The organism is Parabacteroides sp. KHUB-03 (genome assembly GCF_056640975.1).
This window is the reverse complement of sequence record NZ_CM153257.1, coordinates 980,454-1,038,124: the sequence shown is the minus strand read 5'-3', so window position 1 is coordinate 1,038,124 and position 57,671 is coordinate 980,454. Positions and strand designations below refer to the sequence as shown.

The window sequence follows — 57,671 nt, the reverse complement described above, 5'->3', positions numbered from 1 at the left end:
ATGTGCCAGCACTTTCGGGAATGAATTTTTTCTGAGCCAGCAATCCGGCAATAGCAACCTGACCGATAATCGGCAAATAGCGCGAAATAACTAATGCCAGACCACAGGTAAAGTTCCAGAACCAGGTATTATCGCCCAAACCTTCAAAACCGGAACCATTGTTAGCGGACGAAGATGTATATTCATAAAGCATCTCGCTAAAACCGTGGTATCCCGGATTGTTCAACCAGCCGCCTTCCGCTTCCACAATACCGGGATGATGCGCATAAATATAACTTGACAAGGCTGTAAAGAATAAAATTACAAATGGATGAGCAAGTGCCACGATAGTAGCAATCTTCATTTCCCGGGCTTCTATCTTCTTTCCCAGAAATTCAGGAGTACGTCCTACCATCAGCCCGCTAATAAACACAGCTATAATAAGGAACGTATAATAATTAAGAAAACCAACGCCTACACCACCAAACCAAGTATTGATCTGCATATTCAACATAGCAACCATTCCACTAAGCGGCGTCAGGCTGTCGTGCATACCATTTACCGAACCGTTAGAAGTGACCGTAGTCGTTACCGACCATAAAGCAGTGGCAGCCGCCCCGATTCGTGTTTCTTTCCCTTCCATCGAACCACACCATTGGTCAATCGTCATTTCACTGATCTTCGGATTACCGTTCATTTCCTGATATACATTAAGGCAAACGCCCGCCAGATAAGCAAACAGCATCACGCCAAAGATAGAATAAGCCAGTTTTTTACGTTTCAGATAAAAACCCAAAGCAAAGATCATTGCCATAGGTATAATCAGTATAGACCAGCATTCCAGCATATTCGTCAGATAGGTAGGATTCTCCAACGGATGCGAAGAGTTCACGCCAAAGTAACCTCCGCCATTCGTTCCCAACTGCTTAATAGGAACAATAGCCGCTGTCGGGCCCTGCGAAACTAATTGTTCGGCACCTTCTAATGTTGCAACTTTCATCTTTCCGTCAAAGCCCATCGGAACACCTTGCAGGATAAGGATTAAACCAACAATCAGAGACATAGGGAACAAAATACGTGTACAGCTTATCACCAGATATTTCCAGAAATTACCAATTGTTTGTGTTGTTTTGGCTGCCATCGCCTTCATTACTCCGGCCATTGCAGCCATACCGGTTGCTGCCGTAATAAACTGAAACAGCATAATAACAAACAATTGAGTGAAGTAAGTCAAACCACTTTCGCCACTATAATGCTGCAGGTTGCAGTTTACCATAAAACTGATACAGGTATTAAACGCCTGATCGGGCGTTTGTCCCGCATTTCCGTCCGGATTCAACGGAAGGTAACCCTGTAATACCAGCAAGATCATTCCCCAAAAGAACCAGAATATATTAATAACAAGCAATGATTTGAGGAAAACCTTCCAGTTCATCTCTTCTTCGGGGTTGATTCCGCAAATCTTATACATAAACTTCTCTACCGGAGCCATAAAACGCATCCAGTCGCTTCCGTCCTTATATACTTTCGCAATATGTTTTCCCAACGGATAGCTCAATACGAGCAAGAGGACTATTTGCGCAATAACGCCCAACAATTCAGTATTCATCTTTTCGTCTTATTAGAATTAAAACTTTTCGGGTTTAACCAATACATACATCAGATACCCGAAGATTACCAAACAAAGTATAGCTAAAATCAAATACATACTTAAATCTCCTTTCTTCTAAATCTTTTCGAACCAATCAACACACTTAAAAAAGAACCAATAACAGGCAACGCCCGTCAAACACATAAATAAAAATGACAGTGAATTTTCCATGACCAAATTTCTTTTAATCTATTCATACTCTTGATTTCGCTATTCTATAAACCAAAGGCATGCCAAAAGAGGAAATAAATCCATAACATACTACAAAGCAGTATTTTACATAAAAAAGAAGGTATAAGAATTTATCTTATACCTTTTCAAAATGGAAGGGTTGGTTTTTCAAAATGAAAAAAAGAACAGAAAATTATAATCCGTATTCTTCTATTTTTCTGTATAATGTAGTAAGGCCTATACCTAGCAGGCGTGAAGTTTCGGTTTTATTACCATTCGTATATTTAAGAACTTTCGAAATGTGCATTTTTTCCATTCCACTCAGGTCAAAACCCGAATAATTATCTGCAGAAGCAGCTTCCGGATGGAGCATATATAAAGGTAGAGTATCGATAGTCAGGACATCTCCATCAGCTATAATAAGACTACGTTCTATTACATTGCGCAGTTCACGAACATTTCCTTTCCAGGGATGAAGCTTTAAGGCGTTAATATATTCGGAAGAAACCCTCATCTGCTTTTTACCCATCTTTGCAGCAAATACATCAACAAACGCTTTTACATAAAGAGGAATATCGCCAGTACGATCACGTAAAGCCGGCAGATGAATCTGGAAAACCGACAGGCGATAGAAAAGATCCTCACGAAAATTATTATTAGCAATTTCTTTGGCTAAGTCCCGGTTTGTAGCAGCAATAACACGGACATCAACCTTGATTGGTTTAGTATCCCCGATCTTCAGAAATTCTCCGGTCTCCAGAATACGCAATAATTTAGCTTGCAAATCAAAAGCCATCTCTCCTATTTCATCAAGAAATATCGTACCTCCGGATGCTTCTTCAAACAAGCCTTTTGTCTCCTTCAAAGCTCCTGTGAATGCCCCAGCCTTATGACCAAACATCTCGCTTTCCAAAAGATCACGGCTGAAAGAAGAACAGTTGACCGCAACAAAAGCCTTTCCTTGACGATCACTGTGCCGGTGGATAGATTGGGCAAAGACCTCCTTACCCGTTCCTGTTTCGCCAGTCAGCAAAACCGGAACATCTGTAGTAGCTACTTTCTGTGCCAAAGAAACAGCCTCCCGGATGGCAGGAGAATTACCAACAATCACATCAAAAGAGTATTGCTGCCCTACAGACGAAACTGTTTCTTTTTGTTGACGATAAGCTAACGAGGCTTTGTCCATTGCCTGCGCAATTAAAGGAAGAATACAGTTATTGTCATCTCCTTTTGTTATATAATTGTACGCTCCGTTCTTAATAGCCTGAACACCATCAGGTATATTGCCATGCGCCGTAAGTAAAATAACTTCCGTTAAGGGACACAGCTTCTTCAACTCCGAAACTAATTCCACACCACTTCCATCCGGTAGCCGCACGTCGCACAACACCACTTCCGGTGTATACTGCTCAAGCTGCTTCAAACCGGTTTTACAGGAAGAAGCCTGATAAACTTCATATCCTTCCAGCCCGATAATACGTGACAGTAAACTCAGTATCTGCTTCTCGTCATCAATAATAAGTACTTTCCCCATCTTCTGATACTATGTCAACTTTCCAACAGAATTTTCAAAGTGCAATATTCGATAAAAATCCGAACATATGCAAAGAATTCTTTTCCGAATAAGCAGACACAATCCATCTCTCATAAAAACAGCATAGCATTCTATAATTCGTTTATATTCATACGGTCTATTCTTTAATTATGTTTACGGAAAACAAATAAACTAAACAATATGCATGTAAAATGTAATAAATATTACATTCGCTAAATTTTATTTGTCATTATGAAGAAAGCAGTAATCGTAGCAGCCTCAACACTGTTGGTTTGCACTTCCTGCGTTACAAAAGGGAAGTATTTATTAGCCGAAAACGGTCGTCTGGAAGCTATCGGACGTGCCGAAGCTTTAAAGGAACAACTTGGTAAATGCGGTGACGACAATACCCAGTTATCTGCCCGTCTGAATGAATTGTTGCGCGACACAGCACAAATGGGACGTAACATCCGTAACTATCAGACAATGCTCAATGCCAATATGGGCGAACAGGATAAATTAAATTCGCTTCTTAGTGAAAAGATGAGTGAATTAGATAAGCGCGAACGTACCATCAACGAACTGCAGGATTTGATCCATGCCCAGAACGAGAAAGTACAAACTCTGTTGAATAGTGTAAAAGATGCTCTTCTGGGGTTCAGCAGCGACGAGCTTACAGTTACCGAAAAAGATGGCAAAGTATATGTTGCCATGTCCGACAAACTTCTCTTCGAATCGGGTAGTGCCAAAGTAGACAAACGCGGTAAAGAAGCACTGGCTAAATTGGCAGAAGTGCTGAATAAACAGACAGACATAGATGTATATATAGAAGGCCATACGGATAGTAAGCCAATCAACACTGCCCAATTCAAAGACAACTGGGACTTGAGTGTGATCCGTGCAACTTCCGTTGTCCGCATACTTACCAAAGATTATGGTGTGAACCCGTTGCAAATACAACCCAGCGGCCGGGGAGAATTTATGCCTGTAGCCGACAATGAAACAGCTGACGGCCGCAGTAAGAACCGCCGTACGGAAATCATCATGGCTCCGAAGTTGAACAAACTGCTGGAGATACTGAAATAACGGATGAAAGCTATACTTGGAATATCTGCATACTACCACGATAGTGCCGCTGCTTTACTAATAGACGGTGAGGTAATAGCCGCAGCACAGGAAGAACGCTTTACACGTACCAAACATGATTCTTCCTTTCCTCATCATGCCATAAAATATGTATTGGAAGAGGCTGGAATAAACGGTACTGATATTTCATATGTAGCATTCTATGAAAAACCATTCATCAAGTTTGAACGGTTACTGGAAACATACCACGCCTTCGCTCCGAAAGGTTTCCGTAATTTCGCCAAAGCTATGCCTGTATGGGTAAAGGAAAAGCTTTACATGAAACGTATCCTGTGTGAAGAGCTTCTGAAACAAGAAATAGACACACAAATACTATTTCCGGAACATCACTTATCGCATGCGGCAAGTGCTTTCTATCCGTCTCCTTTTGACAAAGCAGCTATCCTGACAGTAGACGGTGTTGGCGAATGGGCGACCACAACAATCAGTATTGGCGAAGGCAAAGAGATCAGGTTACTTCGCGAACTTCAGTTTCCGCATTCTCTCGGACTGCTTTATTCAGCATTCACCTATTACTGTGGATTCAAAGTGAACAGCGGAGAATATAAACTGATGGGATTGGCACCTTATGGCACCCTTTCATCCCAAACACAGGAATACATCCGGATTATAAAAGAAAGTCTGATAGACATCCGCCAAGATGGTTCCTTCCTGCTTAACATGGATTACTTCGACTATGCCACAGGATTAAAGATGACTCAAAACAGTAAATGGGAAAAGCTTTTCGGATTTCCACCCCGGAAGCCGGAGGAGGAATTATCTCAGAAATACATGGATTTGGCTTATGCCATCCAGTCTGTCACTGAGGAAGTATTGCTGCGGCTTATTGAAACCACAAAACAATTGACACAATGTGCCAACCTTGTGCTGGCCGGAGGCGTTGCTCTGAATTGCGTAGCCAACGGAAAGATAGAACGCAGCAATCTGTTCAACAAAATATGGATTCAACCGGCAGCTGGAGATGCCGGGGGCGCTCTAGGTGCCGCTTACGCAACCTGGCACACTTACCTAAAAGAAGAACGAACCGTACACACACCCGACAGTATGTCCGGTTCTTATCTGGGGCCATGCTTTACCGACGCGTCTGTCCAGGCATTTATGCGAAAGAAAAACGCGCAAGGCATAAGGCTGGACAACGATACATTATATAATAAGGTAGCCTCGCTGCTTAACGACGGAATGATTGTAGGCTGGTTCCAGGGAAGAATGGAATTCGGACCAAGAGCATTGGGAAACCGTTCCATCCTGGCCGATCCTAGAAACACCAGCATGCAAAAAATGCTGAATCTCGAGATAAAGTTCAGGGAAAGTTTCCGTCCCTTCGCCCCCAGTGTCTTAGAAGAAGATGTCTCCAAATACTTTGACATGAGCGAAACCTCGCCTTATATGCTTAAAGTAGCAAATCTATCCGTAAGCCACAGATTACCACTACCCTATGATTATGAGGCTTTGCCTTATTTAGAAAAGCTCTACGTAAACCGCTCGTCGCTGCAAGCTATAACACATGTAGACTTCAGTGCCCGTGTCCAGACAGTATCGATGCAAACCAATCCGCGTTATTATTCTTTGTTGAACGCTTTCAAGAAACTGACGGGTTGCAGCGTTCTTGTAAACACAAGCTTCAATGTCAGAGGCGAACCTATCGTTTGTACGCCCGATGACGCCTATTGCTGCTTTATGAGTACGGGAATGAATTACCTGGTCATTGGCAACTGGCTTTTCGCCAAACAGGATCAACCGGAAGAAAACATCAAGTCCGTTCCAATGGAATGGACGGATTAGAAGACAAAAAAGGATGCTTCAAACCGAGGCATCCTTTCTACACATCCAACTTTTTCGTTTTAATCTAATTTCAGTACAGCAAGGAATGCTTTTTGGGGCACTTCCACTGTTCCGATTTGTTTCATACGTTTCTTTCCCTCTTTCTGTTTTTCCAACAGTTTCCGTTTACGCGAAATATCACCACCGTAACATTTAGCCGTAACATCTTTACGGACAGCCTTTATGGTTTCACGGGCAATAATCTTAGCTCCAATAGCAGCTTGAATTGCAATATCGAACTGCTGGCGCGGAATAAGCTCTTTCAGCTTCTCACACATGCGACGTCCAAAGGCTACACTATTATCTACATGTGTAAGTGTAGACAAGGCATCTACCGGTTCGCCATTCAGCAGTATATCCAACTTTGCCAACTTACTGGGGCGAAAATCATGTATATGGTAATCGAATGAGGCATACCCTTTGGAAATACTTTTCAGCTTATCATAAAAATCAATCACAATTTCGCCCAAAGGCAGATCGTAGTGAATCTCGACACGATCACCGGAAATATACTCCTGTTTAAGCAATATACCACGTTTACCCAGGCAAAGTGTCATGATCGGACCAATGTAGGTCGTATTAGTTATGACGGAAGCACGGATAAACGGTTCTTCTATATGGTCAATCAACGTAGGATCGGGCAAACCGCTCGGATTGTGCACTTCGATACATTCGTCTTTCTTTGTATAGACCTTATAAGATACGTTCGGAACTGTTGTGATAACATCCATATTAAACTCGCGATCCAGACGTTCCTGCACGATCTCCATGTGCAACAAACCCAGGAAACCGCAACGGAATCCAAAGCCTAATGCAGCAGAACTTTCCGGTTGGAAGGTAAGGGAGGCATCATTCAACTGTAGCTTTTCCAACGACGCACGCAAGTTTTCAAAGTCTTCCGTTTCGATAGGATAAACACCGGCAAACACCATCGGCTTTACCTCTTCGAAACCGGCAATTGCTTCTTTTGCGGGTCTGTCCACGTGCGTAATAGTATCACCTACACGAACTTCCCGGGAAGTCTTTATACCGGAAATTATATAACCTACGTCGCCAGTACGGATTTCACTACGGGGAGACATATCCAGCTTCAATACCCCAACTTCGTCGGCATCATATTCCTTGCCGGTAGCAATAAACTTGACATGATCACCTTTACGTATCACCCCGTTTACCACCTTGAAATAAGCAATAATACCGCGGAAAGAATTAAACACGGAGTCGAAAATAAGACACTGCAACGGAGCTTCGGGATCCCCTTTCGGAGCCGGAACTTTTTCTATAATCGTATCAAGTATCTCGAAAACACCCTCTCCTGTTTTACCACTGGCACGCAGAATGTCTGTCCGAGGGCAGCCCAGCAGCTCTACGATCTGATCTTCCACTTCTTCCGGCATAGCACTCGGCAAGTCAATCTTATTCATCACCGGAATAATCTCTAGATCATTTTCTATAGCCATATACAGGTTGGAAATGGTCTGTGCCTGAATACCCTGTGCGGCATCAATAATCAACAAAGCACCTTCGCAAGCGGCTATGGAACGAGACACTTCATACGAAAAGTCTACGTGTCCCGGAGTATCGATAAGGTTCAGTATATATTCTTCCCCCTTATAATTATACTTCATCTGGATAGCATGGCTTTTAATCGTGATACCACGTTCACGCTCCAGATCCATATCATCAAGAACCTGTGCTTGCAAGTCTTTACCCTCTACAGTTTTGGTGTACTCAAGCAAACGGTCAGCCAAGGTACTTTTACCATGGTCTATATGAGCAATAATACAGAAATTGCGGATATTCTTCATCTTTACACCGTAATTTATTTATTTCTAGAACAGAAACACCTCCGGTAAAGATCATCTTACTACAAGATATCATCTTACGGATGTATGTTTTGCGGTACAAATATACTGTTTTTTTTGGCTCTCTCATAAATATGAAAGAAACGTTCGGCAATACAGCAGTTCTGCAAACAGGATATGCAGCATAAAGGCACGTTCACGGCATAACCCCGTATATACTGCCTACACTCCCTCTTTGTCTTAGCCTCGTCCGGCGTCCCGCCCTCCCCCTGTCAGACCAATCTCCCTAAGTAGGGGGAAATAATCTCCCTAGGTAAGGAGAAAAGATCCCCCTAGGTAGAGGGAAAGTATCTCCCTAGGTAGGGAGATTGGTCTGACAGGGGAATGTAATAGGTTTCTCTGCGCGTAGTCTGCGTAATATGCGCAGTATGCGTTCCTTAATTCCGACTTTTGACACACATTCTTCTATTAAATAGACAAGCAATTGTTTGTTGTTGAAAGAAAAATAATACTTTTGGCATACCATTTGTTGTTAATAGATTATGACAATACAAGAAATAAACAAAGCATACAACCGCATCATTGGTTCATTGGATAGCAGAGAGTTGAAGAATGCTTTCGATTTCCTGCAAGGATTTATAGCCGGCAGTCGTGAATATTCTTTTCAGGATAAATTAGACGAAGCACAGGAGACATACAGATACATGCTTCGCTACCGGGGTGAAGGCGCCAAAGATCCGATGCAGGAACAGATATATAACAATCTGGTAGCTTCGGCATACGAATTGGCAGACTTGGTGAAACATAAAGCATTGGCCATCGAATCGCCTCTGGTTTATTACAGCCATCGACGTAATCTGCAAACCCAGCAGCAGATGAGCTATACCAATCTGCACAGCATGCTATCTACTCCGGTTGGAATAGTAAAAGAGGAAGTACGGTTTGAAGCCGGGCTGATTGTTCTTTTCCACAAGATATGGGTTTCAAACCCTCTTACGGCAGAAGAAGTAGCAGGCATACAAGACATATTGACAGACACCGCTTTGCCTACCAGTGTGGGTGCACAGACGGTGTCTGCCTTAATGCTCGGGTTGCAAATGGCCTTTGATAAAGAAAAGCTCATGTTGCTTTTCGATGCTGCGTCGTTGGACAATGAAGAAATACGTGTCCGTGCCCTGATCGGCATTTTGCTCACTTTATGTAAATACAGGAAACGTACAGCGTTATATCCGCAGATAGCAAACAGGCTAGCTGCACTGGACGAAAAAACACCCAACCTCACCAAGGCAATCCGTACGATTATCCTACGGTTTATCCTGGCCAGAGAAACGGAAAAGATTACCCGTAAACTGCAAGACGAGATCATCCCCGAAATGATGAAACTAAGTCCTAAGATCAGCAAGAAGATCAATCTGAAAGATTTTAACCCCGAACAACTCGGAGACGAGATGAATCCGGAATGGCAAGAGATGAGTTCGCTAGGTAAGAAGATGGAAGAATTCAGCGAACTACAACAGGAAGGAGCCGATGTGATGCATTCTACGTTTGTTCATCTGAAGAACTTCCCGTTTTTCAGGGAACTAAGCAACTGGTTTATGCCGTTTACCACATCACACACAGCATTTGGAGACCGTTTTAACAAAGACAGTGCCGAAAAACAAATGCTCGACACGATGACTACTGCCGGATTTATGTGTAACTCGGACAAGTATTCGTTTTATTTCAGCATGATGCAACTGCCGGAAGCACACCGTAGCATGATGATGAATCAATTTGACAGCCAGGCCAACGAAATGATACAACAAAGCAAAGAAGAGCTGATCAGTAAAAGAGGCAAAGAGGAAATAATTACAGGACAGTACATTCAGGATTTGTACCGTTTCTTCAAACTATACCCCAGTCATCTCGATTTTGAAGACATATTTACCTCTCCGATCGATTTCCATAATCTTCCGATACTGCAACCCTACATCTCGGACGAAGAAAGCCTGACTACCATTGCGGAATATTACCTCCGCAAGAATTACTTCTCCGATGCCCTGATTATTTACAACCGTTTATCGGAGCATATTCAAGGTAGCGACATCCTATTCCAGAAAATAGGCTATTGCAAACAAATGGGCGGAGATATAGAAGGGGCATTGGAAGCCTACCTTCGTGCCGACCTGCTCAATACGGAAAGCAAATGGGTGATCCGGAGAATTGCAGGCTGCTACCGCACATTGAAACAACCGGAAGAAGCATTGAAGTATTATCGTCGCTACGAAACGCTTAGCCCGGATAACTTATCTGCCCAGATCAGCATAGGACATTGTTATCTGGAACTGAAGAATTACAACGAAGCATTAAAATACTATTTCAAGGTAGATTATCTGGACAACAAAAGCCATAAGGCATGGCGGCCGATAGCCTGGTGCTCGTTTCTGACAGGAAAATATGACCAGGCACGCAATTATTACAAGAAGATAACGGACAGCCAGCCCGATACGCAAGACTATCTGAATGCCGGTCATACCGAATGGGCTCTGCAAAATATCAAAGGGGCACTCTCTTACTATAAGCAGGCCATAGAAGCCGATGATTACGACTTCAATAAATTCCGGGAACAGTTTATCCAGGACATTCCGGACCTGCTTGTTGCCGGCATCGAAGAAAATGAAGTTCCTCTTATGCTAGACCAACTTCAATATACACTAGACGATACATCAAACAGATAAGCAGCAAACATGGAAGCTGTCTCCGGTAAGTTCCTTTCGGGTCGCCATAAGGCCACTTATCATTCCAAAGTGTTTGGAGTTATAGCTCCGGATACTTTGGACAAAAAAGACTTGTTGGACAGCCCCTTCTTTTGTACTTTTGTAACATAAATCAATAAAGAAAATGGAAACCTCAAAAGTTTACTTCACCAACTTACGCACTACGCCGTCAAGCAACCTGCTCGACAAGATGGAGCGCCTTGTTAAACGTGCCGGCATTGAGAAAATCGATTTTAAAGACCAATTTGTAGCCATTAAAATCCACTTTGGAGAGCCTGGCAACCTGGCTTATATCCGCCCTAATTATGCAGCCCGTATGGCAAACTTGCTTCGCAGTTTGGGAGCCAGACCTTTTTTGACCGACTGCAATACGCTATATTCCGGACGCCGCTCCAACGCCGTTGATCACCTAAGGAGTGCCATGGAAAACGGGTTTAATCCTATCTCCGCCCAATGCGATGTAATCATTGCCGATGGCCTGAAAGGAACCGACTGCCGGGAAATCGAAATAAACGGCGAGTACTGCCCGGCACCTAAAATAGGTACAGCCATTGTTGATGCCGATATTGTTCTTTCCATGAATCACTTTAAAGGACACGAACAAAGCGGCTTTGGCGGTGCATTGAAAAATCTGGGAATGGGATGTGCCAGTGTAGCCGGGAAGCTTGAACTACACGGTAATTCGCAACCTGTAATAGACATCGAAAAATGTAAAGGATGCAACATCTGTGTAAAACATTGCGCACATGATGCCATACACCTGAATGATAACCGCAAAGCTGTTATCGATTATGACAAATGTGTAGGTTGCGGACAGTGCGTGGCACTTTGCCAATACGAAGGGGCTGTTCTGGCTTCGTGGGACACTTCCGAACGGCTGAATTACAAGATTGCCGAATACACAAAAGCCGTATTACTGGATAAACCTCACTTCCACGTAAGTTTCATCATGAATGTATCTCCCGAGTGCGATTGTTGGAACCACAATGATGCAGCCATAGTCCCCGATTTAGGAATTGCCGCTTCTTTCGATCCGGTAGCATTGGATAAAGCATGTGCCGATCTGGTTACCAACGCACCTGCACTGCAAACCGTAAACCGTCTCTCGGAGGCTCATCCCCACCAGCATCTGGAAGGCGAAGACAAGTTCCATTTGATCCATCCCGACACAAACTGGCAGGCAGGTTTGGAACATGCCGAAAAGCTAGGGCTAGGAACTCAACAATATGAACTTATAACCGTTTAATCATGAATCAGGATACAATCTGTGCCGTATCTACAGCACCCGGAGCCGGAGGAATAGCAGTTATTCGCGTTTCCGGCCCCGAAGCCATATCAATCTGCAACTCTATCTTTGTTCCCAGAACCAAAGGAAACAGCGTAACGGCGCAAAAAGCCTATACGCTCAGCTACGGTAGCATTTATCGTAACGGAGAGATGATTGACGATGTTTTGCTGGCATTATTCCGTAATCCGCATTCATTTACGGGAGAAGATACGGTAGAGATCACCTGTCATGGTTCTGTTTATGTACAACAACAACTACTGCAACTGCTTATCGAAAAAGGCTGTCGTTCCGCTTTGCCCGGCGAATACACACAACGTGCCTTCCTTAACGGCAAAATAGATCTTAGCCAGGCCGAAGCAGTTGCCGACCTTATTGCCTCTACTTCCGCCGGACAACATAAACTGGCAGTAAGCCAGATGCGCGGAGGATTCAGCAATGAATTAAGCAAACTTCGCAATCAGTTACTAGACTTCACATCCCTCATCGAATTGGAACTCGATTTCAGCGAAGAGGATGTAGAGTTTGCCGACCGTTCAAATCTAAAGCAACTGGCATCCGGCATTGAACAGCTAATTCATAAGCTAGCCGATTCCTTTAGTGTGGGCAACGCTATAAAAAACGGTATTCCCGTAGCCATAATAGGTGAAACCAATGCAGGAAAATCTACTTTACTGAATCTTTTAGTGGGAGAAGAACGTGCCATTGTCTCCGATATACACGGCACAACCCGGGATGTGATAGAAGACACGATCAATATTTCAGGCATCAACTTCCGTTTCATTGATACCGCCGGCATCCGCGAGACCAGCGATACGATAGAAAGCCTTGGAATAGAACGAACATTCAAGAAACTGGAACAGGCTTCTATTGTTCTTTGGGTAATTGACCTAACCAGTCCGCCAGAATTAATAGAATCGCTCGCACAAGTCATCATCCCCAAAACCGAAGGCAAGCACACACTATTAATATTTAACAAATCCGACCTGCTGTCACCCGAAGCTCTGGCTGCCAAGCAGCAACTCCTGTCCAATGTTCCGGCAGAACGTCTTTACATCTCAGCCAAGCAACAAAACAATACCGAATTGCTGCAACAACAACTCCTAAAGGCCGCTTCTATCCCAGAGCTAAGCCAAAACGACATCATCGTCACAAACGTCCGCCATTACGAAGCTCTGACAAAAGCTCATGAAGCCATTACCCGCGTCATAAACGGCCTCGACCAAAACATTTCCGGCGACTTCCTCAGCCAGGACATCCGTGAATGCATGCACTACCTGGGAGAAATAACAGGCCAAATCAGCAATGATGAAATATTAGAGAATATATTTGGTAAGTTTTGCATCGGCAAGTGACATAAAGAAAAGAAAAGCATAAAAAAGAGAAAATATAAATCCGTAAAGTGCGAAAAATCAATGATTTTATGAGAATTTATATTTTCTCTTTCTCTCCGTATTTTCTGCCTGTTTTCATATTTTTTTTGTATTTTTGTCCCCAGATTGTCCCCCATAAGGGACACGAGGGACAAAATTCTGTCCCCGAAGACAATGAATCACATCTCTCATTAAAATAGGAACAGGCTATGACTAAGAAAACAACAATCCAGAAAGAACCCGTAAAATTACGGGAAAAGAAGTTGGCAAACGGTAACGTGAGCTTGTATCTCGACATCTACAGAAATGGTAAACGTCAGAAAGAGTATTTGAAACTTTATCTGATCGATGCCACTACTCCACTGGAGCGTGAGCAGAACAGACAGACATTGGCAACCGCTCAGGCTATAAAATCCAAACGCCTCATTGAAATGCAGAACGGAGAGTATTCTTTCACTCGCCAATTCAAAGAAGATACTCCTTTTTTGGAATACTATCGGAAGATGGTTGAAGAAAGACACAAGAATCCTGAATCTGAGGGTAACTGGGGTAACTGGAGAAGCTGCTTGCGTTATCTCGAAATCTATTGTGATGAGAAAACCACATTCAAAGATATTACTCCGGAGTTTATAAACGGCTTCAAGGATTTTTTGAATAATGTGGAAAAAGACACTCACAAGCGTACCGGCCCACGTAGAGAAAGGGATGTGTTTCAAGGCTTGTCCCAAAACTCAAAAGTCTCTTATTTCAATAAGCTCCGCGCCTGTATCAACCAGGCTTACGATGAAAGAATCATACCTGTAAATCCTTTGCGTGGAATCGAGGGATTCAAAGCCGCAGAAGTAAAGCGTGACTATCTGACCTTGGAAGAGGTAAAACAGTTGGCTGCTACTCCTTGCCGCTATCCTATTCTAAAAAGAGCTTTCCTCTTTTCATGCCTGACCGGACTTCGTAAAAGCGATATTCAGAAACTCACATGGAGCGAGGTTCAAAAATTTGGAGATTACACGAGAATCGTCTTCAAACAAAAGAAGACTGGCGGACAAGAGTATCTTGACATTTCCTCACAGGCAGAAAAATACCTCGGTGAAAGAGGCAACCCGGAAGATCCCGTCTTTACAGGATTTACATACGGAGCTTGGACTTCATTGGAATTACAGCGTTGGAGCATGGCTGCCAATATCAATAAGAATCTGACCTTCCACTGCGGGAGACATACCTTCGCTGTGCTTATGCTTGACTTGGGAGCGGACATCTACACTGTATCAAAACTATTAGGGCATAAAGAACTGGCGACCACACAAATTTATGCAAAGGTGCTTGACAAAAACAAGCAGAATGCCGTATCATTGATTCCTGATATTGATTAAATCCCGTGTTTATGACAAGGCAAGAAACCGTTATAAAGATAACGAAGATTACCCGAATCGTCGGTGAAATGAAAAGCCAATTGGATCTGGATGATGAAATCGAATTTGAAGCACTTGACTCTTCGTGGATGAATATCGGGAAATGGGCGAAAGAGATTTGTCTATATATGGAACAAGCTCCCTCTCCTCTTTTGGCAAATCTTATAACAAATAACGAATTTACCGTTCCTGTCGTAAACTATGTACAAAGTCATAGGCAGGAAATTGATTCTGCATACGTCAAGGTAATTGACTGTTATGCGAACAATATGCAAGCGTTGCTGTCACTTTGCGAAAGGCAAGAAGAAGAGGTGAAAGGCGAATATAAAGATTTGATTGAGCCTTTAGCCAATGAACAGGTGGCTACATTATTACAAAGAGCCATACGCGCAGGTCTTTTGGATGAACACTATCAGCCGATGCCGCAAACGAAGCCGCTGCAACTGAAAGTGATAGCCTATGCTGTATCTACCATCAGCAAACTTCCCAGCACCTACATCCTTTTTGAAAAGCAATGGAAAAGGGAAAATGGAAAGCGATTCAGCACTTGGCGTGTTCCGAGATACAATACGGAACTTTACGAAACGACCAAAGCCCTCTACCCGGAAGTTGACTTTACTGAATTTGAGCCAACGCATCAGACAGAGACATTCTACACACCACAGAGTGAAAAAGATATAGCAGTGCTGTATCGAGATTTAGTGAAATACGGATACATCGCACCTGACACTGGCTTGAAAACATTTGTCGGCATTTTCAATAAAAGGACATTCAGCAAGCCGGTAGAATGGATTAAAACGCAACGGCAGTTGTCCTTTTTCGTATATCAGGCATTTTACAAATTCAACAAGAAGGATTTGTGGGTAAAAGGAGAATGTTGTTTCAGCATAAACGGACACACTCCGCACAAAGCTTGTTTTGTATCAGGTTACAGTTGGATTAAGCGAGCCGGATGGTTGGATAGGTATGATGTTAGATTAAAGGCTATCTGTGATAAGTTCAACCACATTGAAAATACGTTCAATGAAGAAACTTCTGATGAACGGCTCATTCATACGAGCAAAGTTGTATTTTACAGTCCGAATAGCGAAGATGAGATACATTCCATGTTCTCCGCCCTACTTGACGGTGGATATATCTCCTCCGACACCACATTTGCCGCATTCAAAGGTATTTTCGATGAAACGGTATTTGAACATCCTATAGTATGGATGAAAACACAGACTTCACTTATGTACTTTGTACATTTGGCCTTTAAGCAACACAATCCCTATGATGTATGGGTAAAGTGCGTAAACTGCTTCCGCTTACAAAATGATAAAGTACCAAACAGAGAAAGTATGGATAGTAATTTTCGTTTTATAGTAAAAAAAGGATTGATGGACACATACGATATTCAACTAAAAACCATTGCAGATAACTATCTTAGTACTCAAAACAAAAACGCCATCAACGCAAAGGTGGCAAACAACAATACTTAAAATAATGTTTTATGTCAAAGAAATTATCTTTGCACCTCTCTCTTTTTGAAAAGAGCGATGCGAGGTTTCCAATGGACTCCTGCGCAGACCGGTAAAGAAGGGCTATTCCGGTTGGTTGAGCAAGCCCATAAGTCTTACAAAGACGAAGTCACCACACGGCAAAAAAGTTACAGGCGATACGTGCTTGACTTTACCCATTCCCATCGGTTTCACGATGCGAATGATGCCTGGAGCAAGAATGAACATCTAAAGAATTACCACACGGTAATAGAGCTTCTGGGGAAGCATGAAATTTTGATTCGCAAACATTTCGACCATGACTTATTGGACGAAAATGGGATCATAAAACTACTGAACGAATTTTACGCCATTGACCTGTCGGAATCCGCTACTGAGTCCGACAACAGCAGTCCGGGGAATCCTATTCAGACCATTCAGAACACCAACATCAAACCTTTACTTGACAGACATACTTTGGACCTCATTGTGCAACTTGCCAATGAGGTCTGTTTGTTTAAGGAAGTTTTGGATGCAGACAATGTTGCCATTTGTTATGCAGCAGACACATTGCAGACTGTGACTTCAAGAAACAACAGCAAATTGGTTTTATTGTTGGATAAACTGGCTTCACACGATGTGATAACCTATAACTGGCAATCGGTAATTGCCCAAAAACATCTTGTCATCAGTTCTTCAGGGAAGAAATTACTGACCCAACACGATATGTCATCAACCCTCAATCGGATAAAAGACACCACTCCCAACGCCATAGATAAGCAGTTTTTGGCAATCATAGACAAGTATATCACTCTAATCAAAAACAAAGAAGTATAACAAAGGAATAACAAATTGTTGAGAGTCGTATTGAGAATTGTGTTGATACTCAATAATCTCAACATAATCAAGCGAATATACTCATCTACCTTTGCCCTCCGTAATCGATTACTCACGGAGGGCATACCTCCCATTGTCAAATTTAACAGCATCAATCAATGAGACATCGAAGAACGACAAATGAAAATAAGATGCTCTCCAAAATGGAGAACATGATTTCGATGATGGCAACGGAGAAACCTTTTGAACGGCTCCAGTCGTTAGAACAAAAGATTAACGAAGTGGATAAAATCCAGACCATCGAGAATTACATTGCACAGTTGAAAGAGCGTATTTGGGCAGTCAAGGAAGTGCTGACTACCGCTGAAGCTTCTGCTTATCTCGGTTTGTCCGAGAGTTATATCTACAAACTCACTTCTCTCAAGCAAATACCACACTACAAGCCAAACGGCAAATTGGTATATTTCAACAGAAAGGAACTTTGCGAATGGGCAATGAGAAATCAAGTACAAACAATAGGGCAACCTGCTGCTATAACAAAAGAAGAATTATGAATAGAAAAGAAATAGACTTACTACTCTCCCGTATCGAAGGATTGAAATCATTCCTCGAAAACAACTCCTTGGAAAATTTTCAGCAGGAAATTCTGAATGTTGAAAATTACCTGAAACGATTCGGTTCTTTGGCCGAACTGCTATCCCATCTTGAAAATGTGGAAAAGATAGCTTATGCCGCAAAAGAGTTTCTCAATATAGACGAGGTAGCCGCCTATCTACAAGTGTCCAAAGGCTATGTCTATAAGTTAACCATGCAGAAAGAACTTACCGTGTATAAGCCGAATGGGAAAAACATATTCATTCTTAGGGATGACCTGAACCGATGGATAAAGCGCAACCCCTGTTTCTCCAATGCAGAAATAGAAAGGCAAGCCAATGTCATCGCTTACACATTGGGACAAAAAAGTAAGAACAAACCAACAAAAGGAGGAAAAAAATAATGCAACCTGATATGATACAACCCAACAATTATCGGATAGACGAAGCCAAATATAAGTCTTTATTGAAATATATACGGCTGAGTGTTACCGAAAAATACGAGTTTCCACAGGAAATCGTACAAATAGACGGCGTTACCATTGCTACAATCGGGAATTTCAGTGCTTCCACCGGCAAACCCAAAAGCAAAAAGACATTCAATGTCAGCGCCATTGTCGCATCGGCTCTTTCCGGAAAGGAGATTCTAAAGTACAAAGCAGAACTGCCATCTTGCAAGAATAGAATCCTATACATCGATACAGAACAAAGCAAGTGCCATTGCCACAAAGTGCTTCATCGAATCCTTAAACTGGCAGGACTGCCTACCGACCAAGAAAATGACAACATCCAGTTTTTGGTTCTGCGAGAATACACTCCCGACCAAAGGAGAGACATTATACGATGGGCACTCCACGAAGAGCAAAACATCGGGCTCGTAATCATTGACGGCATCCGTGATTTAATCCATGACATAAACAGTCCCAGCGAATCTCTTGACATAATCAATGAACTGATGAGATGGTCAAGCTATTACGAGCTGCATATCCACACCGTCTTACATCTAAACAAAGGCGATGACAATACCAGAGGCCATATAGGAACAGAACTGAACAATAAGGCCGAAACTATTCTGCAAATATCAAAAAACAATGAAAATGGAAAAATCAGCGAAGTAAGGGCCATGCACATAAGGGACAGGGAATTTACACCTTTCGCATTTGAAATCGGAGAAGACTCTCTCCCTCACTTGGTAAAAGAACACCAATTCAAAAAGAACAAAATGGACAGACTGGCTTCTTATATAGATATGACAGAGCAGCAACACCGAACCGCCTTGGAAGTAGCCTTTGAAGAATGCGCGGAATATGGCTATCAATCTTTGCTTGAAGCTCTTAAAAAGGGATATGAGAGCATTGGGTATTCAAGAGGAAGAAACACATTGGTAAACTTGTGTAAGTTCCTGTTGGAAAATCATGCCATTACAAAAAACGGTCGTACCTACTCCTATAATAGTTCATTCCATCTCTAAGCAGTATGGTTTAGTTTGTGGGTATATATAAGTAAACCATACTAAAATGAATATAAAAGAAGCGAAACAGATACGGCTTGTGGAATATCTGCGGATAATAGGACATTCTCCGGTCAATGCGCGCGGCTGCCAGTATTGGTACCTCTCCCCATTGCGAGAGGAACGTACCCCCTCGTTCAAGGTCAACGATAATTTGAACGAATGGTATGACTTTGGGATTTCTGCCGGAGGTGACATCATAGAACTGGGAAAACACCTTTATCGGACTGGCAATGTAAGTATGGTATTGCTCCGTATCAGCGAGAATGCCATTGGCGTACCTTTTCAACAGTTACAAAGCCGGAGTGTCCGTCCCTGTCCTATCGAGGAAGAAATGGAAAACGTGGAAGTAAAAGAACTGAGCCACCATGCCCTGTTGTCTTACCTCCGTTCCAGGTATATCAGTGAGAATATCGGCAGGCTTTATTGCAAGGAAATTCATTATGAGCTACGCAAAAGACACTATTTCGCCATAGCCTTTGAAAACAAGACCGGCGGTTACGAGGTGCGCAATCCTTATTATAAAGGATGTATAAAGGGGAAAGACATATCCGTCATCAGGTATAACAAGGATATAATCCAAAACCATGTCTGCGTGTTCGAGGGTTTTATGGACTTCTTGTCTTACCAAGAACTTCATAGAAAAGGAGACTATCATGTCTGCATCGACAGCCCTACCGATTTTCTTGTGATGAACTCAGTCAGTAATCTGAAAAAGTGTCTTGTGGAACTGGAACGGTACACCACCATCCATTGCTATCTGGATAACGACCTTGCCGGGCGAAAAACAGTCGAAACTATTACCGGACTTTACGGGGAAAAGGTAATCGACCACTCCGAAAGTTACTACAACTACAAAGATTTGAATGACTATCTGAGAGGTAAAAGGCGTTAGTCTTTGTCTTCCCTCTGATAGAATTCTTCCAACCAGCGAAAGGCTCTCCCAAATACGGAGGGCTTTTCTTGTTTATTGCCCCGGACAAAACCCGTCAAAGTATGATAATTGAGTATGATTTTAGATTTTCTCGGAATAATGTTTAATATTCAGCCGCTTTTCGTGAGGATATTTCGTAGTATGAAATTATTGTATTTCCTTTGCGTTCATATTTTAATCATATTCTAAAATCAGACTATAAGATATGAAAGCATATTTTATCTTCGCCATTGCGCTGACCGTGGCATACATCATCTACTACGCTGTGATGATAGCAAGAGACCTTTATGGTAAAAACGGAGAAAAGATAAAATCCGGAGAAGAAGAATTTGACGTGAGCGATTTTGACGAGGAAGAAAGCGTCAGCGTGGTGGAGAACGACAAGGGATTCAATATCGGAGATAACGAGTATGAGACACACTACATCGACAAGACACAGAATGTGTCGGAGGAAACAAATTCCACAGACGAAAAGCCGAGACAGGATGTCATCGAGGCTCTGAACAACAAGGTCAAGGCTAACATGGAAGAGACACAGGTCACCTTCTCCAATCCCTATAACTCTGCGGAGCTGTACAAGCTGATGATTCAAAACGGCATTGGAGAATTGCATCCGGACGGAGGTGTAACCACCAAGAACGTAATTGATGAACTATGACCCGACACAATGGCAAAAGAATACTAAGCGCACTGTGTACGCTGCTCCCTTGTTCCGTCTTCGCTAAAAGCGGCGGCGTGAACTACTCGTGGGGAGCGGACGCGCTGGCTTCCATGCACGACTATGTGGTGACGATGATGCTCTATGTCCAGTACATCATTTACGCGGTTGCAGGAGGTTTTGCGGTCATAGCCGCATTCCAGATATACATCAAGATGAACACGGGCGAGGACGGAATCACCAAGCATATACTCACGCTGGTCGGAGCCTGCCTTTTCATCATCGGTGCGACAATAGTCTTTCCGGCATTTTTCGGCTATCGAATTTAGAAAATCACGAGTGTAAAACAATCAATAAAGTTCAATTAAAACAAGACAAGCATGTTTGAAAAAGTAAAACGATTCGCAAAGAAAATCGCGACTTCAAAGAAAACGCAGATGACCTGCCTGATGATGGTGTGCGGTGTGACCGCTTTGATGGCACAGACTACCGCAGGAGACTACTCGGCCGGAACAGCGGCACTGACCCAAGTGAGCGAGGAAATCGCCAAGTATGTTCCTATCGTGGTGAAACTCTGTTACGCCATTGCCGGTGTGGTAGCCGTAGTGGGTGCGATCTCGGTATATATCGCGATGAACAACGAGGAGCAGGATGTCAAGAAGAAGATCATGATGGTGGTCGGAGCCTGCATCTTCCTTATCGCGGCAGCCCAGGCACTTCCTCTGTTCTTCGGACTCTCCTAAACCGCAGGTATCATGAACGGGAAAGAGGAACACTATCCGGATTATCCATTGTTCAAGGGGCTGCAACGTCCCCTTGAATTTATGGGTATTCAGGGTCGCTACATCTATTGGGCGGCAGCCACGATAGGCATCGCCATTGTCGGCTTCATCATAGCCTACTGTGTGGCAGGATTCGTCCTTGCCCTGATTGTCCTGTCCGTCACCGTGACAAGCGGTGTGGGACTGATTCTGTTCAAGCAGCGCAAGGGATTGCACAGCAAACGGCAGGAACGTGGGGTGTTCATCTATGCCTACTCAAAGAAAATGTAACAGAAAACCATTTGACCATGAATGGATATATTGAATGTTGAACGTGGGTGGGCTTGACCTTTCAATATGTCAGCCTGCCCTTAATTGTAAACAGCCGAATGATTATATATGTTTTCATAGTCTTCATTGCCCTTTGCGTGGGCATGGCCGTGTCGGTCTATGCCTTTGGAACTGGCGGCAAGCGGAAACGCATCTTTCAGGACATCTATTTCTCCGTGGAAGAAGCGAACGGGATTGGTGTGATATATACTAAGACTGGAGAATATTCCGCCGTGCTGAAACTGGAGAACCCGGTACAGAAATATTGCGCCAATATCGACTCTTACTATGAGTTCACGCAACTTTTCACCGCCATTGCCCAGACTTTGGGAGAAGGCTATGCCATACACAAGCAGGATATTTTTATCCGGAAAAAGTTCACGGAAGAGAGTGACGAGAACCGTGAATTTCTCTCCACATCCTATTTCCGTTACTTCAACGGCAGACCTTATACCGACAGCGAATGTTACCTGACTATCACACAGGAAGTCAAGAAAAGCCGTCTGTTTTCTTTTGACGGCAAGAAGTGGCGAGACTTCCTTGTAAAGATACGCAAGGTTCACGACCAGCTGCGTGATGCCGGCGTACAGGTGAGATTCCTGAACAGGCAGGAAGTCAATGAATATGTTGACCGTTATTTCGCCATGAACTTCCGTGACAAGGTGGTCTCCATGACTAACTTCAAGGTGAATGACGAATGTATCTCCATGGGAGACAAACGGTGCAAGGTGTATAGCCTTGTGGATGTGGATAACGTGAGCCTGCCGTCTGTCATCCGTCCCTACACCAACGTGGAAGTCAACAACAGCAGTATGCCGATGGATCTGGTGTCGGTTGTGTCCGGCATTCCCAATACCGAAGCGGTGGTGTATAACCAGATGATATTCATTCCCAACCAAAAGAGAGAACTGGCCTTGCTTGACAAAAAGAAGAACCGCCATGCGAGTATGCCCAATCCCGGTAATCAAATGGCGGTAGAAGACATCAAGCGTGTGCAGGAGGTGGTGGCAAGGGAAAGCAAGCAACTGGTCTATACGCACTACAATCTTGTAGTAGCCATGTCCGCGGACACCGACCTCCACAAATGCACCAACCATCTGGAAAACCAGTTTTCAAGGATGGGCATCCATATTTCCAAAAGAGCCTACAACCAGTTGGAGCTGTTCGTCAATTCCTTTCCGGGCAACTGTTACGGTATGAATCCCGACTATGACCGTTTCCTTACCTTGGGTGATGCGGCAGCCTGTCTGATGTACAAGGAACGCATCCTGCATAGTGAGAAAACTCCTTTGAAGATATATTACACGGACAGGCAAGGCGTGCCTGTGGCTATCGACATCACAGGAAAAGAGGGCGCGGAGAAATTGACCGACAACAGCAATTTTTTCTGTTTGGGTCCAAGTGGCAGCGGCAAGTCGTTCCACATGGAGAAAAACAGGACAAAACGACGGCAAGCGATTGTAAAATCTACTGTTATAAATACTTGATTTACAGCTAATATGTTTTAACAAACGGAGAAATCTGCTATTGGCGTTTAGTCCTAATCGGAGTAAATTTGTACCACAGTTGTACCTCGCCGGAGGGGTCACACGGTTCGACTTCCTTTCAGCAGCGTGCAACAGTTTTCAACAGTGTGCAAATAAATTTCTTCGATGATGGACCGTCAAAATGAACAGAAATTAACAGTTCAGCCCGACTTCGGTCGGGACATACCGGACAAGCCGTTCCTCACCATTGGGGAGGTGGCGAGCCTGCTGCAAGTGAGCAGCCGTACCGTGTACAACCTGATATACAGTGGCACGCTCCGGGCTTGCAGGATAACATACCACATTACGCTAATCACCAAGGAGGATTTCTTCCTGATGATTAAGGAAACGACCTACTGCAAGCGGAGCGTTTCAGTATTCGCCAAGCAGGGGAAAAAGACAAAAGGGAAGATGAAAAAAGATGTGCAAAAGACAGAGGAAACAGCCCTCACACGACAGGAGGGAAAGACGAAAGCAAAGGGCAGCCCGGCAAAACGGCGGCTCATTCCGGCGGCTAACTACAAGCAGTCCGTGCGTGATACGTTCACGGACAGTGAGAGTGTCGCAGGCGACCTTTACACGATGGCGGAGATATGCCAAAAGTTCAATTACACCTACGGGCGTTTCTACAACCTCCGTATGCGCTATTCGATACCCTGCATCAAAGCCAACGCCACCAAGTGCTTTCCGAAAGCGGAGGTGGACAAGGCTATGGCGGAGGAAGCGGAACGGTTGGGCAACAACCTTTCGGAGCATTGGTACTCGTGCTTCGACATCATGCGCCTGTTCGGACTGGGCAAAACACAGGTGCGCAGGTTTGCCCTCACCCACGGGGTACGGACAAAGCGCATACACGGCAACCGCCTGTACTACCTGAAAGCTGACTGGGATGCGGCACGAAAGGAAGCCGAGCGGAAAAGCGCAAGCACGAAAGCCAAGCGGGAACAATAGAAATTTTTAATCATTAAATACATTAGCTATATGACGAACATTTGTACGAAAGTGACGGTCAGGAAACGACCCATCAAGAACGGACAGTTATCGCTTTATCTGGACTTCTACCCACCTGTCCGGCACCCGAAAACGGGCAGGCTGACACGGAGGGAGTACCTCGGCATTTACATCTATGCCAACCCGACAGAGAAGTTTGAAGCAGAGTTCAACAAGACCATGCTGCGCAATGCGGAGCTAATCAAGTGCAAGCGGACGGAAGCCATCATCAACGAAGAGTTCGGTTTCCTCGACCGTAACAGGGGCAAGGAGAGCTTCTTGGAGTATTTCCGCTCCAAAATGGCGGACGATGACAATTTCAGGAACTGGAGCGTTGCCTACAAGCACTTCGAGAAGTATTGCGGCGGCAGCTGCACCTTTGACGACCTGACGGTGGAATACTGCCAGGGCTTCCTTACCTACATGCTGTCGCTCACCACGCACAACCGCACCAAGATGATGGCGTCCACAGCCAACAACAACCTGAACAAGCTGAAATGCGTACTGCGGCAGGCATACGAGGAAAGGCGCATCAAGGACAATATCGCCACACGGCTGAAACACGCCAAGGAAGTCAATACACGCCGTGAGTTCCTGACACTGGAGGAAGTGAAGATGCTTGCCAACACGCCATGCGAGAAGCCTGTTGTAAAGTCGGCGGCTCTTTTCTCCTGCCTTACGGGACTGCGCATCAGCGACATCATACGCCTGCAGTGGGAGAACATCATCAGGGGTGCGGACGGCGGTTGGTGTATGCACATCGTCACCAAGAAAACCCGGACGGAAGCCGTCTTGCCGCTGTCGGATGAAGCCCTCGCACTCTGCGGCGAGCGTTCCACGGGACAGGTGTTCAAGGGAATGACACAAGCCCTGCTCCCTTTGTATCTCAAGGACTGGATTAGGTCTGCCGGGATTACGAAGCACATAACCTTTCATTGCTTCCGGCATACCTACGCAACCCTGCAACTCGCCGCAGGGACTGACCTTTACACCATATCAAAAATGCTTACACACAGCACTGTGGCGACAACACAGGTCTATGCGGATGTGGTGAACGACCTGAAGCGCAAGGCTTCCGAACAGATAACGCTAAAATAACCGGAACAGGACAACCAAAACAAAAGATTGGATATGGGTAACATCACATTTGAACAACTGCCGCAGGCTGTTTCCACCCTGATAGAACGGGTGGAACAGCTTGCCGGAAAGGTGGACGAGGTACTGTGCAAGGCGGCAGGAAAAGACACGGGCAAACGTAGCCTGCTTTCCCTTGAAGAAGTCGCCGCCCTGCTCGGCAAATCGGCTTCCACCATCTATGCCATGACTTCCGAAAAGCGCATACCGTACCGAAAGCGTGGCAACAGGCTCTATTTCTTCGAGGATGAAATCATGCAGTGGATTGAACAGGGCGGAACATCGGGGACAGGCAGCGAGGAGGATTTCAACAAACGGCTCGAAGCGTTGCGCAGCGGCAAGAAACGCAAGCCGGGCTCTTTACGGACGGACAACAAACAAGAAGCCTTATGAAGACAGAAGATTTGACAGCCGCCATCGCACGGCATGACCCACTTTTAGCTGATGCGGTCGGCAAAATGGTCGGCTATATTCAGGACAGGTGGGCAGCACCGTACCCCTCAAAAGAACAGACGGAAGCGGTCAATGCCTACCTCCGTTCCGTCCATGCGGACGGTGACGGCACGATGAACGAGAACAACATCGCCCACCGCAGGATTGCCACACAGAAGATAACCATCAATGCCATCCGGGTGCTTGACCATGAACAGCTTGACCGTTTGCAGGATGTGCTGAACCACATCGCAGCGGACAGGGAATACCACATGCCGGAACACGGGTACGGCATGGGCAGGTAGCTGACCAGTGTAACACCTGTAAATATCATAGACTATGTGCAAGAACGAACAGACCATACATTACTGCACCATCCTTTCCGCCGGGCAGTGGGATTTCCTTTTGGACGGCAAAGCCGCCATCAACAGGCAGAAATGTCTGCACAGGCTGATGACCGCCGCCGTGCGGACAAAGACCACCCTCCGTATCAAGGGCGTTGAGATAGACTTGGAGGTGGGACAGGCGGCAACTTCCGATGTGGAACTGGCGGAGTACATGGGCTGCAACCGAAAGACCATCGGAAAGCTCATCGACAGCTTCAACAGGCTCGGTGTGCTGACCACCCGAACCAACAACCGTACTTCCGTACACACCCTGCATTTCCTGACAGGGTGGTATGTGGATGGTGTCCTGCTGACCAACCCCCATTATGTCAAGCCTGCGGCAGTCTCCAAAGGACAGGCAGACGAAGTACGGACACCATACTCTAATGATATGCCGCTGGAGGATAAGTCGTGTACCGTGCCGGACGGTTGCCAATGCCCAAGGCAGGATGCGGACTACATGGCAGGCGGAGCAGCCGCCCTTTCTTCTTCCCTTTGTTCGCCTGTGGTTTCCGACAGGTCGGATGACAGAGCGGATGCGGAGGACGAAACCGACAATTCACATGCCGGAGACAACGGCAACGGGCAGCATGGCAATGACCCCGTAGAAAGCCTGAAAGAAGCGCAAGACGGCACGAATGGCGGCGTGGAAGACCCCGACATAGCCGGGAGAAACTGACGGGCGCACAGTGCAGGATTTCAGCGGTACTCCGTAGGCGTGGCGTGATTGACTGGGCTTGCCCAGATATAGCCCACTATAACTTCTCCGCTGTGCTCCGAAGTTGTGGGCTCTCCCGAGGGGCTTATGGCTCTGCCCTAAGAACCCGGAGCAGGAAGTGACCCTCTCCCTGCACCCTCCGATTAAGGCTCTGCCCTAATAACCCGAAGTGAAACTCAAAAGACATACAAACCTATGGCACAGAAGACATCCATCAACATCAAGCCGTGCAACATCGGCAGCAGCGAAGCGCACAACAGGCGGACAGCGGAATACCTCGCCAATATCCGCAGTGAGAAGTTCTACATCCGTACCGACCTCATGGCAGGAAACGAGACATGGGTATCATCTGATTTCGGCGAAGACACGCTCACCGACCGTTACAATCAGATAGCCGCCATGGTCAAGGAAAAGACAGGTCGGGCGATGCAGACCAAAGACCGGGAAAGGGTGAACAAGAAGACGGGCAAGGTGACCATCGTCCGTGGCAGCACTCCGCTCAAGGAGGGCGTGGTCGTCATCAAGGACGACACCACAATGGAGCAGCTGCGGCACTTCTGTGAGGTGTGTAAGCAGCGTTGGGGAATCACAGCCTTGCAGGTGTTCATCCACCGTGACGAGGGGCATTACGGAATACCCGGCGACAATGCCACATGGAAGCCCAACCTCCATGCTCACATCGTATGGGACTGGATGAACCACGATACGGGCAAGTCCTGCAAGCTGGACGAGAAAGCCATGAGCGAGATGCAGACCGTTTTGGCAGAGTGTTTGGAAATGGAAAGGGGCACCTCAAAGGAGGTGACGGGAAAGGAACATCTGGAGCGCACGGATTTCATCATCGCCAAGCAGAAACAGGAAGCGGAACAGGCGAAAGCTGCAAGGCAAGCCGCCATCGCCGCAAAGGAGGAAGCCGAAGCGGAACTTTTATTCGTGGAGGGCGAGAACAAGGCGAAAGAGCAGTACCGCCAATCCCTCGACAGCGAGATTGCCGAAAAGGAGCAGCAACTCAAAGACGAGCGCAAGGCAAAAGTGGACAGCATACTGGATAGCGTCGGCAGTCTTGTGGGGGTCGGCAAATCCGCAGCGGTCGAAAAGGAAAACGCCAAGCTGAAAGCTGAGAACGAGCGCATGAAGAAAGCCTTTGCCGAAGCAGTAAAGGACAAGGCGGAGGAACGTACAAAGGTATTGGCTGCAGAGAAGCTGAAAGCCGAAGCCGAGCGTGACCGGGCTTTGGTACAAAGCCGTTCACTTGCCATTGAAAGGGACAAGGCGGTACGGCAGCTTCAGGAGCAAAAGGACGGCGAGCGGCAGCGCATAAGCCAAGCGGTGAGCCAAGCCACGGCGGAGAAAGACAAGACCATCCGCCTGTTGCAGAGCACGCTGAAAGCGAGCAGGCATATCCTAAGCCTGTTTGCGGATATGCTCTACAAGGCAAGCGAGGTTTTCCGGCGAGCCATAGATGCGATTATCCATTTCGGCACGGAGCAGCACAAGTCATTCTTCGCCCCGCCTGAAGCCGCCGACATCAAGAGCGTGATGCAGGAGTACGGGGAAACGACCGAACAGCAGAATATGGTCGGCGCATGGCTCTGTGACTATGCGGAGAGCCGACAGCCTTTTGACGAAATAAAACATCGCCATACACTCAAAGAGGTTGGCGATGTCGCGGAGGGGAAATATGATTGGAAAATCAACTCTACACAGAGCAACGGGCTTTCACGGTGATATTCTCTTTTATAATGTAAGTAAATGCTTTTTCCCCTTTATATGTTCTTTTATTATTGAAACGGTTTCTCCAATAGAATAATCAGTTGTATTTATTACAAATGATTCATAATCACCAATCTTGGCGAATTGCTCCCACATTACTTCTACTAACTCAATATTTGCTTCTTTGCTTAATTTCGTTCGTTCAATTGCGCGTTTCATCGTTTCTTCTTTGTCTGCTCTTAATACAATGTAGTGAACCTCATACCCCTCCTGTACAATCTTCATCCAAGGAGCTAAAAACCAAGGTCCTATTATTCCATCTACAATTACATCATACCCACCATGCGCATAACGTTTTGCGGCTTCTAAAAATGCTTCGACAACAACCAAATTCTGTTCTTGTGATTCAGGTAAATGTGGGGGTATTGCACCTTTACTCAAATAATGATAAAAATCATCTGTATGCATATGTACAGACTTTGCAAAATCAGATTCGTGTGCAACAATTGACGCTATTGTAGTCTTTCCTGTTCCGGGAGAACCGGTAATTATAATAATTCTACCTTGATGCATATATTTATATCTTATTTTTATGTATCCGCAAAAATATAAAAAGTGTCGTTCTTATGAAGAAAAAACGATATTAAAATAGGAATATATTAAAAATGAGCTACTTATGAGTATTTCTCATAGAACGAGGTAATGACTTGGGAATAGTCACAAATTCTGTGATGTGTGGTGTATTTCTGTCAAACAACTTTTATTTGATGCAAATGTACACAAATAAAACGAACGAAAAGAAGAATAAGCATTTTTTCTTTCCATGGTATTGTGACTATGCGGAGAGCCGACAGCCGTTTGATGAAATAAAACATCGCCATATACTCAAAGAGGTTGGCGATGTGGCAGAGGGTAAGTATGACTGGAAAATTGAGAGAGGACATGAACAAGAAATATCAATGTGAAAAACGGAAATGCTTTCTATCCTATACAAAAAAACTATTCAATTTTGATAGCGGATAAAAGTTTTTGCGTAATTTTGCAATAAAAATAAATATTAGATTTATGCTAAGGAATTTGTTTCATGTTTGCTTGTTTTTACTGTTTTGCAATAAATTGGAGGGTCAAAATTTGTCAAACATAATTGATAGCTGTTATTATTATCTTGATATGCAAGATACTACATCATTTAACAATACCTATATTGAACTTCTTGATGCATACGAAAAAGAATACAATGCAGAACTATATTCTATTGAAAATGAATTAGAAGAAATGAGAATCAAGGACCAGAGTATACGTCTGTTGTTGATTGACGCTCGAAAGAAGAATCAAGATGTCGATAAAATACAAAAAATAATGCATGACATAGATAGTAAAAATGCTATCAGAGTTACTGAAATTATTGACCAATATGGCTGGCTTGCACCCGATGAAATTGGCTATAAAGCAAATGAAGCTCTTTTCCTTTGTATACAGCATTCGCAAGACTCTATAATTCAGAATAAGTATTTACCTATATTGAAAGAAGCAGTCCTAAAAGGTGCGGCTCAAGGATGGCAATATGCTTTTTTAACAGACAGATGCCTTATGAATCAAGCACAAAAACAAATTTATGGTACGCAAAGAATAACCAAAGATGGGATAGATTATTTAGTCCCTTTACAAGATATTGACAAAGTTGATTCACTCCGAAAGGAAATGGGACTTGAGCCTTTGAATGAATATATGAACGATTGTGGACTAAAAAACGGATGGAGCAAAGAGTTTTACAAAAGCAATATAAAACTGCATGAATCAATTTTTAATTCATGGTATCAATCATTCAAACAACACTAAAAGTATATATCCGCAAATCCGCCCGATTGCGTTTTTAGAACGAAGCGACTGTTTTTTGGTGATGACAAACGGTATTCAAATGGTGATTGTCACCTGCGCTGTATGAAATCAAAAAGTTGGTGAATGACCCTGCCCTTACGCTGACTGACATTGTCGACCGGATGTGTTTCTATAACTTGTCGCATTTCAGTCGTTATGCCAAACGGGTATTGGGGGTATCACCTGCTGAATACAGAAAGAAAGGACAAATAATATAGAATTTTCTATGTCGGCGACTAATTTCTTAGCCGCCATTTCTATTCATTTGTACCTCTATTGCTCCATAAAATATATAAAACAGTGGGGTTCAGTAATAGTTAATAATTCCCCGACAAGTCTTTTGCTGTTTTGCCCCCGTTCCGACAGACCTGCGGCAAAAGATAAAAATACCTTCTGACTGTTAAGTTTTTGTTAAATATTCATCTTCACACGCATCTTCTTCCTATCCTCTCACTTCCTCAAAAAACAGCTTTTATACCCCTTTTCTCCCTTGCCGGATTTTTGTACCTTTATTTTCTTATATTGCTGATATTCAGTAACAAAAACTCTCTCATATGTATTCCACATGAACTCGGTCGTGCGCCAGCTTCACGAGCAAGGGACGGACGTGGTAATGGTAGATACCGGTAACTCATACGAGGGATTGTGCGAGTATTTGGGTGGAAAATATATCTCCTACACGGAAGAATGCCCGATTACGATGAATCCTTTCCGCATCAACAGGCAGGAATTGAACGTGGAAAAGACAGGTTTCCTGAAAAATCTCGTGCTGCTGATTTGGAAAGGCAGCCAAGGGACGGTCACCAAAACGGAAGACAGGCTGATCGAGCAGGTCATCACCGAATATTACGATACCTACTTCAACGGTTTCGACGGTTTCACTCCACCCCAACGGGAGGACTTGCGCAAAAGCCTTTTGATTGACGAGCGAAACAAAAGCGGCAACCGCGCTGAAAATGAAACGGAACTGAACGCACGGATAGAAACTGTCATAGACGAGATAGAACGCAGGAGAAAGGAACTGAAAGTGGAATCACTGTCATTCAACACATTCTATGAGTTCTCCGTACAACGCATTCCCGATATCTGCAATGAAAACAGTATAACCGGGATAGACATTTCCACCTACCGGTATATGATGAAAGACTTCTATCGAGGTGGCAACCATGACAAGACGCTGAACGAGAACATGGACAGTTCGCTGTTTGACGAGACCTTCATTGTCTTTGAAATCGATTCCATAAAAGATGACCCGCTCCTGTTCCCCTTGGTGACACTCATCATCATGGACGTGTTCCTGCAAAAGATGCGTATCAAGAAGAACCGCAAAGTCCTGGTCATTGAGGAGGCATGGAAAGCCATAGCCAGCCCTCTTATGGCAGAATACATCAAATTCATGTATAAAACCGCCCGAAAGTTCTGGGCTTCAGTGGGCGTGGTCACACAGGAGATTCAGGACATCATCGGGTCTGAGATTGTCAAGGAGGCCATCATCAACAACTCCGATGTGGTAATGTTGCTTGACCAAAGCAAGTTCCGTGAACGCTTTGATACCATCAAGGCTATTCTCGGTCTGACAGACGTGGACTGCAAGAAAATCTTTACCATCAACCGACTAGAGAATAAAGAGGGGCGTTCGTTCTTTCGTGAGGTCTTTATCCGCCGTGGCACTACCAGCGGTGTGTATGGCGTGGAGGAACCGCATGAGTGTTACATGACCTATACCACAGAACGGGCCGAGAAAGAAGCCTTGAAACTCTACAAGGCTGAACTGCAATGCAGCCACAAGGAAGCCATCGAGCGTTATTGCGCTGACTGGGATGCTTCCGGAATAAGCAAGTCCCTGCCGTTTGCTCAAAAAGTGAATGCTGCCGGGAAGGTATTGAATCTTCATCAACCAAAGACAAAACAACAATGAAACGATTCGCTCTCATAATAATGACAATAGCCACGATTTTCGCCCAACAAGTTCATGCCCAGTATTACAGCGTGAACTTCGATGCGAAAACCGTTGCCGCTATGGTTGCCGCCTACGGTACTGGAACCGTTGCAGAAGCGTATTATGACGAGCAGGTGCAGAATATACTGAAACACTACAAGGCTTCGGAAGTGGCCACTGCCGGAATATTTGCCAGCAAGTTCCTGGAAAGGAAGGCACTCACTGATTTGGGCATCTGGAGCAGTGCCACCGAAAATTACTACTACCGCAGGATTTATCACTTGGTGGCGCACAAGATTATCCCGAAGACATGGATTGTCGCCAAACTGATGCTCCGTTCTCCACAGACCGCACTCCATTGGTGCAGTTATCTGATGAAAGTGTGCGATGACACCAAATCCCTCTGTATGCAGTTCGAGAGCGTTGTCACCAACAGCACTCTGTCTTTCTCCGATATCGCCTTTCTGGAAATCAATGAAGAAATCGCCTCCATCTTAAAACTCTCCGAGATTGGCAACGTGGACTGGCAACGGCTCTTTGATGACATATCCAAAGTGCCGGGCAACTTCACCAAGGAAAACCTGAAAGCCGATTTGGACAAACTTTACCGGATGGGAGCCGGTCTTGCCACTTCGGGAATCACCAATATCGGGAACGCCTTGCTACAACAGAACTCGTTTCACGAGCTGATGAACGGGAAAGTCAGCAAGGTCATTGACATCTACGAGCATTACAACGGACTTTTCGAGCAACTGGAGAACAATGCCGGACAGACCATACTGGGCATCGTGGGTGGTGAAGAAAATGTGGCAGGATTGTTCAAGTTCAGCGACTACAACCTCACTTCGTGGATTACCGATTATCTGGACGAAACAGCCGGGAATTACTACACCCAGCGATGGTACATCGCGAGGCGTGACCGTGGCAGTGTCTCTCTCTGCGACTATTATCCCCCGACAGATGACAAGAGCATCCTTGAAGGTGGTGAATGGACCCGCTTCAAGACAAGCGATCCGAACTTCTATCCCAACGCATCGCAAAAGGAACAGGCTCTTTCCAATTCGGAACGCTACGCCGGATGGTCAAGGAACAGAGTGCAGCAGCTTAACAACGCCAATGACGGGTTCAGTTACACTATCAATTATTATCAGAACAGTTATATCATTAAAAAAGGGAAGAAGCAAACCAAGAAGGCATACGCCTACGAAATCCACGTCACGAAAAGCTGGAACAACGAGGAAATAGTCTATGAAGACGTGTTCGATTCCTATTCGATGGATTTGAACACATTCAAGGCACAACTTAATGCACATCTGTCTGAGTTTAACGACAACGAAGACGGCTATGTCTATTATATCGCTTCCGACAGCCGGAACTATTACCAGGCAACCAATGAAGAGAAACTGAAAGGATGCGAGACGGTAACAATCAGTGTCACCTGTTCGGACGGTGCGACACTTGGGCAGGGAACAACCCAGTACAAGTGCCGGAAATGCGGAAGTACGCTCAACGCACATTCCAAAGAGTGCGCGATGAAGACTACAGCTGAAAGCGAGGAACTGGATTTGTCTGAACTCGATGCCATGCAGCGGGAAGCGGACAACAAGGTTTACGCGCTCCAGTCACAAATATCCGCATTGGAAACGGAAAACGAATCGCTTATCAAACAGATTGCCAATGCCAGTGTGGAGGATGCCGCTCCTCTCCGTCAGAAATACAATGAGAACAAAGCGGAGATAGACAGGTTGAAACCTGAACTTGCCGCCTGGCAGCAGAAGCAAGAGGAAATCGCACAAGCAAAAGAAGAAGCCCAAAGCGACAACGATGTTCAGACCGATGACTATTACCGGATACCGGCTATCATGCAAGACTGCAAGACGGCTTACAATATCACCTGGCAGGACAACGGTTCCTGGAACGGCTACACCTATGTCCGAAAAGGCACAATCCCGAATATCAACGGCATCATCACATTCAAGGCGACACTGAAAATCGCCCGAAAGCCCAAATACTTCCTTGGCATCAAGATACACAGGGCTATCCTGCAAATCTCCTGGGACTTGACAACGGAGTATTCCGATACCCATGTGGTGGAAGTGATTACGCTTGACCCCGATATGAGCGACAAGGAAAAGACAAAACTGGTCAATGACCGCATAGCGGAAATCGCGAAAGAATATCCGAAGTGCAAGATAACGACTGAATATGCCCGTACTGCACCGCAGGAGGACACGAAAACAAACGATATGTATCACCTGCTTTGGTCAAGCGACCGGCTGGAAATAGCCCGTGAAGTGGATTCCCGGCTCACGAAGATTTACGCCGACTTGGTATCATTGGAAAAGATGATGCACTACAGGCGCAGTATCATTGACGTGCTGAAAGATGTTCTGCCACCCGTTGACGATGATCAGGGGCGCAGACTTTCCCTTGTGGAGGAATGTCACGACCGTTGGATGGAAAACGCACGAAACAGAAAGATTGAGGAGGGCAAGCGATGAAAAGAGGCAGGACATATATACTCGGATTGTTGATAATGCTGCTGGCACCCCTGTCCGCAAATGCGCAATGGAGTTTTGATGTGGGGACGGTTGAAGCCTATATCAATGACCACAAGCAACAGCGAAGCCTCTTGCTGGCTCGCTCCACATTGGAACACAGCAACAAACTCCTGCATGAATACAGCCGTAAGGAAACGGTGGGTTATAAGGAGTTGAACGTGGATCTGGACAAGTACACCAGAGCTTTCGATGTGATTGACGTGATGTACCAGTCCCTGCGCACGGCATTGAATGTACATTCCACCTACAAAGGGGTCAGCGAAAGAATATCCGACTACAAGGCGATGCTTGAAGATTTCAATGAGAAGGCCATCAAGCGGAAACACATAGAGTTGGCAGACACTCTGATATTATCCATCAATGCCGGAGCCATACGGATGATAGCCCAGGAAGGAGAATACCTATATAAATCCGTGAGCGATTTGGTTCTGTACGCCACAGGTGCGGCGGCTTGTTCCACTTCGGACTTGCTGATGGTGCTGAACAGCATCAACTGTTCTCTTGACAATATCGAGAAGCATTTGAACCGTGCTTATTTCGAGACCTGGCGGTACATACAGGTTCGTATCGGCTATTGGAAAGAGAAAGTCTATCGTACCAAGACCAAACGGGAACTTATTGACGATGCTTTCGGACGGTGGAGACAATCAGGTAAACTGGATTATTGATAACTAAAAATAGAGAAATTATGAAATGGATTTTTACAACGATGCTGTTAGTGGCAACCATTGCGGCAAACGCCCAATATGTCACCTACAACCACGATTCGCCCAAGATGAACCAAATCACGGTGGAAGAAACCGGAGCCGGTGCGCTCAAACCGGAACTTTATTACACGTTGCTGCACAACAAATACAAGAAAACGGCAGCTGTCAAGAACAAACTCACATTCCGCACGGCGGCAGGCGTGGCTTCCTATCAGCAGGTAGATGAAGCGGAAGCCATAGATTCCGCACTCACAAGCAGAGCCAAGATTGAAGCCTTGAATGTGGCAGACCGACAAGTGGATTTGGCCTGGCTTGCGGAAAAGGACAAGGTGGAATCACAGATGCGGCAGTTTCAGAAGAACATTGACCGCATAATGATGACAGGCGGCTCGCCAAAAGAAAAAGAACGGTGGAACGACTATTACCATGTCTATCAATGCGCAATCAAGGCAACAAGGGATGCCTATATGCCCAACGCGCAGCGTAAGAAAGAGTATCTGCAAATCTATGCCGATGTCTCCCGGCAAAACGATGTACTGGTGAAATATCTCGTCCAGTTGAGCAACCGCAATGCCACGAAGAATCTCCTTTCGGCAACGGAGAACCGCCCGATAGACAAAAGAAGCATTATCAGCAATGCCATGAGTCGCTGGAATGAATCCCGGTCAGCAGTGCGAGGGTCGCAGAATGATGACGGGAACGAAGACGGAAATGAGAACGAGAGTGTGAACAGATAAAATTTAATGGAAAAATAGATGGCAAGCGGAGATATACTTTCAGATTTCGGCATCAATCTGCTTGAAGAAGAGATTGATAATGTGATTTTTCAGACCAACGAGTTCCTGACGGATGCCACCTTCACAGGTTCACAAGGCCCGTTTTGGTGGATTCTCCAGATGTGTATGGCACTCGCGGCCTTGTTTGCAATCGTCATGGCAGCAGGCATGGCGTATAAGATGATGGTCAAGAATGAACCGCTGGATATCATGAAGTTGTTCAAGCCATTGGCGATTTCAATTATCCTATGCTGGTGGTATCCTCCGGCAGACACGGGTATGGTAAACAGTGGGAGTAACTGGTGCGTGTTGGATTTCCTATCCTATATCCCGAATTGTATTGGCTCTTATACTCATGACCTGTATCAGGCAGAAGCCACACAGATAGAGGATAAATTTCAGGAGGTGCAGCAACTCATCTATGCAAGAGATACGATGTACACCAGCCTGCAAGCACAAGCGGATGTGGCACACAGCGGAACTTCCGACCCTAATCTGATAGAAGCCACTATGGAACAGACCGGGGTGGACGAAGTGACCAATATGGAAAAGGATGCAGCCAAACTTTGGTTCACTTCACTTACTTCCGGGATTGTTGTAGGAATAGATAAAATCGTGATGCTCATAGCCTTAATTGTATTTCGCATAGGCTGGTGGGCTACGATTTACTGCCAGCAAATCCTGCTCGGAATGCTCACGATTTTCGGACCGATACAATGGGCTTTCAGCCTCTTGCCCAAATGGGAAGGAGCTTGGGCCAAATGGCTGACAAGGTATCTGACGGTACATTTTTATGGTGCGATGCTCTACTTCGTCGGATTTTATGTCCTGCTTCTGTTCGACATTGTGCTTTGCATACAGGTGGAAAACCTGACGGCAATCACGGTAAGTGAGCAGACAATGGCTGCTTATCTGCAAAACTCCTTTTTCTCGGCAGGCTACCTTATGGCTGCAAGTATCGTGGCATTGAAATGCCTGAACCTTGTTCCGGACTTGGCCGCCTGGATGATACCGGAGGGCGATACCGCATTCTCAACCCGAAACTTCGGTGAAGGTGTGGCTCAACAGGCGAAGATGACAGCGACCGGTGCAATCGGCACTATGATGCGATAATCGTAAACTCATAATCAAGAATATACAATGGTAATCAGAAATTTGGAAAACAAAATCAAGTTAGTGGGCATCATCTGCTCGTTCTTCCTTGTCGGCTGTATCATCATCAGCGTGAGCAGCATTTGGACGGCACGGACAATGGTGACAGATGCACAGAAGAAAGTCTATGTGCTGGACGGCAACGTGCCAATATTGGTCAACCGTACCACGATGGACGAAACCCTTGATGTGGAAGCCAAAAGTCATGTGGAAATGTTCCACCACTTCTTTTTCACGCTTCCTCCCGATGACAAGTACATCAAATACACGATGGAAAAGGCGATGTACCTGGTGGACGAGACCGGACTTGCACAGTACAACACGCTCAAAGAGAAAGGCTTTTACTCCAACATCTTGGGAACGAGTGCCGTATTCTCCATTTACTGCGACAGTGTGCGGTTTGACAAAAGTAATATGGAGTTCACTTATTACGGACGGCAGCGTATCGAGCGCAGAAGCAACATCCTGATGCGAGAACTGGTGACGGCAGGGCAACTCAAACGAGTACCGAGAACCGAGAACAATCCGCACGGACTGCTTATCGTAAATTGGCGTACCCTCCTCAATAAAGACATCGAACAGAAAACGAAAGCAACCTATTAAAATTTACAGATATGAACACCAAAGGATTCCGCAGGATGCTGTTCGGCGAAAAGATGCCGGACAAGAACGATCCACAATACAAAGAGAGATACGAGCGTGATGTGAATGCCGGTCGCAAATTCGCCCAGGCGACACGTCTTGACAAACTGGCCGCCAAGATACAGGGCTTTGCCAACAGGAACAAGATACTGTTCCTTGTCATGGTATTCGGTTTCGTAATCGGCACATTCACCTTCAACATTTATCGGCTGACCAAGGCTTATCGGCATGGTCAGGAGATAAGAAGTGCTACAGAAATGCAGGACAGCCTGCTCAGAGAACGCCACAAGGAGCCGGTTGCTCCCATTGTTGAACCCACCCAAACCAGACAACGATGAAAAGGATATTCGAGAAAATCAATTTCAGGCAGCCCAAATATATGCTTCCTGCCATATTGTACATTCCGCTGTTGGGCGCGTCCTATTTCATCTTTGACCTCTTCAATGCAGAAAAGGCAGAGATAGCCGACAAGACACTCCAGACCACGGAGTTCCTGAATCCCGACCTGCCCAATGCCACCATCAAGGGCGGCGACGGCATAGGAAGCAAATACGAGAACATGGCAAAGTCGTGGGGCAAGATTGCCGACTACACGGCTGTGGATAACATAGAACGAGACGAACCCGATGATGACAAGGAAAAATACGAATCACAGTACAGCCAGGACGAAGTTGCCTTCTTGGGTGAACTGGAACAGCAGAAATTACAGGCAGAGGAAACTGCCGATGCCAAAGCGAGAGAGCAGGAAGCCCTCAAAGAACTGGAGCGTGCCCTCGCGGAAGCACGACTAAAGGCGCAGGCACAGGTGGAACCAGTTGAACCGCTTGCAGAAGACAGTCTCGAACAACGCACGGAAACCGGAGTGTCCGCAAGCGGAACAATCAACGAAGACAGCCGGGCGGTAAACGCTCCTTCCGAAAACGAAGAACCGGGTGAAATGGTCAAGAAAGTAAAAGTGACCTCCGACTATTTCAACACCATTGCCCAAAACGAGCATGAGCCTAATCTGATCAAGGCGATTATAGACGAGGATGTCAAGGCCGTGGACGGAAGCCGTGTCAGGCTTCGGCTTTTGGATGATGTGGAAATCAATGAGACGGTGGTCAAAAGCGGTTCTTATCTCTATGCCATCATGAGCGGTTTTTCCTCGCAGAGGGTCAAGGGAATCATTAACAGCGTACTGGTGAATGATGAAATCATCAAGGTCAGCCTTTCGCTCTATGATACCGACGGACTGGAGGGACTGTATGTGCCGTCAAGTTCATTCAGGGAAACCGCCAAAGATGTGGCAAGCGGAGCGTTCAACAGCAACATGAACATGAATACCGGCAGTAATGGCAACAGCCTTACCCAATGGGGAATGCAGGCTATTCAGGATGCCTACCAGAAGACGAGCAACGCCATCAGCAAGAACATCAAGAAGAACAAGGTCAACCTGAAATACGGTACGTTTGTCTATATCATCAACAGCAAGGAAAAAAGAAACGCAAAGTAAATAACCATTCAAAGAATCATAGATATGAAGATTATCAAGACTATCTGTATCGGAGTAACGGCGGCATTGTCGAGCCTGCCTACATTCGCCCAGCAGACTTACGAGGAATTGGAGCAACTGACCGTCAACGAGCAAGTGACCACGGTCATTACCGCTTCCGAACCTATACGTTTCGTGGATATTTCCACGGACAAAGTGGTCGGTGACCAACCGATAAACAACACGATCCGTCTGAAACCAAAGGAGACAGGACACGAGGACGGTGAGGTACTGGCCGTCGTCACCATTGTCACGGAACGCTATCGTACCCAGTATGCGTTGCTCTATACCACAAGGATGCAGGAAGCCGTGACGGACAAGGAAATCGAGTTCCGGGAACGTAACGCCTATAACAATCCGGCCGTGAGTATGTCACAGGCTGATATGACACAGTTTGCGAGGCGTATATGGAACTCTCCTGCCAAATACCGCAACGTGAGAAGCCGGGAACACCGCATGACGATGAGATTGAACAACATCTATGCGGTCGGTGATTATTTTTTCATTGACTTCTCCATCGAGAACAAGACCAATATCCGTTTCGACATCGATCAGATACGGGTAAAACTCGCGGACAAGAAGTTGTCCAAGGCAACCAACGCCCAAATCATAGAGCTGGCTCCCGCATTGGTACTTGAACAGGCAAAGTCATTCCGTCATGGCTATCGTAACGTCATCGTGTTGAAGAAGATGACCTTCCCCAACGACAAGGTACTGACCATTGAAATGACCGAGAAACAGATAAGCGGCAGGAACATACATTTGAATATAGACTACGAGGATGTGCTTTCAGCCGATTCGTTTAACCGTGTATTATTGGAGGAGGAATGATGAAAAAGATATTATTGGTATTGGTCACGGTAATAACATTTGCCATGAATGGTAAAGCGCAAAGCAACAGCGACCGTCTTTCGTTGGGTGTTGGTTGCCTGTATCAAAACGGGCTGGATCTCACCCTCTCATACGAACATGAGGGCAAATACCACCACACGTGGGAGTTTTTTGCCAATGGTTATCTCAAATGGGATGAATGCGCCTCCTGCAAGCATATCTGTCCGGAATCATTCTGGAGGAATTACAGGAGTTACGGATTCGGAGTAGCCTACAAGCCTTGTGTGGCGCGTGGTCGCAACCATTATGGCAATGTCCGTATCGGGGCATCGGCCGGGAGTGACACTAACAGGTTCTTGGGTGGCATCCACCTCGGCTATGAACACAATTATGTGCTTCGAGGTGGCTGGAGGCTGTTCTGCCAGGTGAAAACCGATTTGATGATAAAAGGAGAAGACCTGTTCCGCACGGGCATTGTCTTAGGTGTAAAATTACCTCTAAACTAAGGGAAAATGAAAAAGAAATTATACATAAACGCTTGCAGGTTATTCAGCCTGTTGACCATCGTCACGTTATTCGTGGCCTGTGACGCACACCGGGATTTCCCGGACACGACAATGAAGCCCTGTCATATCCTGTGTACGGACGGCAAAGTGTTGTCGGTATCAGACTTCAAGCAATCCGAAAAACAGCCTATTGCCGTGGTGTTCCATGTCAATCACGACGAAGCCATTGAAGGCAACGGCTATGCGGTTTACCTGTGGGACTTGGCTCCGGAGGCTTTTGCAGATAGCATAGGGGTAAACCAACGCACATCTGCTGACATCACGGCACTGGACGGCAACGAAAACACCTTTGCAATCTACGACACCAGAGAAACCACCTCGCCTATGGCAGAAGCAGTCTTCGCCCTGTGGCGGTACGGACAGTCGTCCTATATTCCATCCGTGGCGCAGATGCGGATGCTCTATAATGCCAAGAGCCAGATAAACCCCATCATCAGGATGTGCGGTGGCGACGAGCTGCCCGATGCTGCCGATGACTGCTGGTACTGGACGAGTACGGAAGTGGCCGGGCAGGAAAAGGCGAAAGCGTGGCTCTATTCCATGGGAAGTGGCTCGATGCAGGAAACACCCAAGACACAGGCGCACAAGGTACGTGCAATCATTACTTTGAGAGATTAAAAATCAGAACACACAAGAATTAGCGAATAACGGGAAACGAAATGGAAGAAAGCAAAGAGTTACAAGGATTTTACAAGATATTCCGTTCGGTCATCTATGTCTCCATTCTGCTGGAGTTCTTCGAGTATGCCATTGACCCGGCCATGCTTGACCATTGGGGCGGCATACTCTGCGACATACACGGGCGTATCAAGCGGTGGGTAATCTACAATGACGGAAATCTCGCATATAGCAAGTTAGCCACGTTCCTGCTTATATGCATCACCTGCATAGGAACAAGGAACAAGAAGAAACTGGAGTTCAATGCACGGAAACAAGTTCTTTATCCTATCATAATAGGTATGGGGCTGGTTGTATTGTCTGTTTGGTTGTTCGGATATCCGATGGAAACAAGGCTTTACACTTTACGGTTGAACATCTGGCTTTATATGCTTGCCTCAGTAATCGGTGTAGTACTGGTTCACATCGCCCTTGACAACATATCCAAGTTCCTCAAAGAGGGATTGCTGAAAGACCGTTTCAATTTTGAGAACGAGAGTTTTGAGCAGTGTCGGGAGTTGCAGGAGAACAAGTATTCGGTCAATATCCCCATGCGCTACTATTACCGGGGGAAGTTCCGCAAAGGTTGGGTGAACATCAGCAATCCGTTCCGAGGCACATGGGTAGTCGGCACACCGGGTTCCGGCAAGACTTTCTCCATTATCGAACCGTTTATCCGGCAACACTCTGCAAAAGGCTTTGCCTTAGTTGTTTACGACTATAAGTTTCCGACTTTGGCGACCAAATTATATTATCATTATAAGAAAAACCAGAAGCTCGGAAAGTTACCCAAGGGTTGCAAGTTCAACATCATCAATTTCGTTGATGTGGAATACAGCCGCAGGGTAAATCCCATCCAGTTGAAATACATCAACAACCTTGCTGCCGCATCTGAAACCGCAGAAACCTTACTTGAGTCCTTACAAAAAGGCAAGAAAGAAGGAGGCGGTGGCAGTGACCAGTTCTTTCAGACATCCGCTGTCAACTTCCTGGCAGCCTGCATCTATTTCTTCTGCAACTGGGGCAAAGAGCCATACGACAAGGACGGAAATATGCTCACGGCAGAGAAGGTACAGGACAAACAGACCAAGCGGATGATACCCACCGGACGGGTGTTCAATTCCGCAGGCGAGGAAGTGGAACCGGCTTATTGGCTCGGAAAGTATTCCGATATGCCACATATCCTGTCATTCCTCAATGAGAGTTACCAGACCATTTTCGAGGTGTTGGAGACCGACAACGAGGTGGCACCGTTGCTCGGTCCGTTTCAAACCGCTCTGAAGAACAAGGCAATGGAGCAATTGGAGGGCATGATAGGTACGCTCCGTGTCTATACTTCGCGCCTTGCCACCAAGGAAAGTTACTGGATATTCCACAAGGACGGTGATGACTTCGACTTGAAAGTGTCTGACCCGAAAAGCCCTTCTTATCTCTTGATAGCCAATGATCCGGAAATGGAAAGCATTATCGGGGCACTCAACGCCCTTATTCTCAATCGTCTGGTTACACGAGTGAACACTGGACAAGGCAAGAATATCCCGGTAAGCATCATCGTGGATGAGTTGCCTACCCTATATTTCCATAAGATAGACCGCCTTATTGGTACGGCTCGAAGCAACAAGGTATCGGTAGCGTTGGGGTTTCAGGAATTGCCGCAGCTTGAAGCGGATTATGGCAAGGTGGGTATGCAGAAGATTATCACCACTGTCGGCAATGTGGTCAGCGGTTCTGCCCGTTCCAAAGAGACCTTGGAATGGCTGTCTTCCGACATCTTCGGCAAGGTGGTACAGCTCAAAAAAGGTGTTACCATTGACCGGGACAAAACCTCCATTAACCTGAATGAGAACATGGACAGTCTCGTTCCTGCATCCAAAATCTCCGATATGCCGACCGGATGGATATGCGGCCAGACAGCCCGTGACTTTGTGCAGACAAAAACAGGAAGCGGTGGAAGCATGAACATTCAGGAAAGCGAGGAGTTCAAGACCTCCAAGTTCTACTGCAAGACGGATTTCGACATGAAGGAGATAAAAAAGGAGGAAGCCGGCTATGTACCGCTTCCCAAGTTTTACACCTTCAAATCAAGGGATGAACGGGAGCGCATCCTTTACAAGAACTTCGTGCAGGTTGGAGAGGATGTAAAGGAAATGATACAAGAGATTCAGAAATATAAAGTCAAATAAATATGTAATCACATGGCATCAATAAAATTAAAGTTTAGAGTGTCCTCTCTCCCAGAGAAAGAGGGCACTTTGTATTTTCAAGTTATCCACGAAAGAGTGGTAAAACAAATAGGAACATCTTACAGGATATATGAATCCGAGTGGGATGAACATCGTAGTGATATTGTCATGCAATCGCTTATTTCTCCAAACCGATTGAAAACCATCAAATCTGTTCGAGAGAAAATTGCATGGGAGAAAAACAGATTGAATAAAATCATTGAGCAATTTAAGAATAAAGGAAGATGTTTTTCGGTAGATGAAATCATACGAGAATATAATGCCCAATCTTCTAATAAAACGACAGTTTTTGAATATATCAAAATTCAAATAGAGAAATTAAAAAGTACAGGAAAAGAACGGACAAGTGAGACATACAAGCAGATGCTTCTTAGCTTTATGAAGTTTAGGAATGGAGAAGATTTGTTTTTTGACATAATTGACGAGGCATTGATTTGTCAATATGAAAGTCATATGCGCATATTCGGTTTATGCCGAAATACGACCTCTTTCTATTTAAGGGTTTTCCGCAGTGTCTATAATCGTGCGGTAGATGATGGACTTACTGAACAGAGCAATCCTTTCAAACGGGTTTATACCGGAGTAGACAAGACTTCAAAACGTGCTATTAGTTTGAAAGAAATTAAAAAGATTAAAGATTTGGATTTGAGTAGTACCCCTACCCTTGATTTTGCAAGGGATATGTTTCTGTTTTCTTTCTATATGCGCGGAATGTCATTCATTGATATTGCATATCTAAAAAAGAAGAACCTTTCAAATGGATTTGTCGTGTATAATCGTCGAAAAACAGGGCAACAGTTAGTTGTAAAATGGGAAAAACAAATGGAAGCGATAGCCAATAAGCATCTTAATTCAAATAATCCTTTTCTTTTCCCTATTATCACAAAAGAAGATGGAACTGAACGTAAGCAGTATTTGAATAAAATGATGCTAATCAACAGGTATTTGAAGAAGATTGCAGAACTTGCGAAAATTCCTATTCCACTAACCATGTACGTGGCGCGCCATTCTTGGGCAAGTATAGCCCAATCGAAAAATGTGCCTATGCAGGCCATCAGTCTTGGTATGGGGCATGACAATGAAGAAACTACACGAATTTATCTTGCATCTATTCAGACTAATGTCATTGATGATGCCAATAACAAAATTTTGAATCTTTTGGAGAAAAACAAGTAATATGACAATTTAGTTATAGAGATTTTAACCGCAGTCAATATGGAAAATGTTGACTGCTAAATGTTTGTGCCGCAATATCTCGTGGTAAAATATGGTTGTTTGGTAAAAGTTCTCACTCTTACATAGAGTGCGTAAACTGCCTGCAAAATTACAAATTTATTTGCAGATAGTATGCTTTTCTTTTCAAAAGTTTCATCGCAAAGAGTAAATGTTTGACGTAATGCTTCAAACATATTATTTAAATGTCGCAAATTCAGTGATATGAGAATGTGTACTAACTCTATGTAAGAGTTAATATTAGATTGGCAATATGGCATATTCTTTAATCGCAAATTCGGGTATTCATATTACAACTTTTCCTTTGGAAATCAAAACAAAGGAAAAGTTCAGTTTATGGTTTCATGAGTGGTATGACACCACAAATGGTGAATGGATTCTTGATTTAGCCCATGAAGTTACAACAGATACCAATAGGTACTTTTTTAAGAAAAAAAAACTTTCTGAATATGGATTCTTATCAGAGGCTACAGGTAGTGGAGATATTGATGTTAGTTCATTAGCGGACGAGGGAATTACACCTTTGATGATTGATGAAGACATGCAATGTGCAGGTGAAATTTACAAAATGAGCTTTTCTGATAAAGGCAATACTTTAACTTTTTTTGAAAACAAGTGGTTGCCACTGCCATACTTCTTCAAACGTAGTGAAACCAAATTTAAATTTGGTCCATTAAATTGGAGTCGATTTATGCTTATACCTATTGATTCTACAGAACAATATAGACGTTATAATGTGGTTTTAGCATTTGACACACGTACTGTAGAACAGAGTAGTAAATATGAAGAATGTCCTATCTTCCCAGATCAGTTTATGACTGAAATGAAATTTGAGGTGTGCAAACAAGAGTTTTATCTCATGGATTTTTGTTCACCCAAGCAAGAGTGGGAATATATAAATGACTACTTATTTTCTTTGGTTCACCCTAATATAAGCAGTGTTGGTAAGATAAAGACAGGCAAAAGGCTCAGTTATATCGCATCTTATTATTTATTAATTGATTATATCGCTCAAAATGAGTTGTTCCCCAAAGTGTCTTTGTTTAAAGATAAAGATACGTTAGTGAAAGATGTCGATATGGTTATTGACATAGGCAACTCACGAACAACAGCACTTCTTGTTGAAGATAATTCTAATTTCAATCAAGTTAATCTGCTGGAGTTAATAGACTATACAAATTTATTAAAATCCGATTCCAACGGCACCAGGATAAATTCATATAAAGAACCTTTTGATATGCGATTAGCATTTAGAAAAGTGGACTTTGGAGACTTTGGAATACAAGGTAGTAAGCAATTTGTATATCCTAGTTTTGTAAGGCTTGGGAAGGAGGCGAATCATTTAATCCACCGTGCAACAGAATCTGTTTCAAACAAAGAAAGTCTTTCTACTATGTCAAGCCCCAAAAGATACCTGTGGGATGGACATAAAAGTAAAGATGAATGGAACTTTATGGTGCTTGATGGAGAAAAAGATAATCACATATTAAACATTCCTGGAATATCAGAACACTTACAAAGTAATGGACAGTTAGCAATCAATGGAACAGGGGGACAGTCTTATCACTATTCAAGACGGTCTCTTATGACCTTTGCTTTTCTTGAAATGCTTGTTCAAGCACAGGTACAAATCAATAACAACCAATATCGAATAGATCGTGGTGATATGACATTACCACGTCGCATACGACGTATGGTTGTTACCTGCCCTACTGCTATGTCAAAACTTGAAAGAGAAGCCCTCGTAAAGTGTGCTAATGATGCAGTAAAGTTACTTAACCTTTTTAAGAATGAAGATTACCGAGTTGATATTGCACCAGCTATTACAACATTTAAGGATGCCGAAAGCAAATGGTATTACGATGAGGCAACTTGCTCGCAACTAGTGTATATATACGGTGAAATTGGCTGGAAATATAAAGGGTCTTGTCAAGAGTTCTTTAATTTATACGGGAAAAAAACTCAAAACAGTATTCAACCAGAACTAACAATCGGTTCTCTAGATATTGGGGCAGGAACTTCGGATTTAATGATTAGCCGTTATTCCTATACAAAAGGAGACGTAACAACCATTACTCCCGAGCCTCTTTTTTACGATAGTTTTTATTATGCCGGTGACGAAATGCTCAATGAACTTATAAGAAAAATAATGTTCTTCTCATCAAATAGCGCTTTTAGAAAGAAAATGAAAGGTCTTTCTGAAATGGATTATCGTCAGCGTATGCGTAATTTTTTCGGACCAGATTATACAGGGCAGACTATTGCAGATAGAAAATTGCGTAGAGATTTTAATATACAATACTCTATCCCCCTTATGCATTATTTCCTTGATATGTTAGCCAATGACATTAAGGATTGTACAGTACGTTATTCAGATGTATTCGAAGATTGTCCACCCAATGAACGAATAAAAACAGGATTTAAGAAATACTTCTCTTTTGATTTGGAAGACCTTGAATGGGAGTTTAACAAATTTGTAGTTTCTGATGTTATATCAAGAGCATTCGAACCTTTATTGAAAAAAATAGCAACTATAATGTATGCTTATAATTGCGACATTGTATTGCTGTCTGGACGACCATCTTCATTGTCTCCAATTCGCAATATTTTCCTGAAATATTATTCAGTATCTCCAAATCGTTTAATATTATTGAACGATTATTTTGTAGGACATTGGTATCCTAATAAGAATAACACTGGAAAAGCGACTGCAAAAACCATTGTTGCAATGGGAGCATTAGTCGGTTATTATGCAACATCTCTTGGTAATCTTGATAAATTCTTAATTGACAAATCCCAGTTAGATAAGAAACTAAAATCTGTAATAAATTACATAGAATCTTCAAGGGAAGGACAGCCGATAGAATACTTTATCACTCCTGATAAAAATATGGGTGAATTGATGGTTAGTTCTTTACCAACGACATTAAATGTTAGGCAAATTGGATTAGATTCCTATCCGTCAAGAAAATTATATGTCATTGATTTTAATCAGCATAAGATGCTTGAACGCATAAGGAGTAAGGCTATTCAAGAAGGTACTTCTATAAATGAGACACAAGCTCTCGCTAAAGTTAAAGAAATAATTGATGACTTGCGTTTGCGAATGCCCTTTCAACTATCTATTGAAAGAGACGAAGATGATAAAGAAAAGTTAATAATCACAGCTATTGTTGACAAAAAAGGTAACGAATTAGCTGATAGTAACATTGAAATAAACATTCAAAGTTTAGGAGCGGACGAGCGTTATTGGCTTGATACCGGAGCCTTTGATATTCAATAATGCAAATATATTATGATACAGAATATAAATTCACAAATAGCAGAAATTGAACGTTCAATTGCATGGGCTAAAAAATTTGATAAAAGCACTTTTCCTGTTGAGGAACTAAAAGAATATCGTAGAAGACTAAAAAAAATAGCTAATGCATTATCTGAAAATTGTTCCGCTGCGGCATATGGTGAAAGTCAGGTCGGAAAGTCATATCTAATGAGTAGTCTGTTGTCGACAGCAGAGTCTCCTTTTGTCATTGTCAATAATGGCAAAGAATATAGTTTTATTGACGATTTAAACCCTAGTGGGGGCAATACTTCTAAAACAGAATCTACAGGTGTAATAACAAGATTTACTATCAATAATAACAACGAAACGATGAAAGATTTTATAAAAATCAAAAATCTTTCCATCGCAGATTTGTTAATGCTTTTAATTGACTCATACTATAACGACCTTAAAATAGATAACAATAAGATTCTTTTGCATGATGCGATCAATACTGAGTTATTAAATATTCAATATCTGTGGGCAAATAAAACAACCCCTATCCAAACTGTTCTTACAGAAGATGATGTAAAAGATATTTGCGACTACATTGCAGAAGTTTTGGGAGCAAATGCGGTAAACATTACTCACTCAAACTTCCGTAAGATAGTCGCTCCAAAAATTCAGTATGTATCAAGCGAGCATTGGGTTAAGATATTTAGTATTTTATGGAATAAGAATGAAGAATTAAGCCACCTGTTCAGTTTATTGGTAAATGAATATAAGAAAATACAGTTTCAGACTGAAATTTATGTTCCATTTGATGCGGTACTCAGAGATAAAGGTACATTACTAAAAATAGAATGGTTGGATTCCGTTTGTGGATTAAAACATGAAACAGAAACCGATGTATTGGTTACAGATGTATATAATGCAAAAGGGCAACTATTGAGTAGCAATTTTAACAAATCAACCCTGTCAGCACTCATTGCAGAGTTAACATTTGTTTTACCTAAACAGATTGCAGAGAATAGACAATTTTTAAATAAAATTGATTTGTTGGATTTCCCAGGGGCACGTTCTCGTGAAAAATTCAAAGAACAGGAAATCGGAACAGTCTTACCGACTATACTACGCCGTGGTAAAGTAGCTTATCTCTTTAATAAATACTCTCGATCATTAAGAATAAGTTCAGTTTTATTCTGCCATCACAATGACCAAAAAAATGAGCCGACATTAGGTGAGACTATTAATGATTGGATAGAAACCAATATAGGCAAGACTCCAGAAGAACGCACTGAGGATTTAACACGAACAAATGGAATTTCTCCGTTATTTTTGATCGCAACTAAATTCAATATTGAATTAGAAAGGACCAAAAACGATGCATCTTCTAATGTAGAATTACTATCTGAACACTGGAAGCGTTTCAAAACCGTTTTACCTGAAATTATCAAGCCTGCTACTTGGTTTGATAATTGGGTAACTCGTGGTGGCTTGTTCCGATCTGAGGTTTTTCAAAGTATTTATTTACTTCGTGACTATTATTGGTCAATGAAGAATCAAATATTCGATGGCTATAATGACAAAACCAAATCACCAGAAGTAGCACGGCATATATACAATGATTATCCCGAGTATTTTGATAATCTAGAACGGAGCTTTCTTAACAATGAATTTGTTAAGAAACATTTTGCCAATCCAAAGGAATCTTGGGACGAGGTCTCTTCTTTAAATTGTGATGGCTCAAAAGCAATTATTCGTGATTTAGATGCTATCTCCAGCGTATTAGAAGCAGCTAGAAGAGAAAAGTATCTAAACGAACTAAAGGCAATGAGAGACGAAATGCTGGCCAAACTAAACACATATTATGAACCCGAGAACAAAGAAGAGAATAATGCAAGGACACGGGCTATAGCTGGAGAAATTCGCAGACGTCTGGACTCTCAAATAGGCAAAAAACCAGAAATCTTTGGTTATATTATAGACCAACTGATGACACCTGTTGGAGATTTACGTCAAATTGCATACGACATCGTTATCCTGAAGACAGAAACGCCTAAAGACTTTAATGAAGTTATTTTGATTAGGACACAAGCAGGGGTCAATCCAAATGAAGATAAACAACTTAATATCAAAAGATTATGTGACTATTATGCTTGCGATATAACAACCTTAGAAAAAGAGTTTGCTGAAAATGGATTCACTGTTGATGATGTGATTTCAAATGAATGCAATATTGCTGCAACAGTTGCGGATGTGGTATCTAATAATATTTTAGACTATTGGGCAGTATTTATCAATAAACAGGTTAAAGGACTTGAAAAATATCTTCCTCATTCTGACGAAGTTGCTTTTATGCTTCAAAGTCTGTGTAAAAAATTAGGTGTTCAGAAAACAATATCTACCAAGATAGACCAGTATTCAAGAGTATTTCCTTACAATGATTTGCCAAATGCAATAGCTGATTTTGCATCACTAACATTGAATAATTTTGTTAGTTCTGTAGGCCGAGCATATATGACTAATGAAGATATTGAAAATATACGCTCTAAGGCACAGTCATGCAATCTATCTATTGATTTATCGCCTGAAGCTAGTGATATCAAACACACACAAATTAGCGTGTATGATGCATTACAAGCATTTGATGATGCATCCGACCCGACTTCTGTCTCAATCCGAACATTGATGAAGTTACCTTTTTGGGATAATTTTCAGAGATGGAAGAATCTTTTAATTATCGGACTTTTGTATTCTGCGGATATTTCACATAGTGATCCAATTGCAAATGCTGATATAAAAGACATTATAGATAAATGTAAAGCACTATATACTAACATATAAAAATTATGGCAAGAGCTACATTTTATAATAAAAGATTACTTGGACATATTGACGATATAGATTTTACCGATTATCAAGGTATTGGTTCTGATCCTCTTTATAAACGCTATAAGAGTGTAGAAAGTGTTGTAAAGAGTCGTATATTACCTCAATACCAATCTTTCCTTTCTTGCCCTTTTTATGAAGATGGCAGTATCTTTTGGTATGTAGATGAATGGAATGATGCACCACAAAAGTTTACTGAACTTTCTGGTTTAGAGAAAGATCGTTATACCTCCATAAAGGCTGAAACTATAAAACATTATCAGGAAACATTGAAAAAATTAAATCCTGAGGAATTTTCGATTCTCAATGGGGCTCTAAAGTACATCAATGATGAATTTATATATTGTTATGATGGAAAAGTTGTACTCATTGCTTGGGGTATGCGTCTTGATGATAGTAAACATACAAGTGAGGGCAAGTGGTTCAAAACCGCTGTCAGGTATGATAAAAAGAAAATATCTTTTGATTTAGCAGGTCATGGAAAACTGTCAATGTCAAAAGCAGGAACCCCATATCTTACAGTAACTAATCGTGACAAAGGACATATTATCACAACAAAAGATATACCTTCTATTATTGCAGATGAAGGGTTTAGTTTTGTTGGTTGGATTCCTAATCCGATTGGGCATGAAGTACTCGATGATATTATATTCACAGCTCAATACTCTACGTTAAAAGCTGTGCCTCCAACGAAAGAAGAAAAGGAGGAATTGGTAAAAATTATCTTTGATGCTGGCAAAAACGGCATTTTGAAGGGAGAATCATCTATTGAGGTCCCCCAAGGACATATTTTAAGTATAGAAGAGACTCCCAGTATTGTTGTAAATAAAGGATTTAAATTTACTCAATGGTCACCTAGTATTAACGAACCTATAAATAAAGACACTCTATTCACCGCTGAATACAAGCAGGAATTTATTCAGTGTAACTTTTCAGCAGGCGAACATGGGACATTGCAAGGTAATAAGGTAATCAGAAAGCCATTTGGAGCAGCCCCTTTAGTATCTGAAATCCCAATAGTAAAACCCAATAAAGGGTATCGTTTTACAGGTTGGGATGTTGATCCTTTTGCTGCTCTGACCAATAATAAGGTTTGCGTTGCACAATATGAGAAAATACTACCTTGGTACAAAAGATGGCGACTTTGGACTACTGGATTTTTTTCAGGTAAAGGTTGTCTAAAATGGTTGTTATGGTTGCTATTAATTATTCTTTTAATTTGGTTGTTATCATGGTTATTACGAGGCTGTGATGGTGATGTTTTGGTCGATCGTAATGGAAATGCCGTCTTGCCAAATGATAAAGCAGATAAGATAGAACAGGTAGCTAAACCTGACGGAACAATTCATGACAACAATGGAAGTATAAACAATATTGTTGGCAGTGATGGACGTTTACCTGAAAATGGTGTAGTTTCACCCATAATTGGCAATGATGGTATTATGCCACCAATTGTGTCTAATCCAGGCACTCCAGACATAATAGAAAATCGATTAAACATCTACTTTGAAGATAAAAATGCAGACTTGAACAAATGGGTACAAGATTTCAAACAAATATATCCGTCAGACAACTATCAAGTTATTGGATATGACCCCAATGTTAGGATGATTCAAATCCAAATACCCGAAGGACAACACGATAATATTCGTGAGGAATTACCTTTAAAAATTTCCGATCAAAAATTTTTCATTGTAGATGAATCTATAATGGTTTTACATGGCAATAAAAGTCAATCAACCGGAAATAAAGGGTGGCATTTAAAGGCAACACACGTAAAAGAGGGCTGGGATATAACAAAGGGAGATCCCAATCTTGTTGTTGCAATAATTGATGATGGAATTGATGTAAATCATAGTATGTTTAAGGACAGATTTTTTAAAGCATATAATGTTTTTACTCAAAATAGAGCATTGAGCCCTGGACAAGGCCACGGAACTCATGTTGCCGGTTTAGCAGTAGGTTCTACTGAGTTTTATTCTGAAGGAGCTGCTGGAGTCGCCCCAAATTGTAAGATTATGCCAGTCCAAGTGTTTGACAATGGAATGTGTACATTCTCTTCTCTTGCGAGTGGTATTATGTATGCAATTCATAATGGAGCAAATATTGTCAATATTTCAATTGGACCTAGCTTCCAAGGGTTAAGTCAATTACCTATTGAAGAGCAGATTAAAGTTGCTCAACAGTATTTTAAGAATGAAGAAAAAGTGTATAAGCACATTATTAATACTGCAAATGAAAAGAATGTTATTCTAGTTTTTGCAGCAGGAAATGATAATATCGTGACAGCAATTCTACCAGAATGCCGTCTGACAAATAATACAGTAAATGTAGCAGCATGTACACATGAATATAAATCATCTGTTTTTACAAATTATTCACTGGGTACAAACGTGTCAGCGCCAGGAGAAGGAATATATAGTGCTTACCCGACTAACTCCTTCAAAATGTTTGACGGAACAAGTATGGCCGCCCCAATTATAAGTGGAACTATCGCTTTAATGAAAACGATCAAGCCGGACATAAATGTAAAACAATGTATTGCTGTTATCCAAAAAACGGGAAAAGACTTGGATAAGTTTATCCCACCAATGGTACTTATAGATAAAGTTCTCGCTGCGGTTAAGAATGGTGATATACCAGAAGAACCAATATGGACGCAAATACTGGATACAGGATCTATAGAACACAATGATGAGATTGCTCCAACAGATCAGTCACCAAATAAGGAACAAAATTCTACCGAAATCAAGAATCCAACAGATGACTATAGTGCATTGAAAGATTTGCTTAAACAATTAAAAGAGCAGCGTGACGCATTGAATAAAAAAATAAATGACTTAGAAAAGAAAATTCAATAATATGAGTACAAATAATTATTCGTGGAACGAAACTTTAAAATTTTCGTGGGGACATATCATAGCCTTTGTTGCTTTGATTTTCATCAGTTATGTTACTTACATGGGTGACTTTTATTCTAATGGTGGTGACTTCTCAGCTGCTGCAATAAAAGTATTCATTATAGATACAATTTTATTAATAACTTTTATTGGAGCACAAATTTTAAAAGGAACAGATGGTAAATTTAATCGTTCAATAATTATCGAGAGGATATTGATTGGTTTATGTCCCATTGCCTTTATGTGGAGTATGATTCCATACAACCATTATTGGAATGTGTATTCAGAACGAACACATATAGAAGAAATGTTTAGTACCTCTATAGAAAAATCAAAAACGATGTTTACTGATTATAATTCGTATGCTAATAATCGTATCAACAATTATAGTCAGCATTTAACGACTATTATCAATAATAGAAATACAAATCCCTTACAATACAAGAATGCTGGGTTCTCTAGCAACAACGATGCACTTCAAAAGGAGAACTATATTCATACTCTTCAACTTCAATTATTGTCTCAAAACACGGATAGTTTGCAGACTCTTGCGCTAAAATGGATTGAAAGTGCCAATCAAGGAGCAAGTGTTTGGAATGCTTTCCTTATAGGAAATATTGATAAGATTTCAGATGCAATCAAATCATGGAATAACACACTAATTCATGTATCTGAATTTAAAATGAGCAATGAGCCTGATAATATTCAACTATTCAACAGTGAGCAAAATTCCTACGACCAAGCCCTTGAAGGTTTGCAAGGTTTAAAAGACACTTATAGGAATACCCAAGGGATTTCGCTTAATACTATCTGGTCTGGCATTTTATTATTTCTGATGCTTTTGTTCCCATATTTCTTGCAGAAGAGAAATACACGAGCAATTGGTCTATACTACTTGATACCTCTCAAATCAAAAAGCTCTACAGTTAAGATTGAGAAGCAGCGAAAAAACACAAAACAAGAAATATCTACTGACTCTAAAGAGCGAACAGACGATATAGATAGTAATGACATTTATGGTGGAACTTTTTAATTCGTAAAAATATAAGTATAAATATGGTAAGCAAAAAAGAGATACTTAAAAACATTACAAATTACTCACCAGAAGAAATTGCTGATGCGGTAAGAGCTGGAGTTGTTTCCATGTATGAATTAGGCAAAGATACAGAAGGTGCCTTTACTCCCTTACTTAAAAAGAGAGTAAAAGAACTTCTGGAACAAGCCCCCATGCCTATTGTAAAAAACGATAAGGAAGATGTAACAAAAATAGAAGAATCTGTAATATCGGATTCCTCTGAAACAGAAGATATGTCTATTCCTGATGAGCTTGAAATTTCACCCATTGCAGAAGAAATGGCGTCACAAATAAAAGAAGAGCCACAAGCAACTCAAACCAACATTGAGGTAAAACCGGGCATGTTCCGAAATCCGTTTTCATTTTCCGGACGAATACGTCGAACTGAATACGGTCTCTCTATGATTATTTGCTTTGTCATAAATTTATTTATGCAAGGTATTGTTGGGGTTGCTGCAGAATCAGACGCAGCATCGGCATTGCTAATATTATATCTAATAATGCTCGTACCCTATTGTTGGTTTATTTGGGCACAGGGAGCAAAACGTTGCCACGATAGAGGTAATTCTGGTTGGTATCAGATTATTCCATTTTACGGTTTTTGGATGTTGTTTGCTGAAGGGGAAACAACTGCTAACGAGTATGGAAATAGTCCGAAATAATCATTCTTGAATATGAAACAAAAGATTTTAGATAATGTAACAGAGTATTCTGCAAATCAGCTTGTAGAGTACATACGGACAGGTGTCGTTACTTTTGATGAATTAATCCAAGACACCGATGGTGAATTTTCAGTAGAAAAGAGAAGAGAAGTAAAACAATTGTTAGAGAGTGGCGATGTTGACGAATGGAATAAAGTGAAAACGTTGCATTCAATAGAAGCTGTTCAGCACTATCTCGACACCTTTCCTAATGGTCAATTTCGTGCAGAAGCTCGATCTTTGATGAATAAGCTTGAAAACGAACTTCAAGAAAGTTATCTACAAGCAACTACAGACGATGCTTGGACGTTAGTTGACAAATCCAACAAAAATGAATTACGAGAATTTATAAAAAGATTCCCTAATAGTACGCATGTCAATGAAGCACAAAAAATTATTGACTCTTTGCTGTTGGATGAAATAATGGGTGTTGATATAGAAACTTTGGTTACTCAAATCAATCAAGTTCCTACAGATAAAACAGCAGTAACACAAGAGCAACGTGACAACAAAACGATTGCAATAATTGAAAAATTCCTCAGCGAGAAGAAAATTAGAAAATCTGATTTTTTGAATAAAATTAAAGAAGACCATAATCTTGTTAGTTCAGGTGTGGTTAAACGTCTTATAACTTCAGGAACATTGTCAGTGGAAGATTTGATGAGCATTGATATTGACCGTCGTTTTATTCAAAAGATGTTCAATGGGGAAAGTGCGCAGAGTTTTTCAACTCCAGAAAAATTAGATAAAATCCATAAACAATCAACAGAAATCTATTTTTGGGGAATTCCCTCATCAGGAAAGAGTTGTGCTCTTGGCGCAATTTTAAGTGTCGCAGCAAGTGGCAAGGTTGCACATTCGATGGATGCTGATACGGAGTCACAAGGATATGGATATATGACCAAACTTATCAACTTGTTCCAGAATGGTGAAATTGGAACATTAATGGAAGGAACTTCTGTTGACTCATTCTATGAAATGGGATTTGACTTAGTTGACAAAGAAGGTAAGATTCATCCCATTACCTGTATTGATATGGCAGGAGAACTGATGCGATGTATGTATAAGGCCAATGCAGGAGACAGTATGTCTGAAACAGATGAGGTTATGTTAGACACACTAACAAAAGTCCTCATTGATAATCGATCTACAAGTAGAAAGATGCACATTTTTGTCATTGAATATGGTGCAG

The 57,671-nt window shown here is 43.0% G+C and carries 48 protein-coding genes and 2 pseudogenes (2 of these 50 cut by a window edge); 45 read left to right on the top strand and 5 right to left on the bottom strand.

Annotated elements, in window-relative coordinates:
• The 3 genes from kdpA to ACYIB7_RS04515 form a co-directional block, all read right to left on the bottom strand.
• Positions 1-1,588, bottom strand: the 5' portion of a protein-coding gene (gene kdpA, locus ACYIB7_RS04525; protein WP_480338243.1) for a potassium-transporting ATPase subunit KdpA. It extends 119 nt beyond the left edge of the window; 1,588 of the gene's 1,707 nt are visible here — the first part of the coding sequence; the start codon lies at positions 1,586-1,588; its stop codon lies off the left edge, out of view.
• An 18-nt stretch (positions 1,589-1,606) separates the two neighbouring features.
• Positions 1,607-1,687 carry a potassium-transporting ATPase subunit F gene (locus ACYIB7_RS04520; protein ID WP_103984378.1) on the bottom strand — a complete coding sequence of 27 codons (81 nt, stop codon included), beginning with the start codon at positions 1,685-1,687 and terminating at the stop codon, positions 1,607-1,609.
• A 307-nt stretch (positions 1,688-1,994) separates the two neighbouring features.
• Complete coding sequence (locus tag ACYIB7_RS04515; RefSeq protein WP_103984377.1) at positions 1,995-3,335, bottom strand: sigma-54-dependent transcriptional regulator; 1,341 nt, start codon at positions 3,333-3,335, stop codon at positions 1,995-1,997.
• Between the two features lie 252 nt (positions 3,336-3,587).
• Between ACYIB7_RS04515 and ACYIB7_RS04510 the strand changes: the two genes are divergently transcribed.
• Entirely contained in the window at positions 3,588-4,421 is an 834-nt protein-coding gene (locus ACYIB7_RS04510) for an OmpA/MotB family protein (protein WP_480338242.1), read from the top strand.
• A gap of 3 nt (positions 4,422-4,424) precedes the next feature.
• Entirely contained in the window at positions 4,425-6,263 is a 1,839-nt protein-coding gene (locus ACYIB7_RS04505) for a carbamoyltransferase family protein (protein ID WP_103984375.1), read from the top strand.
• A gap of 59 nt (positions 6,264-6,322) precedes the next feature.
• On the opposite strand, the gene lepA is transcribed toward ACYIB7_RS04505, so the two are convergent.
• Entirely contained in the window at positions 6,323-8,110 is a 1,788-nt protein-coding gene (lepA, locus tag ACYIB7_RS04500) for a translation elongation factor 4 (protein WP_099463320.1), read from the bottom strand.
• A 539-nt stretch (positions 8,111-8,649) separates the two neighbouring features.
• On the opposite strand from lepA, the gene ACYIB7_RS04495 reads away from it, so the two are divergent.
• The 21 genes and pseudogenes from ACYIB7_RS04495 (at position 8,650) to ACYIB7_RS04395 (ending at position 28,945) form a co-directional block, all read left to right on the top strand.
• Complete coding sequence (locus ACYIB7_RS04495) at positions 8,650-10,824, top strand: tetratricopeptide repeat protein (RefSeq protein WP_103984374.1); 2,175 nt, start codon at positions 8,650-8,652, stop codon at positions 10,822-10,824.
• Positions 10,825-10,987: 163 nt separating this feature from the next.
• Positions 10,988-12,109, top strand: coding sequence for a DUF362 domain-containing protein (locus ACYIB7_RS04490; RefSeq protein ID WP_099463322.1), 1,122 nt, complete (start codon positions 10,988-10,990; stop codon positions 12,107-12,109).
• Between the two features lie 2 nt (positions 12,110-12,111).
• A complete protein-coding gene (gene mnmE / locus ACYIB7_RS04485) occupies positions 12,112-13,503 on the top strand; it encodes a tRNA uridine-5-carboxymethylaminomethyl(34) synthesis GTPase MnmE (RefSeq protein WP_480338241.1) in 1,392 nt (463 codons plus the stop codon).
• Between the two features lie 227 nt (positions 13,504-13,730).
• Positions 13,731-14,891 (top strand): site-specific integrase, encoded by a 1,161-nt coding sequence (locus ACYIB7_RS04480; RefSeq protein ID WP_007850371.1) that lies wholly within the window; start codon positions 13,731-13,733, stop codon positions 14,889-14,891.
• Positions 14,892-14,902: 11 nt separating this feature from the next.
• A complete protein-coding gene (locus tag ACYIB7_RS04475; protein ID WP_480338240.1) occupies positions 14,903-16,411 on the top strand; it encodes a hypothetical protein in 1,509 nt (502 codons plus the stop codon).
• Positions 16,412-16,468: 57 nt separating this feature from the next.
• Positions 16,469-17,245, top strand: coding sequence for a hypothetical protein (locus ACYIB7_RS04470; protein WP_480338451.1), 777 nt, complete (start codon positions 16,469-16,471; stop codon positions 17,243-17,245).
• Between the two features lie 158 nt (positions 17,246-17,403).
• Positions 17,404-17,799 carry a helix-turn-helix domain-containing protein gene (locus tag ACYIB7_RS04465; RefSeq protein WP_103878091.1) on the top strand — a complete coding sequence of 132 codons (396 nt, stop codon included), beginning with the start codon at positions 17,404-17,406 and terminating at the stop codon, positions 17,797-17,799.
• Positions 17,796-18,242 carry a helix-turn-helix domain-containing protein gene (locus ACYIB7_RS04460; RefSeq protein ID WP_008781778.1) on the top strand — a complete coding sequence of 149 codons (447 nt, stop codon included), beginning with the start codon at positions 17,796-17,798 and terminating at the stop codon, positions 18,240-18,242. The genes ACYIB7_RS04465 and ACYIB7_RS04460 overlap by 4 nt, the downstream gene beginning before the upstream one ends.
• Positions 18,242-19,309 (top strand): AAA family ATPase, encoded by a 1,068-nt coding sequence (locus ACYIB7_RS04455; protein ID WP_149940434.1) that lies wholly within the window; start codon positions 18,242-18,244, stop codon positions 19,307-19,309. Before ACYIB7_RS04460 ends, ACYIB7_RS04455 begins: the two co-directional genes overlap by 1 nt.
• A gap of 46 nt (positions 19,310-19,355) precedes the next feature.
• Positions 19,356-20,243, top strand: a complete 888-nt coding sequence (locus ACYIB7_RS04450) for a toprim domain-containing protein (RefSeq protein WP_480338239.1) — start codon at positions 19,356-19,358, stop codon at positions 20,241-20,243.
• A 244-nt stretch (positions 20,244-20,487) separates the two neighbouring features.
• Entirely contained in the window at positions 20,488-20,940 is a 453-nt protein-coding gene (locus tag ACYIB7_RS04445) for a hypothetical protein (protein WP_480338238.1), read from the top strand.
• Positions 20,937-21,269 carry a DUF4134 domain-containing protein gene (locus ACYIB7_RS04440; protein WP_008770786.1) on the top strand — a complete coding sequence of 111 codons (333 nt, stop codon included), beginning with the start codon at positions 20,937-20,939 and terminating at the stop codon, positions 21,267-21,269. The genes ACYIB7_RS04445 and ACYIB7_RS04440 overlap by 4 nt, the downstream gene beginning before the upstream one ends.
• Positions 21,270-21,320: 51 nt before the next feature.
• Positions 21,321-21,683 (top strand): DUF4134 domain-containing protein, encoded by a 363-nt coding sequence (locus ACYIB7_RS04435; RefSeq protein WP_118146592.1) that lies wholly within the window; start codon positions 21,321-21,323, stop codon positions 21,681-21,683.
• Between the two features lie 12 nt (positions 21,684-21,695).
• Positions 21,696-21,992: a DUF4133 domain-containing protein gene (locus ACYIB7_RS04430; RefSeq protein ID WP_121737082.1), complete on the top strand. Its 297-nt coding sequence runs from the start codon at positions 21,696-21,698 to the stop codon at positions 21,990-21,992.
• 98 nt (positions 21,993-22,090) lie between these two features.
• Positions 22,091-23,458, top strand: a pseudogene (locus ACYIB7_RS04425) (TraG/VirB4 family ATPase); the annotation flags it as partial.
• A 228-nt stretch (positions 23,459-23,686) separates the two neighbouring features.
• Positions 23,687-24,508, top strand: a complete 822-nt coding sequence (locus ACYIB7_RS04420) for a helix-turn-helix domain-containing protein (protein WP_480338450.1) — start codon at positions 23,687-23,689, stop codon at positions 24,506-24,508.
• Positions 24,509-24,538: 30 nt separating this feature from the next.
• Positions 24,539-25,645 carry a tyrosine-type recombinase/integrase gene (locus tag ACYIB7_RS04415; protein WP_480338237.1) on the top strand — a complete coding sequence of 369 codons (1,107 nt, stop codon included), beginning with the start codon at positions 24,539-24,541 and terminating at the stop codon, positions 25,643-25,645.
• Between the two features lie 33 nt (positions 25,646-25,678).
• Positions 25,679-26,074, top strand: coding sequence for a helix-turn-helix domain-containing protein (locus ACYIB7_RS04410; protein WP_480338236.1), 396 nt, complete (start codon positions 25,679-25,681; stop codon positions 26,072-26,074).
• On the top strand, positions 26,071-26,418 hold the full coding sequence (locus ACYIB7_RS04405; RefSeq protein WP_480338235.1) for a hypothetical protein: 348 nt from the start codon (positions 26,071-26,073) through the stop codon (positions 26,416-26,418). The genes ACYIB7_RS04410 and ACYIB7_RS04405 overlap by 4 nt, the downstream gene beginning before the upstream one ends.
• 34 nt (positions 26,419-26,452) lie before the next feature.
• A complete protein-coding gene (locus ACYIB7_RS04400) occupies positions 26,453-27,178 on the top strand; it encodes a hypothetical protein (protein ID WP_480338234.1) in 726 nt (241 codons plus the stop codon).
• 234 nt (positions 27,179-27,412) lie between these two features.
• Positions 27,413-28,945 (top strand): plasmid recombination protein, encoded by a 1,533-nt coding sequence (locus ACYIB7_RS04395; protein ID WP_480338233.1) that lies wholly within the window; start codon positions 27,413-27,415, stop codon positions 28,943-28,945.
• Between the two features lie 9 nt (positions 28,946-28,954).
• Here ACYIB7_RS04395 and ACYIB7_RS04390 read toward each other — a convergent pair whose 3' ends face one another.
• Positions 28,955-29,503 (bottom strand): P-loop nucleotide/nucleoside kinase family protein, encoded by a 549-nt coding sequence (locus ACYIB7_RS04390; RefSeq protein WP_087335545.1) that lies wholly within the window; start codon positions 29,501-29,503, stop codon positions 28,955-28,957.
• Positions 29,504-29,703: 200 nt separating this feature from the next.
• Here ACYIB7_RS04390 and ACYIB7_RS04385 point away from each other — a divergent pair, with 200 nt between their 5' ends.
• The 22 genes and pseudogenes from ACYIB7_RS04385 to ACYIB7_RS04280 all read left to right on the top strand — a co-directional run.
• Positions 29,704-29,895 carry a hypothetical protein gene (locus ACYIB7_RS04385; RefSeq protein ID WP_480338498.1) on the top strand — a complete coding sequence of 64 codons (192 nt, stop codon included), beginning with the start codon at positions 29,704-29,706 and terminating at the stop codon, positions 29,893-29,895.
• A gap of 205 nt (positions 29,896-30,100) precedes the next feature.
• Complete coding sequence (locus ACYIB7_RS04380; RefSeq protein WP_249053763.1) at positions 30,101-30,769, top strand: DUF6624 domain-containing protein; 669 nt, start codon at positions 30,101-30,103, stop codon at positions 30,767-30,769.
• Between the two features lie 161 nt (positions 30,770-30,930).
• Positions 30,931-31,026, top strand: coding sequence for a hypothetical protein (locus ACYIB7_RS04375; RefSeq protein WP_480338449.1), 96 nt, complete (start codon positions 30,931-30,933; stop codon positions 31,024-31,026).
• A gap of 341 nt (positions 31,027-31,367) precedes the next feature.
• Positions 31,368-32,726 (top strand): annotated as a pseudogene (locus tag ACYIB7_RS04370) (TraG/VirB4 family ATPase); the annotation flags it as partial.
• Entirely contained in the window at positions 32,723-35,248 is a 2,526-nt protein-coding gene (locus ACYIB7_RS04365) for a hypothetical protein (protein ID WP_480338232.1), read from the top strand. The pseudogene ACYIB7_RS04370 and the gene ACYIB7_RS04365, both read left to right, overlap by 4 nt.
• Positions 35,245-35,976, top strand: a complete 732-nt coding sequence (locus ACYIB7_RS04360) for a hypothetical protein (RefSeq protein ID WP_289705529.1) — start codon at positions 35,245-35,247, stop codon at positions 35,974-35,976. Before ACYIB7_RS04365 ends, ACYIB7_RS04360 begins: the two co-directional genes overlap by 4 nt.
• Before the next feature lie 20 nt (positions 35,977-35,996).
• Positions 35,997-36,752, top strand: a complete 756-nt coding sequence (locus ACYIB7_RS04355; protein WP_480338231.1) for a DUF5045 domain-containing protein — start codon at positions 35,997-35,999, stop codon at positions 36,750-36,752.
• A gap of 18 nt (positions 36,753-36,770) precedes the next feature.
• Entirely contained in the window at positions 36,771-37,904 is a 1,134-nt protein-coding gene (locus ACYIB7_RS04350) for a hypothetical protein (RefSeq protein ID WP_289200647.1), read from the top strand.
• Positions 37,905-37,931: 27 nt separating this feature from the next.
• Entirely contained in the window at positions 37,932-38,546 is a 615-nt protein-coding gene (gene traK, locus ACYIB7_RS04345; RefSeq protein WP_008771398.1) for a conjugative transposon protein TraK, read from the top strand.
• Between the two features lie 11 nt (positions 38,547-38,557).
• Entirely contained in the window at positions 38,558-38,923 is a 366-nt protein-coding gene (locus tag ACYIB7_RS04340) for a hypothetical protein (protein WP_008775159.1), read from the top strand.
• Entirely contained in the window at positions 38,920-40,080 is a 1,161-nt protein-coding gene (traM, locus tag ACYIB7_RS04335; protein ID WP_480338230.1) for a conjugative transposon protein TraM, read from the top strand. Before ACYIB7_RS04340 ends, traM begins: the two co-directional genes overlap by 4 nt.
• Positions 40,081-40,104: 24 nt before the next feature.
• Positions 40,105-40,950 (top strand): conjugative transposon protein TraN, encoded by an 846-nt coding sequence (traN, locus tag ACYIB7_RS04330; RefSeq protein WP_118146578.1) that lies wholly within the window; start codon positions 40,105-40,107, stop codon positions 40,948-40,950.
• Complete coding sequence (locus ACYIB7_RS04325; protein WP_480338229.1) at positions 40,947-41,456, top strand: hypothetical protein; 510 nt, start codon at positions 40,947-40,949, stop codon at positions 41,454-41,456. The genes traN and ACYIB7_RS04325 overlap by 4 nt, the downstream gene beginning before the upstream one ends.
• 6 nt (positions 41,457-41,462) lie before the next feature.
• Positions 41,463-42,134 (top strand): Lcl C-terminal domain-containing protein, encoded by a 672-nt coding sequence (locus ACYIB7_RS04320; protein ID WP_419501420.1) that lies wholly within the window; start codon positions 41,463-41,465, stop codon positions 42,132-42,134.
• A 41-nt stretch (positions 42,135-42,175) separates the two neighbouring features.
• Positions 42,176-44,356 (top strand): type IV secretory system conjugative DNA transfer family protein, encoded by a 2,181-nt coding sequence (locus ACYIB7_RS04315; protein ID WP_122205102.1) that lies wholly within the window; start codon positions 42,176-42,178, stop codon positions 44,354-44,356.
• Between the two features lie 12 nt (positions 44,357-44,368).
• Positions 44,369-45,592, top strand: coding sequence for a tyrosine-type recombinase/integrase (locus ACYIB7_RS04310; RefSeq protein ID WP_480338228.1), 1,224 nt, complete (start codon positions 44,369-44,371; stop codon positions 45,590-45,592).
• Between the two features lie 310 nt (positions 45,593-45,902).
• A complete protein-coding gene (locus ACYIB7_RS04305) occupies positions 45,903-48,932 on the top strand; it encodes a virulence factor SrfB (RefSeq protein WP_480338227.1) in 3,030 nt (1,009 codons plus the stop codon).
• Positions 48,933-48,944: 12 nt separating this feature from the next.
• Entirely contained in the window at positions 48,945-51,758 is a 2,814-nt protein-coding gene (locus ACYIB7_RS04300) for a virulence factor SrfC family protein (RefSeq protein ID WP_480338226.1), read from the top strand.
• 5 nt (positions 51,759-51,763) lie between these two features.
• Entirely contained in the window at positions 51,764-54,664 is a 2,901-nt protein-coding gene (locus ACYIB7_RS04295) for a S8 family peptidase (protein ID WP_480338225.1), read from the top strand.
• Position 54,665: 1 nt separating this feature from the next.
• On the top strand, positions 54,666-55,736 hold the full coding sequence (locus tag ACYIB7_RS04290) for a hypothetical protein (RefSeq protein WP_217753275.1): 1,071 nt from the start codon (positions 54,666-54,668) through the stop codon (positions 55,734-55,736).
• A 23-nt stretch (positions 55,737-55,759) separates the two neighbouring features.
• Positions 55,760-56,440, top strand: a complete 681-nt coding sequence (locus ACYIB7_RS04285; RefSeq protein ID WP_225722428.1) for a DUF805 domain-containing protein — start codon at positions 55,760-55,762, stop codon at positions 56,438-56,440.
• 12 nt (positions 56,441-56,452) lie between these two features.
• Positions 56,453-57,671, top strand: partial view of an outer membrane protein assembly factor BamD gene (locus tag ACYIB7_RS04280; RefSeq protein WP_121736254.1) — the 5' portion only. 398 nt of this gene lie beyond the right edge of the window; the window shows 1,219 of its 1,617 coding nt (coding positions 1-1,219); the start codon lies at positions 56,453-56,455; its stop codon lies off the right edge, out of view.

Excerpts from the sequence above, each read along its gene's own strand:
- ACYIB7_RS04520 (WP_103984378.1), bottom strand. The coding sequence starts at position 1,687 with ATGTATTTGATTTTAGCTATACTTTGTTTGGTAATCTTCGGGTATCTG.
- ACYIB7_RS04515 (WP_103984377.1), bottom strand. The coding sequence starts at position 3,335 with ATGGGGAAAGTACTTATTATTGATGACGAGAAGCAGATACTGAGTTTA.
- ACYIB7_RS04510 (WP_480338242.1), top strand. The coding sequence starts at position 3,588 with ATGAAGAAAGCAGTAATCGTAGCAGCCTCAACACTGTTGGTTTGCACT.
- ACYIB7_RS04505 (WP_103984375.1), top strand. The coding sequence starts at position 4,425 with ATGAAAGCTATACTTGGAATATCTGCATACTACCACGATAGTGCCGCT.
- lepA (WP_099463320.1), bottom strand. The coding sequence starts at position 8,110 with ATGAAGAATATCCGCAATTTCTGTATTATTGCTCATATAGACCATGGT.
- ACYIB7_RS04495 (WP_103984374.1), top strand. The coding sequence starts at position 8,650 with ATGACAATACAAGAAATAAACAAAGCATACAACCGCATCATTGGTTCA.
- ACYIB7_RS04490 (WP_099463322.1), top strand. The coding sequence starts at position 10,988 with ATGGAAACCTCAAAAGTTTACTTCACCAACTTACGCACTACGCCGTCA.
- mnmE (WP_480338241.1), top strand. The coding sequence starts at position 12,112 with ATGAATCAGGATACAATCTGTGCCGTATCTACAGCACCCGGAGCCGGA.
- ACYIB7_RS04480 (WP_007850371.1), top strand. The coding sequence starts at position 13,731 with ATGACTAAGAAAACAACAATCCAGAAAGAACCCGTAAAATTACGGGAA.
- ACYIB7_RS04475 (WP_480338240.1), top strand. The coding sequence starts at position 14,903 with ATGACAAGGCAAGAAACCGTTATAAAGATAACGAAGATTACCCGAATC.
- ACYIB7_RS04470 (WP_480338451.1), top strand. The coding sequence starts at position 16,469 with ATGCGAGGTTTCCAATGGACTCCTGCGCAGACCGGTAAAGAAGGGCTA.
- ACYIB7_RS04465 (WP_103878091.1), top strand. The coding sequence starts at position 17,404 with ATGAGACATCGAAGAACGACAAATGAAAATAAGATGCTCTCCAAAATG.
- ACYIB7_RS04460 (WP_008781778.1), top strand. The coding sequence starts at position 17,796 with ATGAATAGAAAAGAAATAGACTTACTACTCTCCCGTATCGAAGGATTG.
- ACYIB7_RS04455 (WP_149940434.1), top strand. The coding sequence starts at position 18,242 with ATGCAACCTGATATGATACAACCCAACAATTATCGGATAGACGAAGCC.
- ACYIB7_RS04450 (WP_480338239.1), top strand. The coding sequence starts at position 19,356 with ATGAATATAAAAGAAGCGAAACAGATACGGCTTGTGGAATATCTGCGG.
- ACYIB7_RS04445 (WP_480338238.1), top strand. The coding sequence starts at position 20,488 with ATGAAAGCATATTTTATCTTCGCCATTGCGCTGACCGTGGCATACATC.
- ACYIB7_RS04440 (WP_008770786.1), top strand. The coding sequence starts at position 20,937 with ATGACCCGACACAATGGCAAAAGAATACTAAGCGCACTGTGTACGCTG.
- ACYIB7_RS04435 (WP_118146592.1), top strand. The coding sequence starts at position 21,321 with ATGTTTGAAAAAGTAAAACGATTCGCAAAGAAAATCGCGACTTCAAAG.
- ACYIB7_RS04430 (WP_121737082.1), top strand. The coding sequence starts at position 21,696 with ATGAACGGGAAAGAGGAACACTATCCGGATTATCCATTGTTCAAGGGG.
- ACYIB7_RS04420 (WP_480338450.1), top strand. The coding sequence starts at position 23,687 with ATGGACCGTCAAAATGAACAGAAATTAACAGTTCAGCCCGACTTCGGT.
- ACYIB7_RS04415 (WP_480338237.1), top strand. The coding sequence starts at position 24,539 with ATGACGAACATTTGTACGAAAGTGACGGTCAGGAAACGACCCATCAAG.
- ACYIB7_RS04410 (WP_480338236.1), top strand. The coding sequence starts at position 25,679 with ATGGGTAACATCACATTTGAACAACTGCCGCAGGCTGTTTCCACCCTG.
- ACYIB7_RS04405 (WP_480338235.1), top strand. The coding sequence starts at position 26,071 with ATGAAGACAGAAGATTTGACAGCCGCCATCGCACGGCATGACCCACTT.
- ACYIB7_RS04400 (WP_480338234.1), top strand. The coding sequence starts at position 26,453 with ATGTGCAAGAACGAACAGACCATACATTACTGCACCATCCTTTCCGCC.
- ACYIB7_RS04395 (WP_480338233.1), top strand. The coding sequence starts at position 27,413 with ATGGCACAGAAGACATCCATCAACATCAAGCCGTGCAACATCGGCAGC.
- ACYIB7_RS04390 (WP_087335545.1), bottom strand. The coding sequence starts at position 29,503 with ATGCATCAAGGTAGAATTATTATAATTACCGGTTCTCCCGGAACAGGA.
- ACYIB7_RS04385 (WP_480338498.1), top strand. The coding sequence starts at position 29,704 with ATGTACACAAATAAAACGAACGAAAAGAAGAATAAGCATTTTTTCTTT.
- ACYIB7_RS04380 (WP_249053763.1), top strand. The coding sequence starts at position 30,101 with ATGCAAGATACTACATCATTTAACAATACCTATATTGAACTTCTTGAT.
- ACYIB7_RS04375 (WP_480338449.1), top strand. The coding sequence starts at position 30,931 with ATGTGTTTCTATAACTTGTCGCATTTCAGTCGTTATGCCAAACGGGTA.
- ACYIB7_RS04365 (WP_480338232.1), top strand. The coding sequence starts at position 32,723 with ATGAAACGATTCGCTCTCATAATAATGACAATAGCCACGATTTTCGCC.
- ACYIB7_RS04360 (WP_289705529.1), top strand. The coding sequence starts at position 35,245 with ATGAAAAGAGGCAGGACATATATACTCGGATTGTTGATAATGCTGCTG.
- ACYIB7_RS04355 (WP_480338231.1), top strand. The coding sequence starts at position 35,997 with ATGAAATGGATTTTTACAACGATGCTGTTAGTGGCAACCATTGCGGCA.
- ACYIB7_RS04350 (WP_289200647.1), top strand. The coding sequence starts at position 36,771 with ATGGCAAGCGGAGATATACTTTCAGATTTCGGCATCAATCTGCTTGAA.
- traK (WP_008771398.1), top strand. The coding sequence starts at position 37,932 with ATGGTAATCAGAAATTTGGAAAACAAAATCAAGTTAGTGGGCATCATC.
- ACYIB7_RS04340 (WP_008775159.1), top strand. The coding sequence starts at position 38,558 with ATGAACACCAAAGGATTCCGCAGGATGCTGTTCGGCGAAAAGATGCCG.
- traM (WP_480338230.1), top strand. The coding sequence starts at position 38,920 with ATGAAAAGGATATTCGAGAAAATCAATTTCAGGCAGCCCAAATATATG.
- traN (WP_118146578.1), top strand. The coding sequence starts at position 40,105 with ATGAAGATTATCAAGACTATCTGTATCGGAGTAACGGCGGCATTGTCG.
- ACYIB7_RS04325 (WP_480338229.1), top strand. The coding sequence starts at position 40,947 with ATGATGAAAAAGATATTATTGGTATTGGTCACGGTAATAACATTTGCC.
- ACYIB7_RS04320 (WP_419501420.1), top strand. The coding sequence starts at position 41,463 with ATGAAAAAGAAATTATACATAAACGCTTGCAGGTTATTCAGCCTGTTG.
- ACYIB7_RS04315 (WP_122205102.1), top strand. The coding sequence starts at position 42,176 with ATGGAAGAAAGCAAAGAGTTACAAGGATTTTACAAGATATTCCGTTCG.
- ACYIB7_RS04310 (WP_480338228.1), top strand. The coding sequence starts at position 44,369 with ATGGCATCAATAAAATTAAAGTTTAGAGTGTCCTCTCTCCCAGAGAAA.
- ACYIB7_RS04305 (WP_480338227.1), top strand. The coding sequence starts at position 45,903 with ATGGCATATTCTTTAATCGCAAATTCGGGTATTCATATTACAACTTTT.
- ACYIB7_RS04300 (WP_480338226.1), top strand. The coding sequence starts at position 48,945 with ATGATACAGAATATAAATTCACAAATAGCAGAAATTGAACGTTCAATT.
- ACYIB7_RS04295 (WP_480338225.1), top strand. The coding sequence starts at position 51,764 with ATGGCAAGAGCTACATTTTATAATAAAAGATTACTTGGACATATTGAC.
- ACYIB7_RS04290 (WP_217753275.1), top strand. The coding sequence starts at position 54,666 with ATGAGTACAAATAATTATTCGTGGAACGAAACTTTAAAATTTTCGTGG.
- ACYIB7_RS04285 (WP_225722428.1), top strand. The coding sequence starts at position 55,760 with ATGGTAAGCAAAAAAGAGATACTTAAAAACATTACAAATTACTCACCA.